Origin of the sequence: Solirubrum puertoriconensis, assembly GCF_001483135.1 — a bacterium.
GTDB classification, from domain to species: domain Bacteria; phylum Bacteroidota; class Bacteroidia; order Cytophagales; family Hymenobacteraceae; genus Solirubrum; species Solirubrum puertoriconensis.
Map to the genome: position 1 here is coordinate 172,779 of NZ_LNAL01000005.1, position 57,671 is coordinate 230,449.

41 protein-coding genes and 1 pseudogene (2 of these 42 cut by a window edge) are annotated in these 57,671 nt (G+C 63.1%); 18 read left to right on the top strand and 24 right to left on the bottom strand.

Going from position 1 to position 57,671, the window contains the following annotated elements:
• The 6 genes from ASU33_RS04510 to rhaT form a co-directional block, all read right to left on the bottom strand.
• Window positions 1-258, bottom strand: the start of a protein-coding gene (locus ASU33_RS04510; protein ID WP_059068646.1) for a glycoside hydrolase family 28 protein. Its footprint begins 1,404 nt before the window's first position; only the first 258 of its 1,662 coding nucleotides appear in the window; it begins with the start codon at window positions 256-258; its stop codon lies beyond the left edge, outside the window.
• Window positions 259-316: 58 nt separating this feature from the next.
• The gene (locus tag ASU33_RS04515) at window positions 317-2,461 is read right to left on the bottom strand and encodes a hypothetical protein (protein ID WP_059068648.1); all 2,145 of its coding nucleotides are present in this window, start codon (window positions 2,459-2,461) and stop codon (window positions 317-319) included.
• Between the two features lie 81 nt (window positions 2,462-2,542).
• Window positions 2,543-6,283, bottom strand: coding sequence for a DUF4450 domain-containing protein (locus ASU33_RS04520; protein WP_059068650.1), 3,741 nt, complete (start codon window positions 6,281-6,283; stop codon window positions 2,543-2,545).
• A gap of 80 nt (window positions 6,284-6,363) precedes the next feature.
• A complete protein-coding gene (locus tag ASU33_RS04525; RefSeq protein WP_059068652.1) occupies window positions 6,364-7,884 on the bottom strand; it encodes a RagB/SusD family nutrient uptake outer membrane protein in 1,521 nt (506 codons plus the stop codon).
• Between the two features lie 95 nt (window positions 7,885-7,979).
• Window positions 7,980-11,210, bottom strand: a complete 3,231-nt coding sequence (locus ASU33_RS04530) for a SusC/RagA family TonB-linked outer membrane protein (RefSeq protein ID WP_059068654.1) — start codon at window positions 11,208-11,210, stop codon at window positions 7,980-7,982.
• A 578-nt stretch (window positions 11,211-11,788) separates the two neighbouring features.
• Window positions 11,789-12,913, bottom strand: coding sequence for an L-rhamnose/proton symporter RhaT (gene rhaT, locus ASU33_RS04535; RefSeq protein ID WP_078062876.1), 1,125 nt, complete (start codon window positions 12,911-12,913; stop codon window positions 11,789-11,791).
• A gap of 233 nt (window positions 12,914-13,146) precedes the next feature.
• Between rhaT and ASU33_RS04540 the strand changes: the two genes are divergently transcribed.
• The 7 genes from ASU33_RS04540 (at window position 13,147) to ASU33_RS04570 (ending at window position 22,470) form a co-directional block, all read left to right on the top strand.
• Window positions 13,147-15,255: a bifunctional rhamnulose-1-phosphate aldolase/short-chain dehydrogenase gene (locus ASU33_RS04540; RefSeq protein ID WP_059068656.1), complete on the top strand. Its 2,109-nt coding sequence runs from the start codon at window positions 13,147-13,149 to the stop codon at window positions 15,253-15,255.
• Window positions 15,256-15,592: 337 nt separating this feature from the next.
• Window positions 15,593-16,606: a GntR family transcriptional regulator gene (locus ASU33_RS04545; protein WP_059068659.1), complete on the top strand. Its 1,014-nt coding sequence runs from the start codon at window positions 15,593-15,595 to the stop codon at window positions 16,604-16,606.
• A 211-nt stretch (window positions 16,607-16,817) separates the two neighbouring features.
• On the top strand, window positions 16,818-18,098 hold the full coding sequence (locus ASU33_RS04550; RefSeq protein WP_059068661.1) for a sugar isomerase: 1,281 nt from the start codon (window positions 16,818-16,820) through the stop codon (window positions 18,096-18,098).
• Window positions 18,095-19,423: an FGGY-family carbohydrate kinase gene (locus ASU33_RS04555; RefSeq protein WP_059068662.1), complete on the top strand. Its 1,329-nt coding sequence runs from the start codon at window positions 18,095-18,097 to the stop codon at window positions 19,421-19,423. Before ASU33_RS04550 ends, ASU33_RS04555 begins: the two co-directional genes overlap by 4 nt.
• 180 nt (window positions 19,424-19,603) lie before the next feature.
• Window positions 19,604-20,410, top strand: coding sequence for a (Fe-S)-binding protein (locus ASU33_RS04560; protein ID WP_078062877.1), 807 nt, complete (start codon window positions 19,604-19,606; stop codon window positions 20,408-20,410).
• Window positions 20,411-20,477: 67 nt separating this feature from the next.
• On the top strand, window positions 20,478-21,845 hold the full coding sequence (locus ASU33_RS04565) for a lactate utilization protein B (RefSeq protein WP_059068665.1): 1,368 nt from the start codon (window positions 20,478-20,480) through the stop codon (window positions 21,843-21,845).
• A 61-nt stretch (window positions 21,846-21,906) separates the two neighbouring features.
• Entirely contained in the window at window positions 21,907-22,470 is a 564-nt protein-coding gene (locus ASU33_RS04570; RefSeq protein ID WP_059068668.1) for a LutC/YkgG family protein, read from the top strand.
• Window positions 22,471-22,476: 6 nt separating this feature from the next.
• On the opposite strand, the gene ASU33_RS04575 is transcribed toward ASU33_RS04570, so the two are convergent.
• From ASU33_RS04575 to ASU33_RS04635, 13 genes are all read right to left on the bottom strand, one after another.
• Window positions 22,477-23,265, bottom strand: a complete 789-nt coding sequence (locus tag ASU33_RS04575; protein WP_059068670.1) for an L-fucose dehydrogenase — start codon at window positions 23,263-23,265, stop codon at window positions 22,477-22,479.
• 15 nt (window positions 23,266-23,280) lie between these two features.
• Entirely contained in the window at window positions 23,281-24,111 is an 831-nt protein-coding gene (locus ASU33_RS04580; protein WP_059068672.1) for an amidohydrolase family protein, read from the bottom strand.
• On the bottom strand, window positions 24,098-24,958 hold the full coding sequence (locus tag ASU33_RS04585) for a fumarylacetoacetate hydrolase family protein (protein WP_059068674.1): 861 nt from the start codon (window positions 24,956-24,958) through the stop codon (window positions 24,098-24,100). The genes ASU33_RS04580 and ASU33_RS04585 overlap by 14 nt, the downstream gene beginning before the upstream one ends.
• Window positions 24,959-25,032: 74 nt before the next feature.
• The gene (locus tag ASU33_RS04590; protein ID WP_059068677.1) at window positions 25,033-25,797 is read right to left on the bottom strand and encodes an SDR family NAD(P)-dependent oxidoreductase; all 765 of its coding nucleotides are present in this window, start codon (window positions 25,795-25,797) and stop codon (window positions 25,033-25,035) included.
• A 40-nt stretch (window positions 25,798-25,837) separates the two neighbouring features.
• A complete protein-coding gene (gene fucP, locus ASU33_RS04595; protein WP_059068681.1) occupies window positions 25,838-27,103 on the bottom strand; it encodes an L-fucose:H+ symporter permease in 1,266 nt (421 codons plus the stop codon).
• 96 nt (window positions 27,104-27,199) lie between these two features.
• Entirely contained in the window at window positions 27,200-28,618 is a 1,419-nt protein-coding gene (locus ASU33_RS04600) for a glycoside hydrolase family 28 protein (protein WP_059068683.1), read from the bottom strand.
• A gap of 213 nt (window positions 28,619-28,831) precedes the next feature.
• Window positions 28,832-29,146, bottom strand: coding sequence for an L-rhamnose mutarotase (rhaM, locus tag ASU33_RS04605; RefSeq protein WP_059068685.1), 315 nt, complete (start codon window positions 29,144-29,146; stop codon window positions 28,832-28,834).
• Between the two features lie 113 nt (window positions 29,147-29,259).
• Entirely contained in the window at window positions 29,260-30,804 is a 1,545-nt protein-coding gene (locus ASU33_RS04610) for a sialate O-acetylesterase (protein WP_059068687.1), read from the bottom strand.
• A gap of 55 nt (window positions 30,805-30,859) precedes the next feature.
• On the bottom strand, window positions 30,860-31,957 hold the full coding sequence (locus ASU33_RS04615; protein ID WP_059068690.1) for a glycoside hydrolase family protein: 1,098 nt from the start codon (window positions 31,955-31,957) through the stop codon (window positions 30,860-30,862).
• Window positions 31,958-31,968: 11 nt separating this feature from the next.
• Entirely contained in the window at window positions 31,969-34,827 is a 2,859-nt protein-coding gene (locus tag ASU33_RS04620; RefSeq protein WP_059068692.1) for a glycosyl hydrolase, read from the bottom strand.
• Between the two features lie 63 nt (window positions 34,828-34,890).
• On the bottom strand, window positions 34,891-36,063 hold the full coding sequence (locus tag ASU33_RS04625; RefSeq protein WP_059068695.1) for a glycoside hydrolase family 88/105 protein: 1,173 nt from the start codon (window positions 36,061-36,063) through the stop codon (window positions 34,891-34,893).
• Window positions 36,064-36,144: 81 nt separating this feature from the next.
• On the bottom strand, window positions 36,145-37,377 hold the full coding sequence (locus tag ASU33_RS04630) for an oligogalacturonate lyase family protein (RefSeq protein WP_059068697.1): 1,233 nt from the start codon (window positions 37,375-37,377) through the stop codon (window positions 36,145-36,147).
• A gap of 39 nt (window positions 37,378-37,416) precedes the next feature.
• On the bottom strand, window positions 37,417-38,232 hold the full coding sequence (locus tag ASU33_RS04635; protein ID WP_059068699.1) for a polysaccharide deacetylase family protein: 816 nt from the start codon (window positions 38,230-38,232) through the stop codon (window positions 37,417-37,419).
• A 297-nt stretch (window positions 38,233-38,529) separates the two neighbouring features.
• On the opposite strand from ASU33_RS04635, the gene ASU33_RS21420 reads away from it, so the two are divergent.
• Genes ASU33_RS21420 through ASU33_RS04650 form a run of 3 tightly spaced genes read left to right on the top strand, consistent with a single transcriptional unit; the run spans window position 38,530 to window position 42,690 of the window.
• Window positions 38,530-38,691: a hypothetical protein gene (locus ASU33_RS21420; RefSeq protein ID WP_160328131.1), complete on the top strand. Its 162-nt coding sequence runs from the start codon at window positions 38,530-38,532 to the stop codon at window positions 38,689-38,691.
• 60 nt (window positions 38,692-38,751) lie between these two features.
• Window positions 38,752-41,916, top strand: a complete 3,165-nt coding sequence (locus tag ASU33_RS04645) for a DEAD/DEAH box helicase (protein WP_059068703.1) — start codon at window positions 38,752-38,754, stop codon at window positions 41,914-41,916.
• Window positions 41,917-41,970: 54 nt separating this feature from the next.
• The gene (locus tag ASU33_RS04650) at window positions 41,971-42,690 is read left to right on the top strand and encodes a GNAT family N-acetyltransferase (RefSeq protein WP_059068705.1); all 720 of its coding nucleotides are present in this window, start codon (window positions 41,971-41,973) and stop codon (window positions 42,688-42,690) included.
• A 32-nt stretch (window positions 42,691-42,722) separates the two neighbouring features.
• On the opposite strand, the gene ASU33_RS04655 is transcribed toward ASU33_RS04650, so the two are convergent.
• Entirely contained in the window at window positions 42,723-43,820 is a 1,098-nt protein-coding gene (locus ASU33_RS04655; protein WP_160328132.1) for a serine hydrolase domain-containing protein, read from the bottom strand.
• 331 nt (window positions 43,821-44,151) lie between these two features.
• Between ASU33_RS04655 and ASU33_RS04660 the strand changes: the two genes are divergently transcribed.
• The 6 genes from ASU33_RS04660 to ASU33_RS04685 all read left to right on the top strand — a co-directional run bounded on the left by ASU33_RS04660 (window position 44,152) and on the right by ASU33_RS04685 (window position 50,879).
• The gene (locus tag ASU33_RS04660; RefSeq protein WP_059068710.1) at window positions 44,152-46,485 is read left to right on the top strand and encodes a TonB-dependent receptor; all 2,334 of its coding nucleotides are present in this window, start codon (window positions 44,152-44,154) and stop codon (window positions 46,483-46,485) included.
• 8 nt (window positions 46,486-46,493) lie between these two features.
• Window positions 46,494-47,708 (top strand): DUF4374 domain-containing protein, encoded by a 1,215-nt coding sequence (locus ASU33_RS04665; protein WP_059068712.1) that lies wholly within the window; start codon window positions 46,494-46,496, stop codon window positions 47,706-47,708.
• Window positions 47,709-47,829: 121 nt separating this feature from the next.
• Complete coding sequence (locus ASU33_RS04670; protein ID WP_059068714.1) at window positions 47,830-48,543, top strand: DUF4198 domain-containing protein; 714 nt, start codon at window positions 47,830-47,832, stop codon at window positions 48,541-48,543.
• 25 nt (window positions 48,544-48,568) lie between these two features.
• A complete protein-coding gene (locus ASU33_RS04675; protein ID WP_059068716.1) occupies window positions 48,569-48,895 on the top strand; it encodes a hypothetical protein in 327 nt (108 codons plus the stop codon).
• Window positions 48,896-48,898: 3 nt separating this feature from the next.
• Window positions 48,899-49,177 (top strand): hypothetical protein, encoded by a 279-nt coding sequence (locus tag ASU33_RS04680; RefSeq protein ID WP_059068718.1) that lies wholly within the window; start codon window positions 48,899-48,901, stop codon window positions 49,175-49,177.
• A gap of 4 nt (window positions 49,178-49,181) precedes the next feature.
• The gene (locus ASU33_RS04685; protein WP_059068720.1) at window positions 49,182-50,879 is read left to right on the top strand and encodes a PepSY-associated TM helix domain-containing protein; all 1,698 of its coding nucleotides are present in this window, start codon (window positions 49,182-49,184) and stop codon (window positions 50,877-50,879) included.
• Between the two features lie 33 nt (window positions 50,880-50,912).
• Here ASU33_RS04685 and ASU33_RS04690 read toward each other — a convergent pair whose 3' ends face one another.
• Entirely contained in the window at window positions 50,913-52,475 is a 1,563-nt protein-coding gene (locus ASU33_RS04690; RefSeq protein WP_059068721.1) for a Fic family protein, read from the bottom strand.
• 53 nt (window positions 52,476-52,528) lie between these two features.
• Window positions 52,529-53,260, bottom strand: coding sequence for an arylesterase (locus ASU33_RS04695; protein ID WP_059068724.1), 732 nt, complete (start codon window positions 53,258-53,260; stop codon window positions 52,529-52,531).
• 186 nt (window positions 53,261-53,446) lie between these two features.
• Here ASU33_RS04695 and ASU33_RS04700 point away from each other — a divergent pair.
• Both ASU33_RS04700 and ASU33_RS04705 read left to right on the top strand, forming a co-directional pair.
• Window positions 53,447-54,100 (top strand): annotated as a pseudogene (locus ASU33_RS04700) (ABC transporter ATP-binding protein); the annotation flags it as partial.
• 44 nt (window positions 54,101-54,144) lie between these two features.
• Window positions 54,145-56,661: an ABC transporter permease gene (locus tag ASU33_RS04705; protein ID WP_059068794.1), complete on the top strand. Its 2,517-nt coding sequence runs from the start codon at window positions 54,145-54,147 to the stop codon at window positions 56,659-56,661.
• A 6-nt stretch (window positions 56,662-56,667) separates the two neighbouring features.
• Here ASU33_RS04705 and ASU33_RS04710 read toward each other — a convergent pair whose 3' ends face one another.
• Window positions 56,668-57,378 carry a LytR/AlgR family response regulator transcription factor gene (locus ASU33_RS04710; protein WP_059068727.1) on the bottom strand — a complete coding sequence of 237 codons (711 nt, stop codon included), beginning with the start codon at window positions 57,376-57,378 and terminating at the stop codon, window positions 56,668-56,670.
• Window positions 57,378-57,671, bottom strand: the 3' end of a protein-coding gene (locus tag ASU33_RS04715; RefSeq protein WP_059068729.1) for a sensor histidine kinase. 726 nt of this gene lie beyond the right edge of the window; only the last 294 of its 1,020 coding nucleotides appear in the window; the start codon falls outside the window, past its right edge; its stop codon occupies window positions 57,378-57,380. The genes ASU33_RS04710 and ASU33_RS04715 overlap by 1 nt, the downstream gene beginning before the upstream one ends.

Here is a 57,671-nt window from a genome sequence, read left to right on the forward strand (position 1 = left end):
CAGGCCAGCGGTGCGCCAGTGCCCGCGCGGCACCAGTACCACGCCCCCGCCGACTTTGCTGCAGGCCTCAATGGCCTGCTGAATGGCGGCTGTGTTGGCCGTTACGCCATCGGGCACGGCGCCGTACTTGGTAATGGCAAACGTATCGGCCCGAAACTGAGTGAGGTTTACCTTGGGCAAGGTGGGCGCAAAGCTCTGCGCGGCGGCTGAGCCGGCCGTTAGCAGCAGGGCGGAAAGTATCGGAAGGGCTTTTTGCATGGTGGGGTGGATGCGCCTGAGCGCGCTGGGGTAAATGGGTTGTGGCAGGCGGTGGCACCTAGGGCATGGGCTTCAGGCCCTCCCACTTCACCGTCCAGCCCGTCGGGATGCCGGGGTTGGGCGTTTTGTTGCCGTCGTAGCCGGCGCACATAAGCGCCACGGCGGCTAGTAGCCCGCCGTTGCCGGGCAGGTACACGCGCAGTCGGTCATCCTGGAAGTTGTGCCCGTTGGGCAGGTAGGTGTTCGTGCGGATTGGCATTAGCAGCGCATCCACGGCTTTGTCGGGGAGCCCCAGGCGAGTAGCCGTCATGGAGGTCATCGGGAAATCCCAGCCCCAGGTGTGGTTCCAGGTCCAGTCCTTCCACACCAAGTCGAAAGTGCGACGCATGGTGTTGGCATCCTGTTGCCCGGTGACGGGCATCATACCTAGGGCACCCAATACCGAGGGGTGGTCGGTTTTGAACTCGGGGTTGGTGTAAGAGTCGGTGGCGCTTTCGGTGGCCAGGTACACGCCGCCTGCTTCGGGCAGCTTCGAGAGCTTTTGCAGCACGGCATCCCACTTTTGGTTGCGCGGCAAACCGGCCCGCTTGCGCCACTCCTGGGCGGTGTTCAGGGCCCAGTTCCAGTACACCAGCTCGTAGGTGGGATTAAAGGTTTCTTCGGCCTTAAAGCGCTCCTGCGCCGGAATGAGGCCTTTGCCGAGGATGAAGCGGTCCTTCTCCTTTTCATAGAAGGGGTACGAGGCCATGAAATCGGCGGTGGCAAACACCAGGTCCTGGTACTTCTTCTGCACAGCGGCGGTATTCCGGTCGCGGCGCACCAGCTCGGCCATGTGGATGAAGTGCGGCTGCTGCCAGATCAGGAACGCGCCCACCGACGACGGTGCTTCACGGCCCTCGTTGTCGGTCATTTTTTGCCAGCGCACCCCCTCGAAACCTTGCCGTTGGGCAATGGCTTTGGCCCCGGCTACAATCTCGGGGCGCAGGTACCAGTCGAGGCTTTTCTCGAGCAGCTCGGTGCGGCCCCACAGCCCGTAGTGCATGGCGTGCCACCAGTGCATTTCGAGGTGGGGCTTGCCAAACCAGCTGTTGTAGGTAAGGCCGGTTTCTTGCGGCGGAAACTGCCCGGTTTCCTGCGACCGGATGAGGTACTGCGACAAAATCATGCGGCGCTCCAGCTCCTTGGCGCGCGGGTCGGCGGTGGCCCCGAAGTCAATAGCTCCGCCACTTTGCCAGAAAGCTTTCCACTTGCTTTGGCTGTTTTTCTGGGCGTCGGCAAACGTGGGCACAGCGCCTAGGTCGCGGCTGGCAAAGCGGGTGCCCAGCTCCAGCACGTCCTGCTTGCCGCCGGGCGTTAGCACAAATTCGTGGGGTTGGCCTTGCGCGAGCTTGGCGTCGCCGCTCCAGCCGAAGCTCACAAAGTACTGGTCGTTGTCGAGGCGGTGCGACACTACCGCGCCCTTGCCCTTTTGCGACTCGATACGCGACGTGTGCTTGTCGGCGTGCTGGTAGTTTACGCCTTCGTCCGTCCACTCGGCCGTGGGGTACGGCAGGCGTAGGGCTACTTTCAGCCGCTGTTGCCGCAGCAGCGGCGACTTCACTTGCACGGCCACGAGGTCCTGCTCCTGGTGGCCCACCGTCAGCACGTCAACGGGCGTGCCTTCGAGGGTAAAATGGCTGCGGATTTCGCCCGTCCAGGGGTTCAGCTCCTGCCGAATGTCGCGCAGGTCTTTGATGGTGGCGCGCGAGCCGTCTTTCTTCAGCAGAACAAACCCTAGGTTGCCCAGCTGCAGGCGGTGCGGGTTGGCCCGTAGGAAATCCACCGCGCCTTTGTTGCGCTCGGGGGCTTTCACCTGCACCGTGTAGGGGATCTTGCGGCCGTTGAGGTCGTAGGTGCGTTGGGCCTCCTCCACCTGGTAGTTCTGGGTGTTCGGGAAGCTGTGCCAGCCCCACTCCGACTGCGTACCCAGGGGCACGCCCTTCTGGTAGTACTCCGGAAAGCTCTGCAGGCCGGTAATGTCGGTGGTGAAGGCAAAAGCGCCGTTGCCTACGGTGAGCGACGACAACGAATCGGTACGGGTGTTCAGCACTTTGTGGCGCTCAACCACGGCTTGCCGGTTGATGGCCTGCGCCAGCCCCTGAGTGCTGGTCAGGGCTACGGCACCTAGGCCAAGCAACGAAAGAAAAAGGCGGTTCGGGAACATGGGCGGAGGGCAATGCGGCGCTGCTGAAAGCGCCTGGGTGGGGCTTGCTGGGCGCGGTGGCTCCCAGCAGGCAAACTGAGGTTAATTGCGGTTGAGGGTCACGCTCATCAGGCCGATTACCACATCGTTGGCTAGGGCGCGCACGGTGAGGCTTTTGAGTTTTTTGCTCGGGTCGAGGGGTAAATCGAGCACGGTAGCGGCCCCGCCCTCAACGGTGCGGGTGCTGAAGCCTTTGATGCTGCCGTACTCCTTGAACTCGCGCGTGATCAGGCCCGATTTCAGGTGCACGCGGAAAGGCTTGGGCGCGCCCGTCTGGAAGGCAAAGCCGTCGTCGGCGTAGTCCTGCTCAATGGGCCACCACGTGTCGGGGTTGCGCAGCGGCAGCGTAGCGGTGCTCCCATCGCTGTACTGCACCACCACCTCGCCATTGGTTAGCTGGCTTTGCATGGGGTTGGTGGAGCCGGCCATCAGCAGGTAGGCGTGCGAGGCGCGGCCTTTCAGGGGCACGGTTGCCTGCTCGGGGTAATTATCCCACTGCGACACGAACAGGATGTTCTTGGCGCCAGCCGCGCCGGGCGTTTGCAGCGGCACGCCCACGGGCAGTTGTATCTCGTTGTTGGCGCCGGCTTTCTGGCGCAGCCCCGCGTCGTCGATCTTGGGCAGCACGAGCGGGTAGCACCAGTTGCCGATGCCCTGCGTGGGCAGCTGCAGCGTGGGACCCGCCGGCCGCGGCGACACGTACTTGTCGGCCCGGAAGATGTTGCCGACCTCGTCGTTGAAGTAGCGCCCTAGGTCAACTTTCTCCCACTTGCTGGTGACAGCGGCGGGGCGCGTCCAGGTCAGGAGTTGCTGGGTAGCCACGGGCTGGCCGTTTACCTGCAGGCTGAGGTGGTTGCGGCCGGTACTGGCGTGAGCGGCCGGAATGGTAATCAGCTCGGAAGCACCTAGGGCCGCGGCGGTTACGTTGGTGGTGTAAGCCGCTTTGCCGTGGTTTAGCTGCAGCTTGCCTTGCAGCGGCGTGCCCGCATAGTTCTGCACCCGGAAGCGCAGCGAGCCATCGGCCTGCTCGGTGTAGCCCACGATTTCAGCGGTGGGTTTCACGCGCAGGCGCAGCGGCTCCCACCACGACAGCGCGCCCTGCTGCAGCTGCACGAAAGCCGTGCGGCTGCCCTGCTCGCCCGCTACCTGGGCCGTTAGCTCGCCACCGCTGGTGCGCACCTCCCGCAGCACTTGCTGCGGGTCGAATACCTTCAGGATACTCGCCTGCGGGAAACGGGCCGCGTACGTGCTGCCGCGGGGGTAAACCGTTTCGGGAGCGGCTACGGCAGGTGCCTCGCCCTGCCAGTAAATTTCAACCACGTAATTGCTAGCGGGCTCGGCAGCAATTTCGATGGTGGGGCGCCCTACCGCATCGGGCAGGTTTTTCCACTCCGCGGGGCGGCCGTTTACCTGCACGCCCTGCACGTTGGCAGCGCGGGCGGGCACTTGCAGGCGCAGCTTGAGCGGCTGCGGCAAGCGCGAGGCCAGGGTGTAGGTTTCGCGGGTGCCCTCGCGCCGGAAGTCGAAGCTGACATCGGGCACCGTGAGGGCCGCCTGGTTCCAGGCCGAAGGCAGGCCGGGGCGCACCAGCAGCGTGCCGCTGAGCGCGTCGGGCCGGATGCCGAACAAGCCCTCCACCAACGAGCGGGCCGCTACGCCAATGGGGTCGGCAAAGTCGCGGTAAAGCTCGCCGCGGTTGGCATCGTAAAACGATACCTGCTGAAAGTTGCCGGGACTGGAGCCCAGGTACATGCTTTCGAGCAGGGCGCTTTTCCAGAGCTTAAACGCTTCGTCGGCGCGGCCGGCCTGCCAATTGGCCAGCGTGGTGTGCAGCACCTCGGCCAGGGCCACGTTGTTGATGGACCAATCGTAGGGCTGCCAGTTGGTGGTTGAAAGCAGGTAGTAGCCGTCGTCGGACAGGCCGGCGGCGCGCACGGGTATGCGCGGCAGCTCGCTTTCCACGTAGCGCAGTGCCTGATAGGCCTGAAAAGCATCGGGCACCTCCGAGTCGAGGGCGTGGTACACTGTCCAGAGCCCCGCTGCGGGGTGCAGCTGTTTCAGACCTAGGGCATCCTGGTACTCGGCGTACCAACCCTTGGCGGGCATCCAGAGGCGCGAGTTAAGAGCTTGCTTGATGCGGGCCGCCTCCTGGCGGTACGGCGCGGGGTCCTGGCCGATGCGCGAGGCCAGTTCGGCGGCCATCTGGTTGGCCAGGTAGTTATAGGCCGAGGAGTGCGTAACGCCGCCGCCACTGTACTGCAGCGCATCGGAAGCCCAAATGGCGGCGTAAGCGTCGTAAAGCCCATCGCCGTCGGGGTCGAAGTTGCGCTTTTCCCAAGCCAGGTGGCGGCTGAGCACCGGCCACATCTCGCGCACAAAGCCTAGGTCGCCGGTCCAGCGCAAGTGGCGCAGCAGCTCGTCGATGAACACCAGGTTCATGTCGTAGTGGTGCGGGCGGAAGTCGCCGCCGGGGTTGCGGCTGATGTAGCCCCGGCTGAATACCGCGTTGCCTAGCTTCTCCTGGTGGCGGGCCAGGTTCAGGGCCGTATCCATGGCTACCGGGCCAATTTCGGGCTGCTCCAGCTGCGACTGCGCGTAGGCTCGAAAGTGCTGCCTGGCGCGGTCGTGCCAGCCCAGCGGATCGGCGGCGTAGGGGCCGCGCCAGCCGTTCAGGCGCATGCGCCAAGCCACCGCGCCGTGCATGTACGAGGGCTCCTCCCAAATGGCATCGGCGGCTACGCTAAGCGCCCCACCCAGGGTATTCAGGAAAGGATCGGGCGTGCTCACCTTCACGCGGCCGGTTAGCTGCCGCCGGGCCTGCTCGGCGGCGGTAAAGGCTCTAGGCAAATCAGCGTAGCGCAGCGGGGTGCTCTTGGCCGAGGCCACTTCAGGAGCTTTCAGCACCGCGAAGTACAGTGCCTCGCCTTGCTTCACTCCTACTTGCCCAGCTACAGCCGGTGCATCAGCCACGCTAGCGGCCCACAGCGCCGCGGGCGTTTCCTGCTGGGTAGCATTGGTAACCCGGAGCTTGCTTTGCGTGGGCATCACTCCTTGGAGCTGCCGGCGCGCGGCGGTACCGTTCGGGGCTTTTACTTCGGCGCCGTAGGCCAGCGCAAAGCTGCTGCCGCTGAGCGTAATGCTGTTGCCGCGGCAGTTTTCGGGCTTGAGGTAGAAGTTTGATTCCGGGTCGGCGCCGATGTCGCCGTCGCGGCTGAACTTTTTACCTGTTACGCCGCCAAACGCCCACACAAAGCTTACCTGATTGGGCGCTACGTTTTGAAACTCGGCCTTCACCAACGCACCCTCGGCATCGGCCATGGCCAGCACCGTGAGCAGCAGCCGGCCCTGGGCACCTAGGATTGGATCCTGGATTTCATAGAGCATGGCGCCGGGGCGGTAGCGCGCCTCAATCTGGCTGGCTTGCGTAAGCCACTTGCTTTGCCCGCCGGCCAGCAAGCCAAACTTCAGATTACCACCCATGCCCGGCAGGTACAAAGCAAACTCGGGCAGGTCGCCGGCTTCCACCCGGAAGGCCGTGTTCGTGCCGTAGAGGGCGCGCGTAAACCGCCGGTTGCCGTTCCGGATAACGAAATCCTCGCCCTCGGGCTGGTAGCGCAGGCTGCGTGGCTGGTGGTGCCACAGCCCAGGCTCGGCAGCTACTTGCACTTGCGCCTGGGCAGGCGTTGCCAGCAGCGCTAAGCCAGCTAGCAGCAGCTGCCAGGTGCGGTTAGCCTTGGGTAAACGGGTTGCGGCCGGGTGGGCGCCGAAGCGGCTTCTGCTCATCCTCTCAGGGGTAAGAAAACGGCCCGGATACTCTTCTGACTAAAGATATCCGGGCCGAGTACTAGGTATGCTGCCAGCGGTTAGTAGCCCGGATTCTGCTCGTACAGGTACGAAGAGGCAGCCAGCTCCTGCTGCGGCACGGGGTACAACACATCGTTAGCGTTGAGTGGCTTACGAATGCGGTTGCGGGTATCTTCCTTGGCAATCCAGTCGTTCATCACGGTCAGCATCTGGCCGGTGCGCACCAGATCGTGCCAGCGCAGGCCTTCGCCGGCAAACTCGCGGCGGCGCTCCTCGAGCAGGGTGCTGAGGTTAACGCTGGTGAGCGGGGCGGTAATGCCCGCGCGGGTGCGAATCTGATTTACGATGGTGAGGGCCTCGGCCTGGCTGCCGCCCCCACCCTGCAAAATGCACTCGGCCTTGAGCAGCAAGATGTCGGCGTAGCGCATCACGATGAAGTTGATGGGCCAGTCGGTGCGCGAGGTGCCGCGCTTAGGCCCGTCGATGTACTTCTTGAAAGCGGCGCGCGATTCGGTAACGCCACCACCGGTGTAGCCGATCTGGTAGGTAAACGCCTTGCGCTGGTCGCCGGTCGGGTACGAGCGCAGCAGGTCGTCGGCGGCGGCCCGCAGCTCGTCGCCGGTGCCGAAGGTAGTACCCACCCCGATGGAGGCGAAGTAGTTGTTGTTGACTAGGATGGACGGATAACCGGCTCCCAGGCCCGTGCCGCCGCTCAGGTACTGAATATCAAATACCACCTCGCGGTTCCCTTCGTTGGTGTACGAGAACACGTTGGCGTAGGGGCTGCCGGCCGTACCGGCCGCGGTAACGAGCGAGTACTGGTTGCTGGCAATTACCTCGTTCAGCAGGCGCAGGGCGGTGGCGTAGTCGTTGGTGCCCAGGCCGGGGCCCTGGATGTTGTAGGTAGCACCCGAGCGCGTCATGTAAGTAAGCGCCAGGAAGCCCTTAGCGGCACCCGAAGTAACCCGACCGGCCTCGGCGGCGGGGTAGCTGGCGGGCAGGTTGGCCGCGGCGTACTCCAGGTCGGCAATCATCAGGTTATAGATGTCGGCCACGTTGGCGCGCTGGATTTTGGCGACTTCCTGCGGCTCCAGCGGCTTGTCGATCAGCGGCACGCGGCCGAAGTAGCGCACCAGATCGAGGTAGAAAAACGCACGCAGAAAACGGGCTTGCGCCTCGGTGCGCTTGCGCAGGTCCTCCGTGAGTACCGAGCTGTTTTTCTCGAGCTGATCGAGCAGCACGTTGGCGCGGTAAATCCCTAGGTAGTCAGCGCTCCAGGTATCGGCCGGGTACTCATTGGCCACAATGCCAGTGGAGAAGTTGTTGATGGGCTCCCAGGTGCGCAGACCCTGCGTGCTCACGCCGTAAATGTTGTCGGAGCGGGTTTCCGACATAGTCAGCGTGCGGTCGGGGTAGTTGCGCAGGGCGCTGTACACCGCCGTCAAGCCCTGGTTGAAATCGTCGGGCGACTTGTAGAACGTGGGCACCGAGCCGGACGAGATGGGCGCCTGATCCAGGTCTTCGCAGCCGGTGGCGGTGAAGAGCGCGGCGGCCGCAAGCAGGAGAAAAATCTTTTTCATCGGGAATGTCGAGAGGAAGTGACAGGTGCGCAGGTGACCGGGAACCAGTGGCTTAAGCCGGGCGTGTTCCCGGTCAGGTGTTACCTGTTACTTATTTAGAAAGTCACGTTCAGGCCAAGGGTCATCGATTTAGTCAGGGGCAATCCGCCGTAGTCGGTGCCTACCGAGAAGCCGCTCCCGCCCGTGTCGGAGTTCACGGCATCCACGTTGTAGCCGCCGCGGTAAGTGTCGTGCCCGAAGAAGTTTTCGGCCGACACGTAGATGCGGGCCCCCTGCGCCACCCGCTTGCTAATGAGGTTGCCGAGGTTGTAACCCAGGGTGATGTTGCGTACCCGCACGTAGTTGGTGGAGTACAGCCAGGAGTCGCTCTTCAGGGGCGAGAAGTTGGTAACGGCTTTGCCCCGTTCCCCGGCGCCGGGGTTTTCCTCGCTGCGCCACCGGTCGCGCTGCAGGCCCAGTACGTTCTGCGGCACGCCCATGCCGCTGTTATCAATTGCCCGGCCGATTAGCGAGTACAGCTGCCCGCCGTTCTGGCCCTGCACCAACACGCTTAAATCGAAGCCTTTGTAGCTGAAGCTGTTGGTGATGCCCCAAGTGTACTTGGGGTTAGGCTGGCCGATGATTACGCGGTCTTTGTCGGTGATTACGCCGTCGCCGTTTGCATCGAGGTACTTCGGGTCACCCACGGTCTGCCCCTGGATAATCGGCACCTGGCTGTCCATATCGGCCTGCGACAAAATGCCCGTCTGCTTGATGGCGTAGAACACGTACATCGGCTGGCCCACCATCAGCAGGGTGCTGGAAGCGCCGTAGGGCGAGGCAATTTCGATGGTGGCGTCGCCGGGCCCTAGGTGCTTGACCTCGTTCTGGTTGTGGGCGAAGTTGAGGGAGGTATTCCACTCAAAGCCGCCGGTGTTCAGGTTGCGGGTTTTCAGCTCCACTTCCCAGCCGCGGTTCTGCACCTCGCCGATGTTAACCAGCTGCGACTCGAAGCCCGAGGCGCTCGGCACCGGCAAACGCAGCAGCAAATCCTGGCTGGTTTTAGTGTAGTAGTCAAACGAACCGTAGATGCGGTTCTTGAACAGGCCGTAATCCACGCCTACGTCGATGGTGCGCGACTTCTCCCAGCGCAATTGGGCGTTGGGCGAGGCGTTGGGCGCCTGGCCGGCCGCCAGCGTACCGGTGGTGCTGGCCGTGCCGCCGAAGGTGTAGTTGTAGATGCCCAGGGTAGCAATGCTGCTGTAGTCGCCGATGCCGTTGTTGCCCGACATACCAAAGCTGCCGCGTAGTTTCAGGTCGCTGATGGCAGGCATACCCTGCATAAAGCTTTCCTGCGAGATGCGCCAGCCCACCGAGCCGGCCGGGAAAATGCCCCAGCGCCGCTCCTGGCCAAAGCGCGAGGACCCGTCGCGGCGGACGCTGGCCGTAAACAGGTACTTGCCGTCGAAGGAGTACTGCACGCGGCCAAACACCGATTGCAGCACGTTTTGGGTTTCGGAAGTGCCGTTGTCGGCGGTGCCGGTGATGTTGGTAGCGCCGTTGAGCGTGGTAACCGCTCCGTTTACAAACCCGCCCGACGACTTCAGCTTGTCGGTTTCGGTTTTAAAGAAGTTGTAGGAGTAGCCGCCCAGTACCGCGAGGTCGTGCTTATCGGCAATGACCTTGTTGTACGACAGGGTGTTTTCGTTCACGAAGGCCTGCCGGCGGTAGCCGCTGTAGGTACCCGTGGCCCCGCCGCCGATAAGCCGGGAGTTGGGGATATAGGACTTGGCGCGCGAGTCGGTGTTGTCGAGGTTTACCGAAACCCGGCCGCGCAGGCCCTTGATGAACTCGTACTCGCCGAAGAGCGTGCTGAGGGTGCGGAAGTTGGTGGTGCGCTGCTGGCGGTTTTGCAGCTCGCCCACCGGGCTGATGCTGGTGCCGGCCCAGGCGTACCGGTCGTTGTCGCCGTAGTTGGTGTACACGCCGGCCGAGGCTTCGGCCACCGGCACCATCGTGATAAACTTCTGGGCGAGGTTGTCCTTGCCTTCCACGCCGGGGTCGCGCGACACGGAGTAGGTCGGCGTCACGTTCAGGCCAAACTTCAGCTTATCGGAGGCAATTACCTCCATGTTGGCGCGGGCCGAGTAGCGCTTGTAGTCCACACCAATTACAATGCCCTGCTGATCGGTGTAGTTGCCCGAAACGTAGTAGTTGACGTTGTTGGTCGCGCCGCTGGCCGATACCTGGTAGTTCTGCACCTTGCCAGTCCGGAAAATCTCGTCCTGCCAATCGATGTAGGCCAGGCCGGGGTGGCCGGGCTCAAACCACCGGTCGTCGGTCATAAGCGAGGTGTTCACGGTGCCGGGCGCCAGGCCCAGAATCTGGCGGCGCTGCTCGTTGGTTTGGCCGGCCGTGCGGTTCGGGCCCGATTTCACCCAGTTGGTGTTGATAATTTCGGTGGCGCGCTCCACCCACTCCTCGGCCGAGAGCAAGTCGAGCTTCTTAGCCATCATCGACACCCCGGCGTAGGTGTTGAAGTTGATTTGCGGCTTGCCCGTTTTGCCGCGCTTGGTGGTTACCAGCACCACCCCGTTGGCCGCGCGCGAGCCGTAGATGGCGGCCGCCGCGGCGTCTTTCAGCACCTCGATGCGCTCAATGTCGTTGGGGTTGATGTTGTCTAGCGGGCTGCCGGTGTTGTAGTTGCCGTTGCCGTTGGGCGAGGTAGCCTCGAGCGGAAAGCCGTCGATAACGTACAGGGGCTGGTTGTTGGCCGTGATGGAGCCGTTGCCGCGCACCTGAACGTTGAAGCCGCGGCCCGGCAGGCCGGTGTTCTGTTGCACCTGTACGCCAGCCAGCTGCCCGATGAGCGCCTGATCGACGCGGATAATGGGGCGCTCCTCCAGCTTGGTAGCATCGAGTGTAGCAATGGCGCCGGTAACGTCGGCTTTCTTTTGCGTACCGTAGCCCACTACCAGTACTTCCTCGAGGGCTTTGGTGTCTTCCTTCAGGGTTACGCTTAGCGTGGTTTCACCCGTGAAGCTTCGCTCGACGGACTGAAAGCCTACGTAGCTAAATACCAGCGTACCGCCGGTTTCGGGCACCGACAGCGTAAAGCTGCCATCAACGCCGGTGCTCACGCCGATGGTGGTGCCCTTCAGCGCCACCGTAACGCCCGGCAGGCCTTCGCCTTTTTCGGACACTACTTTACCCGTGAGTTGCCATTGTACCGGCGATAGGACCGTTGTTGCAAGGGCTTGGTGCGGTACCAGGCCCGGCGCAGCCAGCAGCAGCAGCGACAAAGCTGCCTGGGGCTGATACCGTTGCCAACCGTAGATTTTTTTCATGGTCTATCGAGAGAAGTTGAGTGGGATGGCACTGAATTCTTGGCCCAAACTATTTTCCATCTCTACCGAAACCTTCCTGTAGACTACTGTTTGGATTCGCAATCCCCGGAATTCATCTTTTTCATCTGGCATTGCACTCCGCCCGGGAGCGGTTAAACCGCCCCTGTTTTTGGTCATATTCCTACCACAGCCGCTCAGTGCAATCCTTAAACCTAGGGTAATACCGATTATAGCCAACTATTTTTTGCGTCCTGCATGCAGCTTGCAGGAGGGTACCCGAGAGGCTAACCCGACCCAAGCAGGTGTTTAGATTCTTTGCAAAGCAGGCTTCCCCCTGCTCAGTGCAAGCACTGGGTAATCCTAAGGCAGCTACACCTGGCCAAGTTGCTAGAGTCGTATGCTGCCGTAGCAGCGTCAAGAATCAGCGCTCTGTTGGGGCAGTAATCAGGTGAGTAGCCTCCTCATGCAAGCACAATTCCACCATCACCTAGGCCACAAAACAAGAGCGGGCAGCCAGTGGCTGCCCGCTCTTGTTTCACTCACTTATGCGGTAATCGGCGCGTGGATAATTCGAATGTTCAATGCCGGTCTACTACGTTTTGCACTGGGGCTACTTCGGGTGCCGGGGCGCTGCTGGGGGCGGGGGCTTTAGCCTCGGCCTGCGGCTGCGAGCCCAGGTAGTTGCCGTAGCCCACAATTACCGTGGAGAGCACCACCGCCACAATGCCCGCCGTAACGGTGCGCATGGTGAGGCGGTTGGCCCCGCGCCACTCGTGCAGGTACAAGCCCCATAGCGAGCTGAAGGTGATGATAAAGGCCATGTGCAGCGTCCAGCCCGAAAAGCGGAAGTCGCCCAGCTGCGTATCTCCCATGCCATAGAAAAAGAACTGCAGGTACCAGGTAAGGCCGGCCAGTGCACAAAAGAAGATGTTTCGCGCAATGGGCGCCGACACGTTGGTGTAGTCGGAGAAGGTTTTGTTGCGGAAGTTGAGGTACAGGCACCACAACCCGTTGGTGGTAAGCCCGCCAAGCAGGATTACCACCAGAATGGCGTTGTTCTTATACAAAGGGTCGGCGCCGTGCTGCACGGCCAGCTCGGCAATGCCTTGCCCGGCATCGAGGCCAAACGACATGCAGGCGCTCATCACGCCCGAGAAAATGGCCACAAGCAAACCCTTGCGCAGGTCGAACTCGGCAATAGAGGCGCGCTTTTCTTCCGCCGACAGCGACTTTTCCTTCATCACGCCGGCCAAGCCGCAAATCAGGATACCGGCTACGCACACCACCAGGCCCATCAGCACCGCGCGGCCCGAGTCGGAGCCCATCAGCTGGCCAAACTCGGCTTTCCAGATGGGCGGCATCACGGTGCCAAATACGGCGCACAGGCCCAGCGTAACCGCCATGCCCAACGACAGCCCCAGGTAGCGCATGGCCAAGCCAAAGGTGAGGCCGCCAAAACCCCAGAGCGCGCCCCAGATGTAGGACCACAACAAGTCGGAAGTGGAGGCTTCCTGGAGTACGCCCAGCAGATCAGGAACCGTGAGGGCCCCCAGCACGATCGGGGCAATCAGCCACGAGACAATGCCGCCGACCAGCCAGTAGCTTTCCCAGGCCCAGCCCTTAACTTTTTTGTAGGGCAAATAAAAACTGCCGGAGGCGAACCCTCCGACCGCGTGCAGAATAACTCCCCAGATTACAGCCATATGCGAGGTGGTTTTAAGCAAATCTGTTCTTTACCCCAGGGCTAACTCTCCTGCTCCCTCCTGAAAATGCGAAAACGATTGCAGGACCCTTCCGCCGCCAAATCACTGCCGCCAACGGTTGCATTATTTTACTGGAAAGCAGGAGAGTGCAGGAGGTTGACCCCGGAGCGAGCGGCGTACTTTGTTTCGAAGCTTACCACTACTGCTCTACTGGAATTCAACCGAGGCACAATATGGAAAAAACGCTCACCTTTCAGCACGTCAGCTACCTCTGGGACGATGCGAAAGCGCTTGAATTAAGCGGCGACGAAGTAGCTCTGTTTCTCTACCGCTCCAACCTGCTTGGGGCCGATTTGCGCCTCACCAACTACGCCGGCGGCAATACCTCCTGCAAAATTACCGCTACCGACCCCGTGACGGGCGAGCCGGCCGACGTGATGTGGGTAAAAGGCTCGGGCGGCGATATTGGCACGCTCACCAAAGCCGGCTGCGCCAACCTCTACGTAGACAAGCTGCACGCCCTGAAAAACCGCTACCGCGGCCTCGCGCACGAAGACGAAATGGTGGCTTTGTTCGACCACTGCCTGTTCGACCCGAAGTGCGCTGCGCCTTCCATTGATACCCCGCTGCACGGCCTGCTGCCCTTTAAGCACATCGACCACCTGCACCCCGATGCCCTCATTGCCATTGCCGCCAGCAAAGACGGCGAGCAGATTATGAAGGAAATCTGGGGCGACACAATGGCCTGGATTCCGTGGCAGCGTCCCGGTTTCGACCTGGGGCTGCAGCTCGAGGCTACCGTGAAAAACAACCCCGGCATTCGGGGCGTCATTCTGGGTGGGCACGGCTTGTTTACCTGGGGCGAAACCTCCTACGAGTGCTACCTGAACACGCTGGAGGTAATTGAGCAGGCGGCTGCTTACCTGCAGGAGAACTTCGGCCAAAAGCGCCCGGTGTTCGGCGGGGTTAAGCTGCAAAACGGCCCCGATGCGGCTACCCGCCGCAAGTACGCCGCCGAAGTGCTGCCTACCCTGCGCGGCCTGGCCTCGAGCCACCGCCGCATGCTGGGCCACTACACCGACGATGCCCGCGTGCTGGAGTTTGTGAACTCGCACGACTTGCCGCGCCTGGCCCGGCTGGGCACCTCCTGCCCCGACCACTTCCTGCGCACCAAAATCCGGCCGCTGGTGCTCGACCCGGCTCAAATGCACCAGCCCCTGCCGGCCGTGAAGGAGTACCTGCAGGAGCAGTTCGAGGCCTACCGCCAAGATTATACCGCGTACTACGAGCGCTGCAAGCACCCCGATTCCCCGGCCCGCCGCGACCCTAATCCGGTGGTGATTTTGTGGCCCGGCGTGGGCATGTTCACCTTCGCCAAGGACAAGCAGACGGCCCGGGTATCAGCCGAGTTCTACACCAACGCCATCAACGTGATGCGCGGGGCCGAGGCCGTGTCGGAGTACCAGGGCCTGCCCGAGCAGGAAGCCTTCGACATTGAGTACTGGCTGCTCGAAGAAGCTAAGCTGCAGCGCATGCCCAAGCCCAAGTCGCTGTCGGGCCAGGTGGCCTACGTGACGGGCGGCACCGGCGGCATTGGCAAGGCTATCTGCGAAGTGCTGCTGCAAAACGGCGCCTGCGTAGTGGCCGTCGACCGCGACCGGCTCGAGGAAACCCAAACCGAGCTGCGCCAGCGCTACGGCAAAGACCACGCCCTCACCGCGGCCATCGATGTAACGAGCGCCGAGGCCATTGCCAGTTCGCTGCAACAAGCCGTGCTGCAGTTTGGCGGCGTCGATGTGGTGGTGAACTGCGCCGGCCTGAGCATCTCTAAGCCCCTAGGCGAAACCAGCCAGGCCGACTGGGACTTGCTGCAGGATGTGCTGGTGAAAGGCCAGTTCCTGGTAACGCAGCAGGCCGTGGAAATTCTGCGGGCGCAGCAGCTGGGCGGCCACGTGGTAAACATCGCCAGCAAAAACGGCTTGGTAGCCGGCCCCAACAATGTGGGCTACGGCACCGCCAAAGCAGCCCAGCTGCACATGTCGCGCCTGCTGGCTGCCGAACTGGGTCCCGATAAGATTCGCGTGAACACCGTGAACCCCGACGCCGTGCTGCGCGGCAGCAAAATTTGGGAAGGCGACTGGGCCGCTGGCCGCGCCAAGGCCTACGGAGTTTCGGTAGAGGACCTGCCCGCTCACTACGCCAAGCGCACCCTGCTCGGCGAAGAAGTACTGGCCGAAGACATTGCCAAGGCGGTGCTGGTCTTCGTGGATGGCTCGCTAAGCAAATCGACCGGCAACGTGCTGAACGTAGACGGCGGCGTAGCCATGGCTTTTGTGCGCTAACAGTTTAGCGCGGTTTTCTTTAGTGGTTTGGAAAAAAGCAGGCTGGTTTTCGGCCTGCTTTTTTTGTACCTGCTGCGCCCTGGATGCTGCTCGTTGCCTTGTCAATGAGAACGTTCCCGGCATCGTTTGCGGAAAAATATACTTCCGCTATGTTCGGGGTTAGCGCAGATTTGGTAAGTTTTAGTGCTCCCAACCCTCCACCACCACTGTGAACTGCTTGCAGCATTGGCTCTCTTCTCAACCCGCGAGAGATTGTGGGTGCTGCCATGCTGCAATGGCTTGGCGGTAGCATGCTACAGCCAGCCGGGTTCACCTCTATTGCTTCCGCGTACCTGGCATGTATAAGCTGCAGTTCAAGCCCTTTGACAAAACCCCCAAGTACAAGCAGATAGTGCAGTCGGTTATAACCGACATCGAGCGCGGCGTACTGAAACGGGAGGATCAGCTGCCCTCCATCAGCGAGCTGAGCGCCGAGTACTACCTGGCCCGCGACACCGTCGAGAAGGCCTACCGCGAGCTGCGCGCCCGGGGCTTCATTACCTCGGTGCAGGGCAAGGGCTACTACGTGCAGGCCACCGACGCAAGCAAGCTGAAAATCCTGCTGGTTTTCAACAAGCTCAGCTCCTATAAAAAGATCATCTACTACGCCTTCCTGAACGCCCTGGGTGACCGGGCCACGGTGGATCTGCAGATCCACCACTACAGCGCCAAGCTGTTTCAGGACATCATGGAGAAGTGCCTCGGCAAGTACAACCACTACGTGGTGATGCCGCACTTTACGCAGGACACCGAAAAGGCCGATTATAAAGCTATCCTGAACTCCATCCCGACGGGCGAGCTGGTGCTGCTCGACAAGGATATTCCGGACCTAAAGCACCCCTGCCTGAGCGTGTACCAGGACTTCGACAAGGACATTTTCGGGGCACTGGAGGGCGTTACGGATTTACTGCAGAAGTACCACAAACTGGTACTGGTGCTGCCCAGCGTGGGCAATAACTACCCCGTCGAAATTGCCTGGGGCTTCCGTACGTTTTGCGGCAAGCACGGCAAGGAGTTTTCGATTAAGGAAAACGCTATGAATGAGGTGCTGGAAGCCGGTACCGCCTATATCGTGGTCGAAACCACCGACCTGGCCGAGCTCATCAAAAAAGTGCGCCAAACGCCCTACCTGCTCGGCCGCGAAATCGGCATTCTGTCGTTTAACACCAGCACGCTCAAGGAGCTGCTGGGCATCACGGTTATTTCTACGGACTTCGAGGCCATGGGCCAAACCGCTGCCAATATGCTGCTGCAAGGCCGGCAAGAGAAAGTGAAAAACCCTTTCTACACCATTCGGCGAGGGTCGTTGTAAGGCCCCATGTTAGCGGCTCCTCTGCGTTAGGCACGGGAGCCGCTGTTTTTTGCAGGCGACACATTTCTCGCAATTAGTGCTCTTAGCAGGAGAGTTCAGAAGAGTTCGGGGCCGAGGGCGCTCTACTTTGCTTACCGTTAGCTATGTCCCATTCGGCTACCTAGGATTTGCCCAATGCAGCGCCTAGGTGGTTGCTACCCATCGCCTGCTTATGATTGACTCCCAACGCATCCACGACTTCAACCAAAGCCACTTGGATGAGCACCGGTTTCGGCTGGGCTACGTGCGCGACCTGCTGGCTCGCCGCGGTCTCGACGCGCAGCACATCATCCAGCAGCTGGTTGCGTTTCAGGTAGCCATCCCGAGCTGGGCGCTGGGCACGGGCGGCACGCGCTTCGGCCGCTACCCGCTGGGTGGGGAGCCGCGCAGCCTGGAAGAAAAGATCCAGGACGTAGGCCTATTGAACCAGCTCAACGGCTCGTCAAATGCTATTTCGCTGCACATTCCGTGGGACATTCCGGAGGATGTGCCCGCACTGCAGCAGCTTCTGCAGGAAAAAAAGCTGACCATCGACTCGGTCAACTCCAACACCTTTCAGGATCAGCAAGAGCAGGCTTACTCCTACAAGTTTGGCTCGCTGTGCCACACCGAGCAGGCGGTGCGCGAGCAGGCCATTCAGCACAATGTTGAGTGCGTGCGCTACGGCGAGCAGCTAGGTGCCAAAACGCACACCGTGTGGCTGGCCGATGGCTCTAACTTCCCCGGTCAGCAGCACTTCCGCCGCGCCTACCAGCGCACGCAGGAGTCGCTGGCAGCTATCTACGAAGCGCTGCCCTCCGACTGGACAATGCTCATTGAGTACAAGCCCTACGAGCCGCACTTCTACTCCATGATTATCCCCGACTGGGGCACCTCCTACTCGCTGTGCCAGCAGCTGGGTCAGCAGGCGCAGGTGCTCGTCGACCTAGGCCACCACCTGCCCAACACCAACATCGAGCAGATTGTGGGCCGCCTGCTGCACTTTGGCCGCCTAGGTGGTTTCCACTTCAACGGCTCGATGTACGGCGACGACGACCTGACCACGGGCAGCATGAAGCCCTTCCAGCTGTTCCTGATTTTCAACGAGCTGGTAGATGGCGCGCAGGACGCGGCGGTGCAGAACCCCGCCGTGGCGTACATGATCGACGCAAGCCACAACACCAAAGACCCGCTCGAAGACCTGCTGCAATCCGTCGATAACATCCTGGGTGCTTACGCCAAAGCCCTGCTCGTCGACCGCACTACCCTAGGTGAGCTGCAGCAACAGAACGACGTGGTGCGCGCCGAGGAGCTGCTGCGCGACGCTTTCCTGACCGACGTGCGCCCCTTGGTGCAGGAAGCGTACCGCCAGGCCGGCGGGGTGCTCGACCCCGTTTCGGCTTACCGCACGCAACGCATTCGCGAACAACTTATTCAGCAACGCGGCAAGCTTAGCCTCTCGACCGGACTATGAAAAAGACTATCTACGCCGTGTTCGATGTGGGCAAGACGAACAAGAAGTTGATCCTGTTCGACGAAGACCGCCAGATCATCGAAGAAAAGCAGCACATCTGCGTCGATACCGTCGACGACGATGGCTTTCCGTGCGAAAGCGTAGCGCGCCTGTCGCAGTGGGTGCAGGATCATTGGCACGCCCTGCGCACCAACCCGCACTACTCCGTTAAGGGCATCAACTTCACCTCCTACGGGGCCAGCTTTGTGCACCTAGGGGCCAACGGCCAGCCGGTGCTGCCGCTCTACAATTACCTCAAGCCTATGCCCGAGCAATGGGCCGAGCGGTTCTACGCCGCGCTCGAGGAGTCGGCAGAGGAGTTTGCGGCCGTTACCTGCTCGCCGCAGTTGGGTATGCTGAACTCGGGCCTGCAGCTATACTGGCTAAAGTACGCCAAGCCCCAGCAGTACTCGCGCATTCGCACCTCGCTGCATTTGCCGCAGTACCTCTCCTACCTGATTACGGGCGAGGCGTTTAGCGACTACACCTCGGTGGGTTGCCACACGGGGTTGTGGGATTTTACGAAAGGCAATTACCACGATTGGGTGCTGCGCGAAGGCATCGACGATAAGCTGGCGCCGCTCACGCAGGACTCCGTAGCCACGGTAGTCGATGGCGTGCTGGTGGGCGTGGGGTTGCACGACTCCTCGGCGGCGGTGCTGCCTTACTTGCTCGAGTGTTCCGATCCGTTTCTGCTCGTATCCACGGGTACCTGGGCCATTACGCTCAACCCCTTCAACGATCAGCCGCTCACGCCCGAGCTGCTGCGCCGCGACTGCCTGAGCTATCTGTCGCCGAAAGGCCGCATGACCAAGGCCGCGCGGGTGTTCTTCGGCCGCGAGCACGACTACCAGGTGCAGCGCATTGCCAACCACTTCCACGTTAAGTCTGATTTCTACCGCTCCATCGTGCTGGCCCGCCCCTACGATGAGGCCTCGGCGAGCTTTAAGCCGTGGTGCATGGCCGGTACGGGCCCCTTCCCCGATGAGCCGGTGCTGGAATGGGAGCTCGACGGCTTCAAAACCGCCGGCGAAGCCTACCACCACCTCATTCACGGCCTGATGGATATTCTGACCGAATCCATCAACCTGGTGCGGCAGGATGAGCGCATCATCTACGTGGACGGGGGCTTTGCGCGAAACCCGCTCTTTATGCAGGTACTGAGCTGGAATTTTCCGCAGTGCGACATCCGCACGCTGGAGGTTCCGCAGGCCACTGCCCTTGGTGCACTTACCCACCTGGAGCAGGGCGAAGCCTGGACGAAGACGCAGTTGCTGTTTACCTAAAGCCTCACCCCCTAGCCCCCTCTCCAAAAAGAGAGGAGGAACTAGCTTGTAGTTACGCTTGAGCTAGGTTTCTGAGTGAGTCGACAAAGTTTGCGGTGAGGCCTGGCTTTAATTTCTAACTCTAATAACCAAAGCTAGTTCCCCCTCTCCCTTCGGAGAGGGGGCTAGGGGGTGAGGCACATGAAAGTAGGATTGTTCATTCCGTGCTACGTCGATCAGTTTTTTCCGCAGGTGGGCATTGCGACCTACCAGCTGCTCGAGAAGCTGGGCGTGCGGGCCGACTTTCCGGGGCAGCAAACCTGTTGTGGGCAACCCATGGCCAACACCGGTTGCGAGCGTGATGCCGTGCCGGTGTACCAGCACTTTGTGCGCACCTTCCAGGACTACGACTACGTGGTAGCGCCTTCGGGCAGCTGCGTGCACCACGTGCGCAAGCACTACGACATCGTGGAGCAATCGGGCGCGGTGCAGCACGTGCGCACGGCTACTTACGATCTGTTCGACTTCATTACCCAAGTGCTGGGCGTAACGGAGCTGACCGGCCGCTTTCCGCACCAAGTGGGGCTGCACCTCAGCTGCCACGGCCAGCGCGGGCTGCACCAGGCCAACGAGTCGGAAATGACGCCGGTGCGCGATGGGCAGCTTAGCCGCCTGCTGCGCTCCATCGATGGCCTGGAGCTAACGGAGCTGACGCGCAACGATGAGTGCTGCGGATTTGGCGGCACGTTTTGCGTAACAGAGGAAGCCGTTTCGGCGCGCATGGGCCACGACCGCGTGCACGACCACCTGCGCAACGGCACCCAGGTGCTTACCGGCGGCGATATGTCTTGCCTGATGCACCTGCAAGGCCTAGTACGCCGCCAACAGCTGCCCATGCGGGTGCTGCACGCGGCGGAAATCCTGAACGAAGCGCTGCAAACCACCGTGGTACCCGCAGCTATTGGCGCGGAGCAAGTGGTTGCGGCGGAACAACAAGTTACTGACTGAGTACGCAGGCCGGGTCATTTGTACCCTCGGCCAGGCCTGTACTACCCGCCTTTGGCGCCCTTACGCTATGAGTCACCCCCAACGAGCAGCGGCTTTTACCAGCGACGCCGAGCGTACCACCTGGCACGACGAAACGCTGTGGTTTGTGCGCCAGAAGCGCGACAAAGCCGCGTACGGCGTTCCGGAGTTTCAGCAGCTGCGCCAGCTGGCTTCCGACATAAAGGAGCACACCCTCAGCCGCCTCGACGAGTACCTCGAACAGTTCGAGCGCAATGCCCGGGCCAATGGCGTGCAGGTGCACTGGGCAGCCGATGCCGACGAGCACAACCGCATTGTGCTAAGCATCATCAAGGCTGCCGGAGCCAGCAGCATCGTCAAAAGCAAATCGATGCTGACGGAGGAATGCCACCTCAACCCCTACCTGCAGCAGCACGGCATTGCGGTGGTTGATACCGACCTGGGCGAGCGAATTGTGCAGCTGCGCGAGGAGGCCCCGAGCCATTTGGTGCTGCCCGCCATTCACCTCAAGAAAGAGGATGTTGGCGAAACCTTTCACCAGCACCTGGGCACTCCGAAGGGCGAAAAAGACCCGCAAAACCTCACGGAAGCGGCCCGCCTGCACCTGCGCGAGAAGTTTCTGATTGGGCAGGTGGCCATTTCGGGCGTCAACTTTGCCGTGGCCGAAACGGGTGCCGTGGTGGTGTGCACCAACGAGGGCAACGCCGACCTGGGCGTGAACCTCGCGCAAGTGCACATTGCCTGCATGGGCATGGAAAAGCTGATACCGCGCACCGCCGACCTAGGCGTGTTTACCCGCTTGCTCGCTCGCAGCGCTACGGGGCAGCCCGTAACCACCTACACCTCGCACTTCAGCCAGCCCGCGCCCGGTCGGCAAATGCACATCGTCATCGTGGACAACGGGCGCACGCGGCAGCTGGGCCGCCCCGACTTCCGCAACTCGCTGAAGTGCATTCGCTGCGGAGCCTGCATGAATACCTGCCCGGTATACCGTCGCAGCGGCGGCCACAGCTACAACTTCACGGTGCCCGGGCCTATCGGCGCTATTTTGTCGCCCAATATCGACCTACACAAGCACAGCACCTTGCCGTTTGCCTCCACGCTGTGCGGCTCCTGCACCGATGTGTGCCCGGTGAAAATCGACATCCACAACCAGCTGTATAAGTGGCGGCAGCTGATTGCCCAAAGCAACGCTTTGCCCCTAGGTAAAAAATTAGGCATGAAACTATTGAGCTGGGGCCTGGCCCGGCCGGGCCTGTACCGCTTGGGTGGCAAAGTAGCCCGCGAAGGACTGCGCCTGTTGCCCCGCGGCCTCAGCCACGCGGCTGCCTTAAACCCTTGGGCCAAAGCGCGCGAGCTGCCCGAGCCTCCTGCCCAAAGCTTCCGCGAGTGGTACCAGCAAACGGTGACTCAGTAAATGAGTGAATAAGTGAAGTAGCCACCCCGCTCATTCGTGCCCTAATCTTATATTCCCTCTCATGTCCTCCCGCGAAACCATATTGGCGGCCGTGCGCGCCAACCGCCCCGCTCCCACGTCCCTACCCGGCGTGGTAGATTTTGAGGGCGAAGCTACCGTGGAGCGCTTCACGGAATGGCTGCACTTCATCGGGGGGCAAGTGGTGCAGCTTGCTCCCGAGCAGCCGCTCGAGGATGTTGTTCGGCAGCTCTATCCCGAGGCCCAGCGCATTGCCTCCAATTTGATTCCGGCTTCCGTGCCGGTCGATGGGCAAACGGCTATTCCGGTGCTCGAAGCCGTGGAGTTGGCCGTGCTGGCGGGCGAGTTTGGCGTGGCCGAAAACGGGGCTGTATGGGTGCCCGAGGCCAACATGCTGCACCGCGCCCTGCCCATGATTGCACAGCACCTGGTGCTAATGCTTTCGCGGCAGCGCATCGTGGCCAACATGCACCAGGCATACGCCCAAGTGGGGCACACCGGCGCGTACGGCGTGTTCATTGCCGGCCCCTCGAAAACGGCCGATATAGAGCAGTCGTTGGTGATTGGCGCACACGGGGCGCGCAGCCTTACCGTGCTGCTGCGCTAGTGCCACCTAGGCGTTAGCCAACGCCCGATCGAGGTGCACGTAGCCGCCATCCACGTGAATGATCTGGCCGGTGGTGTGGCTGCTGCGTTCCGAGAGCAGAAAGGCTACTGTGTTGGCAATTTCCTCAGGCGTAGTCATGCGGTTGCCCAGCGGAATTTTACCGCTGATTTCGCGCAGCTTTTCTTCGGGGTTGGGCAGGGTCTGAATCCACGACTCGTACTGCGGCGTCCAGCTCTCCGCTACCACCACGGCATTCACCCGAATCTGGTACTTCAGCAGTTCCACCGCCCACTCGCGCGTGAGGGCGTTGCGGGCACCGTTGGCCGCGGCGTAAGCCGAGGTGTTGCCCTGCCCGGTTTCGGCTGTTTTGGAGGTGATGTTGACGATGGCGCCGCGGTGCTTTATCAACTCGGGCAAGGCGTAGTGCGCCAGCAGGTAGTAGTGCACCACGTTTTTGTGCAGCGAGGCCATAAAGCTCTCGTACGAGCCGTGCTCCAGCCCTACCCCGTCGTTGGCGCCGGCGTTGTTTACCAGCCCATCAATGCGGCCGAACTGCGCGATTACTTGCTGCACGGCTTGCTCGCAGGCCTGCGGGGCGGATAGCTCGGCGGGTACTTGCCCGGCTTTTCCGCCCGCGGCTTCAATACTGGCCACCACCTGTTGGTTGTCGGCCTCGTTCCGACCTAGGATAACCGGCACGGCGCCCTCGGCGGCCAGCACGCGCACGATGCCTTCCCCAATACCCTTCGCCCCGCCGCTCACCACAATTACCTTGTTCTGCAGCTCCAGATTCATGTTGAAGTAGGTTGACTATAAACGGTAAAAGCGGGCCGCGTTTTCGCCCCAAAACTGGCGCTGCTCGGCGGCCGAAAAGCTGGTGAGGTAGCGCTGCGCTACGGCCATCACCTCGGTGTAAGTACCTGCCAATTGGCACACGGGCCAGTCGGAGCCGAACATTACGCGCTGCGGCCCGAACGCCTCAAACACCACGTCGAGGTAAGGCCGAAAATCGGCTGGCTGCCACTGCCGCCAATCGGCTTCCGTTACCAGCCCCGATACTTTGCAGCTCACGTTGGGCAAGGCGGCCAGGCTACGTACGTCGTAAGCCCACGCGGCCAGCTCGCCCTGCCGGATGTAGGGCTTGCCGAGGTGGTCGAGCACGAAGGGCAGCTCGGGGAAGGCCTCGACCAACTGCCGACAGTACGCCAGCTGATCGGGAAACACCAGCAAATCGTAGCTGAAGCCCTGCCGCTGCAGCGCCGCCAGGCCGCGCCGGAACGCGGGGGTCAGCATCAGGCCACGGTCGGTTTCGCTTTGCAGGACGTGCCGAAAGCCTTTGAGCTTGGCGTGCGGGCGGTAAGCGGCCAGCTGCTCCGCCACGTCGGGCGCCTGCAAATCAACCCAGCCCACTACGCCCCGAATAAACTCGTGGCGGGCAGCTAGTTCGAGCAGGAACGTGGTTTCGGTAGCCGACTGATCGGCCTGCACGGCCACGCAGCCATCGAAGCCGTGCTGGCGGAGCAGCGGGGCTAGGTCGGCGGGCAGAAAGTCGCGCCGGATAACGGCCATGTCTTCCGTTATCCAGGCGTCGCGCGCGGGCTGGTAGCGCCAGAAATGCTGGTGGGCGTCAATCCTGACCATAAGCCTTTACCACCTGCCGGGAGGTGCCCAGGCCATCGATGCCCAGCTCCACCACGTCGCCGGGCTGCAGATACACCGGAGGCTTCAGGCCTAAGCCCACGCCCGCGGGCGTGCCGGTCGAAATCACGTCGCCGGGCAGCAGAGTCATGAACTGGCTGATGTAGCTGATGAGGTAGGGAATGCGGAAGATGAGCTCGGCGGTGGTGCCATCCTGCATCAGCTGCCCGTTCACCGACAGCCACAAACGCAGGTTGTCGAGGTCGGGCAGCTCATCGGCCGTGGCCAGGTAGGGGCCTAGGGGCGCAAACGTGTCGCAGCCTTTGCCCTTATCCCAGGTGCCGCCGCGCTCCAGCTGAAACTCGCGTTCCGATACGTCGTTGTGCAGCACGTAGCCGGCAATGTAGCCCGGGGCGTCGGCCTCGCTCACGTAGGAGGCGCGCTTGCCAATTACCACGGCCAGCTCTACTTCCCAGTCGGTTTTCACCGAGTTTTTCGGAATCACAATGTCGTCGTGCGGGCCGACAATGGCGGTGGTCGATTTCAGAAACAGCACCGGCTCGGCGGGCGGGGTGGCGTCGGTTTCGCGGGCATGGTCGGCGTAATTCAGCCCCACGCACACCAGCTTGGAGGGGCGCGCCACCGGGCTGCCCAGGCGCACCGAATCGGGCACCACTGGCAGCTTGCCGGCCAGCTGCTGTTCCACCACCTTAGCCAGCTGCAACAACCCGCCTTGGGCAAAAAACTGCTCGTCGTAGTCGCGCACCAGGGCCGATACGTCGTAGCGCACATCATCAATCAGAACGCCGGGTTTTTCCAGCTCAGGCTGGCCGAAGCGAATGAGTTTCATAGGTGAAGAAGGAATTGGTGAGGCCGCGGCAACAGCGGCCTTGGGTTGCCCGGAGCGTGGCGGGCGTTCAAGGTCTAATTATTCAGTTTGATAAAGCCGCCGTCGATGGGAAAATCGCAGCCCGTTACGAAGCCGGCTTCGTCGGAACACAGATACAACGCCAACGCGGCAATTTCGTCGGGCTGACCCATGCGGCCGATGGGTTGGCTTTTGGAGAGCTTCTCAAAAATCTCAGCCTCTTGCCCGGCGTAGTTTTTGGCGATGAATCCATCGACAAACGGCGTGTGCACCCGGGCCGGCGAAATGCTGTTGCAGCGGATGCCCGCCCCTAGGTAGTCGCGGGCCACCGACAGCGTCATGGCGAAGATGGCGCCCTTGCTCATGGAGTACGCGAAGCGGTCGGTGATGCCTACGTGCGCGGCAATGGAGGCCACGTTCAGGATTACGCCCCCGCCCTGCCGTTTCATCAGCGGCACGGCGGCGTGCAGGCAGTTGTAGGCGCCCTTCACATTTACCTGGTACACGCGGTCGAAATCGGCCTCGGCGGTATTTTCCACGTTGCCCACGTGCGCAATGCCGGCGTTGTTGATGAGAATATCGGCTCGCCCGATTGCCCCAAACGTGGCTTGTACCTGTGCCTGCTGGCTTACATCGGCCGCGTGCACCTGCACGGCGCCGCCAGCTTGGGAAATTTCGTCGGCGGTGTCCTGGGCTGCGGCGGTGTTTAGCTCGATGATGTGCACCGCAGCGCCCTGGCGGGCAAACAGCAAGCTAATGGCCCGGCCAATGCCGCTGCCGCCGCCCGTTACGACGGCCGTTTTGCCACTTAAACTGAACATGCAGGAAGAAAAGCGAAGATGAAGAGAAACGCAGCTTGGGTTAGTGGCCGCCGGCCGCCACTAGCGCGGGTTGGCGGGCGGTTTTAAGGTTGGTGAGGGCAAAGAGCAGCACCACCACAAAGCAGCCGCCGGGTACCACGTAGGCCGTTTGCACGGTGCTTAGGTCGGAAAGCCAGCCCATCAGCACCGGGAATACGGCGCCGCTCACAATGGCCATGATCAGCAATGATGAGCCCACTTTGGTGTGGGTACCCAGGCCGCGAATGCTAAGCGAAAAGATGGTGGGAAACATGATGGACATGAAGAACTCCACTCCCATCAGCGCATACACCGGCAACTGCCCGCGCAACCCTACAGCCAGCCCAATCAGGGCCATGTTCACGAGGCTGTAAATGGCCAACAGCCGCGCCGGCGGCACCACGCGCAGCAGGGCCGTTCCAATAAACCTACCGGCCATAAAGCCCAGCAATGCCCCCGACAAATACAGCGTGGCGGTTTTCTCGGCAATGCCGGCTACCTGCCCCGCAAACCGGATAAAAAAGCTGCTGATGCACACCTGCGCCCCCACGTAAAAGAACTGCGCCACTACCCCCAGGAGCAGGTTTTTCTCCTGCCACAACGAGGTAGCGCGGCTGCCCTCCTGCTCGGCGGCATCCTCCACAATCTCGGGCAAGCGCGTGAAGTACAGCACCACAGCCACCAGCAGCACTACCGCGCCAATAGCCAGGTAGGGCAGCTGCACGGCCGCAGCTTCGCGCCCTAGGTAGGCGGAGAGTTCGGCAGGGCTCATGGCCTGCTCCTCGGCGGCCGTCAGCGTGCGGCCCGACAGAATGAGCTGACCGCCTACCAGCGGAGCCAGCGTAGCCGCTAACCCGTTGAACGACTGCGCGAAGTTGAGGCGCTGAGCGGCGCTGTCGGCATGACCAAGTACGGTGATGTAAGGATTGGCGGCGGTTTCGAGGAAGGTAAGCCCGCTGGCAATGATGAACAGCGCCGCCAGAAAGAAGCCGTAGGTGCGCGCCTCGGCCGCGGGGTAAAACAGAAAAGCGCCGGTAGCAAATAGCGCCAGGCCCACCAGAATGCCGCCTTTATAGCCAAACCGCTGCATAAACCGACCGGCGGGCAGCGCCATCAGGAAATACGCCACGAAAAAAGCCGAATCGATAAACGCCGACTGCGCATCGGTGAGCTGGCAGGCTTTTTTGAGGTGCGGAATGAGCACCGGGTTCAGGTTGACGGCAAAGCCCCACAGAAAGAACAGCGAGGTGATAAGCCCCACGGCGAAGAGGTTGCGGCTGGTTTTCATGGGCAGTGTACTGAAAACGGCAAAGGCGCTGCGGCACCTAGGGCAATTGGCCAAAAACAACGGAGCCCCGACCTAGGGCCAGGGCTCCGCGCGGGGTTAGTACTTCATATCGGTGCTGTTCAGCACGGCCACCGGCTCCTGGTCTTCGGCTTTGATTTGCAGGCCCCTTATGCTCCAGCCCTTCGCGTGGTCGATTTTACCTGCCGAAGCCGCCGTCATGGTAATGTTCTCGAAGGTGAAGTTCTCGAGCTGCGACACGGGCAGGCCTTCGGCCGAAATGGCCTCTTTGGCGTTGGTGGCGCGCAGGTTGCGGATGGTAACGTTGCGGAAGTGCGGGGTGCCGCGCTCGGGCTCCACCTTGGCCAGCATCTTTTTCCAGTGCTCGGGCAAGGTGGCTTCAGTGTAGCCAGCGGGCAGCGTGGAGTAGCTGTACGAGGGGTTCCAGTTCATCGTCATGATGATGGGCACGCGCACCGATTCCATTTCAATGTCTTCCACCAGAATGTCCTCGACCACGCCGCCGCGGTTGGTGGCCGATTTTAGGCGGATGCCGTACTTGGTGCCTTTGGCTTTGAGCCCGCGGGCAATTACGTGCCGGATGCTGCCCGACGTTTCGGAGCCGCAGGTGAACAGCCCGTCGCCGGCGCCGGCTACGCAGTTCTGAATGAGGATGTACTCGGTGGGCCGGTTCACGCGCAGGCCGTCCCAGTCGCGGCCGGCTTTCAGGCAAAAGTTATCGTCGTTGCAGTCGATGTCGCAGTTTTGCACCAGCACGTAGGAGCTCGAGTCGATGTCGATGCCGTCGGTGCTGGGGCCGTGGCCGCCAATGTTGTTGCGCACCACTAGGCCATCGGCCGTTACGTTTTTCGAGTACAGGATGTGCACCGTCCAGAAACCGGCGCGCTGTAGGGTAATGCCCTTCAGGGTAACGTTGCTGGAGTTGGCTACCAGCAAGGTGCGGGGGCGTTTGGCGTCGTAATCCACAATCCAGCGCAGGCCTTTGGCGTCGTACTCCTTGCGCATGGCCCAGTACTTATCCCAAAACGGCTTGCCCTGCCCGTCCACGGTGCCTTCGCCGGTAATGGCTACGTTGTCCTGATCGAGCACGTTGATAAGCGCCGCGGGCCAGGTCATTTCTACGCCGGCAATGCGCGAGGGCATTTCGGGGTAATCTTTTAAGTCCTGGCTGCCGAGCAGCGTTACGCCTTTATCGAGTTGCAGCGTTACGCCCCTTTTGAGAAAGATGGAGCCCGTGAGGTACTGCCCCGGCGCAAAGGTTACTACCCCGCCCTTTTTAGCCGCAGCATCAATGGCTTTCTGAATGGCTTTGGTGCTGAGCGTTTTGCCATCGGGCAGGGCGCCGTACTTGGCTACAGCAAACGTAGCTTTGCCGGTGGGCAGCGTTTTGGCGCCTACGTTCTTGGTCCAGTCCGCTGCAGCCGGGTGCGCGTCGGGCGAACTGAAAGTGCTCAGCCAGGCGAGCAGCGGCAACAGAAAAGAAAGCACGGAATGCATAGCCGAAGTAGTTAGTGGCGAAACCTAGGGCGGAGGTAGCTCTGGCTGGCAGCTTGGCAGGCCCGTTGGGCGCAAGTCGCCGCCACTTCCCGATGCCGGCGCTTGGTATACCAGCCACCAGCCAGAGCGATTCCCACGGTGCCAATTTGGGCGTTGCCGTAGCCTATACCCTCCCGCACCCTCCTGCTATCGGGTACTTTTTGCCGGCTGCACCTAGGACTGATGAAACACCCGGCGCAAGGGGGTAACTATCGGCGAGTTGTCGGGGTTGGTTTCCATCAGGTCTGCCATGTAGGCCCACCAGCGTTGCATCACCTCCTGCATCGGCAATTCATCAGCTGTGTGGTTTGGAATGCGCTTCTGAATCGCGAAAAGTTTGCCGCTGGCCTCGTCGAGGAAAATGGAGTAGTCGCGGATGCCCGCCTGCTGCAGCACTGCCGACAACTCGGGCCAGATTTCTTCGTGCCGGCGCGGGTACTCGACCGCTACCCCCGGCCGCAGCTGCATGGTAAAGGCTACTTCTTCCATTCGGTTTAGAGCATGGGTTAGGTACACCGCCCAAGGCTCAGCCCAGTCAGCGTGAGCTGCGGCCGCGCCTAGGTGGCGATGATGTAGAATGTACCGTCGGCTGAACCCGAAGCCTACAGCTTGCCTTGCGTGGGCGTGCGCCACGTATCGGTGCGGAAGGGCGAAGCTGGCAAGCCAGCGCCGTTGTAAAAGTTTGGGTACGGCACGTGCTGCCAAGCAAAGCGTACGGCTACGGGCTGTGGCACTTCCTTGCTCCAGACCACTACTTGGTTGCCTTCAATTTTGGCTTGCGCCGGATGAAATATGCTGTCGGGCCCGGCAATGGTGAACTCGCGCAGCGGACCACCTCGGGCTACCAAGCCGCCGTGCGCGTGCGAAAACTGCAGGTGCGCCTGCCCGTTTTGCACGCGCAGGCTTTCGTAGAGCGGCCCCGAGTACGGGCGCTTTTTCTCGCCGTATTCCTTCGCCAGCGCCCACTGCGCCAGGCGGTGGCCCACCACCTGCTTGTTGCGCGGGTGGATATCGGTGGAGTCGCCGGCATCGGTAATCACGGCCATGCCGGTTTGTGGCACTGCTAGCATGGTAAGCAATTGGGCTTCCCTGATTTCGGGGTTCTGGCTGCGGTGCGGGGCAATTTGTACGAAGTAAAACGGCAGCTTCGGCTGCTGCCACTCCTCGCGCCACGAGGCAATAAGGGCCGGAAACAGGCGCCGGTACTGGTAGGCGCGCTCGGCGTTGTTTTCGCCCTGGTACCAGATTACGCCCCGCAAGGTGAACGGCACCAGCGGATGAATCATGGCGTTGTAGTTCTTGTAGGGCGACTTGTTGCTGGTGGCACCGATGGGCTCGCGCGGCGCCGAGCGGCGCAAACCGGGGTTGGCGGCGCGCTCCTGCTGGTACTCCTGCCGCTTGCTGTGGTAGGCGGCCAGGTCCTGCTCGTAGGTTTCGAGGCCACGCTGGTAGCGGGCCAGAATGGGCCTGAAATCAGCATCCTGCTCCAGCACTTCGCGGCGCGTCCACGACTCGGCCGGCGTACCGCCCCAGGAGGAGTTGACGAGCCCGATGGGCAGCTTGGTGCGCTCGTGAATTTCCTGGGCGAAGAAGTACGCCACCGCCGAAAACTCGCCCGCGGTTTGCGGGCTGCACGCAACCCAGCTGCCCTCGGCATTGGGCTGCGGCGTGTCGGCTACTTGGTTTTTCACCGTGAACATGCGAATGGCCGGGTAGTTGGCCTGGGGCAGCACCTCCGCCTCGTTTACCACGCCCGAGTACGAGCCGCTGTTCGGCCGCTTGCTGATGGGAAACACCATATTCGATTGCCCCGCGCACAGCCACACCTCGCCGAGCAGCACGTTGCGCACGCTCAGCCGGTTTTTGCCCACCAAGCTCAGCTCGTACGGCCCGCCCGCACGACCGGTAGGCACGCGCACCAGCCACTTGCCCTGCTCATCGGCCACCACGCGCACGGGCTTGTTGCTCCAGCTAGGCGTTACTGTAACGGCCTCGCCCGGGTCGGCCCAGCCCCACAGCGCCACGCTGGCTTGCTGCTGCAGCACCATGTGGTCGGCAATAAGGGCGGGCAGCCGAATGTTGGCCGTGGCGGAAAGGCTGAGCAGGCAAGCCGCTAGCAGCGGCGTAAGTAACTGATGATGGCGCATAAGCAAAACCGATATCCAAGTCAGTTTAGGCCGCCGCAATGGCGCAAGCTTGGCCTTACCCGATCCGGAAAATAAAAGCCGAAGCCGTTTGGTACTTACCACCTTGAGCGGCGCAAAACAGGTATTCGGGTTTACCGTTGCACAGGAGCAACTGCGGCCGCTCAAGCCGGCCGTAGCGCTTGAGGTGCTTGGGCGCGGGCGGCTCTTGCACGCCGTACTCGCGCAGCGGCAGGTAAGCTACTTTGGGATAGGCCCAATCGGTGCCGTTCTTCGAATCGAGGTACAGCCCTACTTCGTGGTTGTACACGCCCATGTCGCGAGCCAACAGGTTGAACTGCTTGTGTTCGCGCCACACAAAAGCATCCTCAAACTGCTTGTTTTCGGCGTTGTCACCCAGGCGCGAGAAATCGATAACCGGGTTGCCGGGGTGCTTTACGTAAGGCCCCTCCAGGCGCTCGGCAATGGCCAGCCCGTACTTGCGGTTGCCCCGAATGGTGGGGTGCTTGGAGGTTTGGTACTCCTGCGTATTCCACGACTTGTAGTACAGCCAGTACTGCCCGTTGGGGTGCTTCACGAAGGCCGGGTTGGTGGTGCAATGGTCGTCCCAGGCGCCAGCTTCGCCGGGCAGCAGCAAGGGCTGATCGGGGCGCGTCCAGGGTCCTTCCAGTCGGTCGGCAGTGGCCAGGCCGATGCGCTTGGTGTCGGTTTTGCCGTTGGCGCAGCCCATGAAAAACAGGCAGTATTTGCCATCAACCAACTGGATGTGCGGGTTGTGACAGGTGGTGGCATCCCAGTAGCCGGGGCCACGCGGGGCCAGCACCGTTTCGGCGTAGGTAAACGGCCCCTCGGGCGTATCGGCCACGGCGCGGGCTATTTCGCAGCTGTTCAGCCAACCACCCATGCCCTTGCTCTTGGGCCAGCGCGAAAAAAACAAATGCACCCTGCCGTCGGGCCCGTAAATGGGACTGTTGCACCACACGTAGTAGTCCTCCATTTCGAGCGCCCGGCCCACGGGCTGCAGGTGCTTGCTGAACCTGGCCAGGCTGCGCTTGGGCACCAGCAGCTTCGGCTGCATATCACCTACTACACCCGCCCAGGCCCGCGCAAACGGCGCCAGGGCTAGGCCAGCCAAAAAGGTTCGACGCGTGAGCATGCCCTGGGTAGTTATTGCAGTTTATCGGGGTGGGTGCTGGTGGGCGTCAGGGTTACGGGTCCAAGCAGCCCCGACTCCTTGGGCTCCCACTTGGCGCTGGTGAACAGGCCCTTGTCGTTGCGGTTTTCCTTCAGCTTCGCCGACATATTGATGTTGTAGAACTGCCGGTACTCCGCGCCGCGGCGGTCCATATCAATAATGCGGTTGGCCATGCCGTTGCTCACGTTTACGGTCAGCGTGTTGGTGGCTTTCAGCTGATCCTTGGGGATGAACACCTGGTACGTGGGCCCGATGAGCGTGCCCAGCTCCTGCCCGTTTAGCTGCACGCGGGCGCTTTCGCCCACGCGCCCTAGGTCGAGCAGCCAGCCATCGGCGGCGGCAGGGGCTTGGGGCTGGGCAAACGAAATGGTGTAGGCCGCGGTGCCCGAAAACTTCTGCCCGGCTTCGCCGCCAAAGGTCGTCCAGGAGGCCAACTGCTGGCGCTGCACCTTGGCCGGCAGCTCGGGCCCACCAGCCACAAAGCTGATGTCCCAGGTACCGGAAATGGCTTGCGCCGCGCCGGCTGGTTTGGCGTAGGCGTACGCGGGGCCGCTCACCGCGGCTTCGTTGGTTTCCAGAACGCACGATTCGCCGGGGGCCAGCTGCAGATACACCTCGGGCCGGCCGTTGGCGGCGGTGCGCACGGCGGCCATGCCCAGCTTCTCCGTCATGGGGTTGTAGAGGGCTACGGCCTTGGCGGCGGTTTGCAGCGGCACCCAGCCTTCCACGGGTTTGTCGCCCCAATTGGCGAGGTAGTAGTAGTGGCCCTTGGCGTGGCGGCGGCGCACAAACTCCAAGCCGCTGTCAACCATATTTTCGCGCTTTACATTAGCAGCGGCGAGCAGCTGATCCACGTCGGTGCCTACCAGCACCGTGCCTTTGCCCACGCTAGCCTTCTGCACCTCTCCCTGCGCGGCGCCGAGCTTTACCTGACCTAGGAGCTTCTTGAACGCTGCGCGCCGGGCTCCTAGGTTGCCGAGGCCGTTTACATCGGTGGGCAGCTGGTTTTGGAAGATGATGGTAGCCCCACCCTGCGCCAGCTTGAGGAGCTGCTCGAGCGTAGCCAGGGGCATTACCTGCGCATTGGGCACCACCACCGTTTGGTAAGCCGCACCGCCCGTTTGCAAAGCCTTGCCCGCGCCTTTTACCTGCAGCAGCTGCTTGTCCGATATAAAATCGAAGCCGTAGCCGCGCTCGAGCAGGGTGCGGCCGGTGGCGCCTACCGTCATGCCCTTAAAGCCGTGGTCGATGCCGTCGTAGTGCTGCAGCAGCACCTTGCCGGGGCGGGTGTAGGAGTCGTAGATGGGCAGGTACAGCAGCACGTCGTTGGAGGGCTTGCCGGCCTGCAAAAAGCTTTGGCAGCGCGCCACGTAGCGATTTAGCTGTCCAAAGTCCTGCCAGAACGAGTTGTTGGGGTTGAAGTGCACGGCGGCGTAAAACAGCCAGCCCGGCCAGGCCGCTTGCTGCGGCGAGTAGTTGGTGCCGTGGTAAAAGGTGTGGTTGACGCCGCCGAGCAGCATGCGGTCCATGGCCTTTTTCACGTCGGAAAGCTTCGACAGAAAGTGGTCGTTTTCCCAGGTAGCCGACTCGGCCGAGGTCAGCGGCTTGCCCGTTACGTGCGCCGCCGACGAGGCAAACTTGATGCGCAGCAAATCCTCCCCTTCGGTTTCCGGAATGTCCGTTACGGCGTACAAATCCAGGATATTGGCCGGCGAGCCGTGCGCCTGGTTGCGGATGAGCGCGTCGTGCTTTTTGGCCCACTCGCTCCAGGTGCGGGTGTAGTTTTCGAGCAGCAACTCCGAGATGGTTTCGCGGTAGTCGCTGAGCACGCGCTGATTTTCATCGGTAGCGGCCTTGCCGAACAGGGCGGGCAAGTGCTGCTTCAGGTCGTAGCCGCGGCGCCGCTGAAACTCAGCGAAGAGCTGCGGCGTCCAATTGCCCTCGCCCTGAGCGTCGTCTACCTCGTAGGAGTCGTTGAAAAACGCCCGGATGGGCTTCACGTCGCGGCCCTTGAACGCCTCGTCGAAACGGCGCAAGTAATTGTCGGTGGCCTGCTTCGAGAAGTGGTCGATTACGTCGCCTTCGCCGCCGGGGCCGGCGCGCTCCACCATCTTGCCGTGCCAGCCCTGAAACACGCCGTACAGCGTCCAGGTGCTGCCGGCCGGAGCCGTCCAGTTCAGCTTGCCGTCGACGGCTACTTTGCCCGTGAGGTCCAGGGTTTGGCCTTTGTCGGAGTAGGCCATCAGGGTTTGCAGCGGCAGCGGCTTTTCAAACCGCACCTGATCAAAGGCGTGCAGCTGCAGGTTCGGATTTTTGGTGATGGGGTCGGCCAGCTGCTTGAGGTCGATGGGCTGACCCACGGTGCGCAGCAGCGGCTTTTGCACGTACTGCACCGGCTCGGTTAATTGCTGCCCGCCGGGCACGGTATAGGTTTGGTAAGCCACGTACTTGCAGGCATCGGCGGGCGAAACCCAGGGTCCGCCGAACGGCCAGCCCGAAGCCTGCGCCACATCAATGCCCAGTCCCAGGCGCTGCCCTTCGGTAAGGGTGTGCGCCAGCATATCCATCCACTTCGGCGACAGAAAATCGATGAACTGGTTTTCGGCGCCTTTCACCCCGTAGATGGCGGTAATCTCCAAGCCCCCTAGGCCCGCCTGCTGGTACTGGGTCATCAGGCGGGTGAGGTCCTGCGGATTCACGGCTGAGCCCTGCCACCACCAGCGCGTCCAGGGTTTGTGCTGCTGCGTTAGCTCGGGCCAGCGGGGCGCCTGGGCCTGCGCTTGCGAAAGCGCCGCGCTCAGGAGGGCCGCCAGGAGGATATGCTTTTTCATGGGCGAAGAAGTCGGAGGAAAGAAACCGGGCTGCCCTGCCGCGGCGGGGCAGCCCAAGCGCACCTAGGATTTGGCGGCGGCCTTATCGAGGTTGTCGTTCAGCTTGCAGAGCTCGGTACCGGCCAGCAAAAAGCAGCCGAGGCCGTAGTCCTCAAAGTCGGGCTTGCTGGTGTAGGTAACCGGCTGGCCGTCCTTGGGCTCTTTGCCGGTGCCCTGCACGTAGCCTAAAAAGCCGGTTTTGTGCACGCCCTCCGAGGCCATTGCCTGCCAGGCTTTGGTAACAATGGGCTGGTACTGCTTGGCATCGAGCAAACCCTGGTTGATGCCCCAGGCCATGCCGTACACAAACAAGGCGGTGCCCGTCAGCTCCTTGCCGCCGAAGTGCGTGGGGTCGTGCAGGCTCACGTTCCAGAACCCATCGGGGCGCTGCAGCGGCGGCAGGGCCTTCATCATCGTCAGGTACATCTGCTCGTACTCCTGCCGGTGCGGGGCATCCTTCGGCATAATTTCGAGCACGCGCACCATGGCAGCCACCACCCAGCCGTTGCCGCGGCTCCAGTAGCAATCCTCACCGTTGGGCTCTTTGTAGGGCGGCACAAAGTCCTTGTCGCGCCACCACAGGCCATCCTGCGCGTTGAAGAGGCCGTTGCCGCCGTGCCTGGTTTTGGCGTAGTCGTAGAGCTGGTACATCTTCTCGAAGTACCGGTTGTCCTGGTACATCACGCCGAGGCGGGCAAACACCGGCATGGCCATCTGCAGGGCATCAATCCACCACCAGTCGTCGGCTTGCTCGGTTTGCATCATCAAATCGATGCTGGCTTTGATGTCGTGAATGCGCTCGGGCTTGGGGTCGATGGCGTGGAGCGCGAGGTAGGTTTGGCCGCAGCACTGGTTGTCGGCGTTGCGGGTTTCGATGCCGCGGTTGAGGCCCCACTTGTGCTTTTCGCCCCAATCCACGGCGTAGTCGTAGTAGCGCTTTTGCTTATCGATGCCGTGGAGTGCCATTAGCCCCTCGTAGTACACGGCGCGCGTCCAGATGTTGCTGGGGCGTGTTTTGTTTGTCACGATCTCCTTGCCCGTATCCGGCCACTTCTGCATAAAGTAGTCGTTGGCCAGCGTCATGGTGCGCAGCAGGTCTTTCTTCTTGGGCAGGCGCTTGGCCGCGGCGGGCAGGGCCGGCAGCAGCAGGCCCAGGCCCAGCACACCTAGGGTATGCCCGAAGGCGCGGCGGCTCATGGCTTGCGGAGTAAAGGCGGGTATCATCGGCTTGGGGTGGTTGGGTTAGTGTCGGGGTGGTGGCGGCGCAGGCTGCAGCACCTAGGAGGCAGGCTTGGCGAGTTCGACAGCGTACACCTGCGACTGCCCTTCGAAGTTGGCCCGGAAGATGATCCACTTGCCATCGGGCGAGAAGTGCACGTTGGGCTCGAGCTGGTAATTGTGCTTGCCCAGGTTCACCAGCTTCTCGGCTTTAAACTTGTCGCCCTCGGGCCGAAACAAGTAAATCCACTGGCCGTTGGGCGAGTGCGCCACCGAAGTGGGGTAGCCACCGTCGCCGGCAAACAGCTTCTGGTCGGGCGAGGAGGTGTAGTGCACCGACCACTCGTCGCGCGTCAGCTCGTACTTGCGCTGCTTGCCGGTTTTCAGGTCGGTACCGGTTACGAAGAAGGTAGCGCCGCGCGGCAGCTGGTGGTCAAACCAAATGGTTTTGCCATCGGCGGCAAACCACTCGTGGCCGGCAATTTCGCGCTCCATGGTGCGCTTGTGCACCTGCGTTACCTGCTTGGTTTTGGTATCGATCGTCCAGATGCGGTCGACCAGCTCCCAGGGGCCCTCGTGGCAGAACATGAGCAGCCGCGCATCGGTGGGCGAAAACTGCACGTGGTTCAGCCAGGCGTTGTCGGTGAACAGCTTGGTGAGCTGCCCGCCCTGCGTGCTGATGGTGAACAGGGTGCGCGGCAGCTTGGCGTCGTAGATGCGCCGGAAGTAGTCCTTCTTCTCGGGGTACTGGCGGTAAATCTCCTTTTCGGCGTCGCTGCCCCAGGCGCCGCCCAGCCGGGTTTCGTCGGCGTTGAGGGTGGTGATGCTGGCCTTGAAATCGGCCGTAAAAACGTACACCAGCCGCGTTTTGCGGGTGTCAACGTGGGTGGCGTACACCGTGTCGGCGGTTTGGTAGAACACCTCGCGGCGCTTGGGGGCCACAATCTCGCCGCTCACCTGCCGGAAGTAGCGCGTAAGCGGCTGCACCTCGCGGGTTTTCAGGTTGAGTTTGCGCAGCTGCTTGCCCTGCTCATCGGTGTGGTAGTACACCATCCAGTCGCCGCCGGCGCCGCTCACGAAGGGCCGGTTATGAAAGTAAAAGCTTTGGTTGGCGCCATCGGCGGGCGTAAGCCGCACCACGCGGTGGCCGGTGTCCGCATCGAGCCACTCGGTGGGCATGGCCGGCTGGCTGCCGGTGGCCAACTTGGCTTGGCCGTGGGCTTGCCCGGCCAGCAGCAAGCTGCCGCTACCTAGGGCCAACACTAAACTTTTGCGGGTAGCAGCTCGAAACATAGCAGGCGAACGGGTTTGGTGGTGGAGGTTGGCAGTGGCTTAGTTGACTGGTACGGCGGCATTGTGGGCACCCAGGGCGCGGGGCACATCGACGTAGCGGCCTAGCTCGCGTAGGGCAATTACCCGGTAGCGTTTGGCCTTGAGGTAACGCAGGTATTCTTCGAACAGGGCGGGCGGTGTGCTCACCCAATCGTGGGCCGCATCGGGCACACCATGAATAGTAAGCACCACCACGCGGCCATCCTTGGCCTGCTTCAGCGCCTCGTACACCTGCTCGCGGTTGTTGCCGGTGGTGGAGTAGCTGGGCACGAGGTAGGGATGGTCGGCGGCCGGGGCATAGGCGCGGGTGTAGCCTTGCTTGCTGCCGCCGGTACGCGCAAACTGGTAGCCTCGCTCGCGCAGCACCTCCAGGGCCAGCGGGTGCGTGTCGTAGCCGGGGTAGGCAAACGTGGTAGGCCGGGCAATGCCGTATTGTCGACAGCGCGTTTCTATCGAGTCGAGCTCGGCGGCTATCTGCTCGCGCGAGAGTTTGTTGACATGGCGGTGCGTGAGGGTATGGCTGCCCACTTCAAAGCCCATGCGGTCGAGCTGCCGGATTTGCTCCCAGCTCATGTACTTGGTTTTGTCGGCAAACGGCGGCTCCCTGAATTCGCACACGAAGAACGTGGCCCCAAAGCCGTAGCGCTTCAGCAACGGCGCTACGTAGGTAGCGTGGCTGAGCGAAGCGTCGTCGAAGGTGAGCACCACCAGCTTATCGGGCACCGGCCGGCGCAACGCCTGCGCCCCTAGGTTGCCCAACGGCAAACTCAGCAAGGCAGGTAGCAGCAGACAGGTAAGCGGGCGAGTGGCAACCATGGCGCGGAGCACGGGACGAGTTCGGGGCCAAGAAAAGAAGCTCCCTGGCCGTAACCCTCCTGTACTGTTCCGCCCGGGTGTTTCCGGCTTTAAACTTCGGCGATGCTTTCCATTTCCGCGGCCGGAGCCTGGCCCCGGTTTGCCCGCCTGCTTACCTGGCCGGTCGGTTTTTTCTGGCCCCATTGCGCCGGCTTATCCCTGGTTAACTTTTGCGCTGCCCTGGCTGCGGGCCAGCGGGCCCCGGGCGTGCGTATCTTTAGACCGGCGTGCACCGCTTCACCCCCAGCTGATTTTTACTTGGACGACTACCCTGCTTCCGCTGCTGACCCGGTTCACCAGCTTTTGCTGCCGGAAGTAAGCCTGACGACGCTGACCCCGGCCGAGGTGGAGTTGCGCTCCACCCTCGCTTTTACCGCGGTCCGGCGGCCGAACCCTGGCATCCAGGTTGAGCAGCTGTAGCTCAACTACGGCCGCTTTCGCTACCAGGCCGGGGAAGCTGGGGCGAGCGTTGCCTCGACGGTGGAAATACGCCAGTCGAGCTCGGGCCTGCACCTGAGCTGCTCCTGCGACCCCGCGCAGGCGGGTTGGTGTGAGCCGCAGGTGCAGGTTTTGCTCGCCCTGCTGGCGCGCAAGCCCTGGCGCCTGTTCTTCGACGCTGCCGCCCGCCGGCACTACCTGACTCCCTGCGCCCGCGATTTCGGCCTGGACGTAAACGGTTCCCTGGAGGAGCACCTGGAGCTTTGCTTTGACGAGACCGAAGGCCTGCGCGTGCGTCCCCGGCAGGCCGGGCTGTTCGCCGTCAGCGCTGCCGCCAAGCAGGAGCTCATCGGCCAGCTGCTTTCCCCGCCGCGTCCTGCGGCCCCGGCCGAGCAAACCCTCCGGCTGCTGATCCTTGGTCGGCACCGCTATTACGGTCACCTGCTGCTGTACCTGGGCGAAGCAGGCCTGAGTTCCACCGGCAAGCTGCGCAACCCAGTAACCCTGCTGAATCCCCTGGATGAAGTCTGGCGCCTTGCCGACCCGACGGCTATGAAGTTTTACTCCGGGCTGGCGCGCCTGCAGCAGAACTACGACGACGTCCGCTCGGCCGCCACCCTTACCGCGCTGCGGGCCGTGGTGCTTAACCCCGAAAACCTGCCGGTGTACGTGCACGACGGCGCAGTGGCGGATAAACCCACGGCCGCGTCCCTGCAGCCGGTGACGCTGCGCTGCGGGCGGGCGCAGGTGCACCTGCAGGTTGATCAGCGCGGGGAGTTTTACGAAGTCGGCGGCGAGCTGCGGCTGGATGACCAGGCCTACCCGCTTACCGAGCTGCGCATCCGCTACGAATACTTCGTGGTCGCCCACGGAGCCTGGCACCTGCTCGACGACCTGGACGTGTGGCGGGTGGTGGATTTTTTTCAGCGCCGCAACAACACCCTGCTCATCCACCAAAGCAAGTTCGCCGAGTTTCAGGCCGACGTGCTTGCCCGCCTGGAAGATCGGCTTCAGGTGCGCTACAGCTACGTGCGGCCCGCTACGGCCGAGCAGATCGTCTCCGCCGGCTTTGACGCCCCACCCCAGGGGCTGCTATACCTGACCGATGCGGGCCCCCACGTGGAGCTGCTGCCGGTTATGCGTTACGGCCCGCGGGAGGTGCCGGTCCTGTCCCACCGGCAGGTTTACGCGACCGACGAGCTGGGCCGGCCCTTCCTGCTCGCGCGCGACGCAGCTGCCGAAGCCCGCTTTACCGCCGCGCTGCTGCGCCACCTGCCCGATCCCGAGGAGCTGCGCAGCCCGGGCAATGCCTGGTCCCTGCCCCGCGCTTATCTGCTGCGGGAGGAGTGGTTTATTGCCGCCTTTGAGGAGTGGCAAAAGCTGGACATCACCGTGCTGGGCTTCAACGAGCTGCGGGGCAACCGCCTGAACCCGCACCGGGCGCAGATTTCCGTGCGCGTAAGCGGGAAAAACGACTGGTTTGACACCGAGCTTAAGGTGCAGTTCGGTCCGCAGCGGGCCCGGCTGCGGCAGCTGCAGCTGGCCGCGCGCAAACGCAGCCGCTACGTTACCCTCGATGACGGCACCCGCGGCATCCTGCCCGCCGAGTGGCTGGAAAAGTTTCAGGATTACTTCGCCGCCGGCGAGGTCGTCGACGAGCGCCTGCGCACGCCCAGCGTGAGCTTTGCCACCCTGGCTCGCCTCTACGACGAAAACCAGCTCGACGCCGCCGCCCGCACGCGGCTGGCCCGCTTCCAGGCCGCCGCGGCCGACTTTACCGGCATTGCCCCGGTGCCCAAGCCCGCGGGGCTGCAGGCCCAGCTGCGCGACTACCAGCAGCAGGGCTTGCGCTGGCTGAGCTTTCTGGCCGAGTTTGGGTTCGGGGGCTGCCTGGCCGACGACATGGGCCTGGGTAAAACCCTGCAGGTGCTGGCCTTACTGCAGCACCGCCGCGAGCAGCCCGGCGCCGAAAACCGCGGCCCCAGCCTGGTGGTGGTGCCCACCTCCCTGCTGTTTAACTGGCAGGCCGAGGCGGCCCGGTTTACTCCCCACCTGCGGGTGCTGGCGCTGCACGGGCAGCGCCGCCCCGGCGCTAATGCCTTGGCCGCCGCCGACCTGGTGCTGACCACCTACAACACCCTGGTTTCGGACATCAATTGGCTGCGCCGCTGCGCCTTCGACTACGTCGTGCTCGACGAGGCGCAGGCCATCAAGAACCCCGACTCCCAGCGCTACAAAGCCGCCTGCCTGCTCACGGCCCGGCAGCGGCTGGTGCTCACCGGCACCCCGGTGGAAAACCAAACCCTGGACCTGCACGCCCTGCTTTCCTTTGCCTGCCCCGGCCTGCTGGGTTCCCGCGCTTACTTCCGCGACCATTACCTGCTGCCCATCGACAAGTTCGAGGACGAGGCCCGCGCCCGCGAGCTGCAGCTTAAAATCAAACCCTTCGTGCTACGGCGCACCAAAGCCCAGGTGCTCACCCAGCTGCCCGCCAAAACGGAAATCACCCTGTACTGCGAGCTGGGCGCCGGGCAGCGCCACCTCTACGACGCCTGCCGGGCCGCCGTGCGCGCCCGCCTGCTGGGCCAGCTGGAAGAAGCCCCGGGGCGGCAAGGCCTGCACCTGCTGCGCGGGCTCACCCGCCTGCGCCAGCTCTGCAACTCCCCGGCTCTGCTGCCCGACGAGGAAAGCTACGGCGTTGAGTCCGCCAAGCTGCAGGTGCTGCTCGAGGAGCTCACGCAGCGCACCCCGCACCACAAGGTGCTGGTATTCTCCCAGTTCGTGGGCATGCTGGAGCTGATCCGCCCCGAGCTTGACGCCTGCGGCATCCGCTACGCCTTGCTTACCGGCCGGACCCGAGACCGGGCCGCGGTGGTCAGCGCCTTCCAGGAAGACGAGGCCGTGCGCGTGCTGCTGGTTTCCCTCAAGGCCGGCGGGGTGGGCCTTAACCTCACCGCGGCCGACTACGTGTACCTGGTTGACCCCTGGTGGAATCCGGCCGTGGAAAACCAGGCCATTGACCGCAGCCACCGCCTGGGTCAGACCCGCAAGGTGGTGGCCGTGCGGCTAATCTGCCCCGGCACGGTGGAGGAGAAAATGCAGGAGCTGCAGCAGGGCAAGCGCGCCCTGGCCAGCGAGCTTATCCAGACGGACGCCGCGCTGCTCAAGCACTTAAGCCGGGAGGACCTGCTGCAGCTGCTGAGCTGACGCTGCTGCCCGCCCGGCGTTGTACTTTCGGGCCGGTTAACCCTTTCTTGCTGCATGCTGCTAATCCCGGGCTCTCCGCTTTCCCCAGCTTCGGAACACCCCCTCGACAACCCCATCTGGCACGCCCTGCGCACCGGCAACCAGGCCCTGACCCGGGGCGACGAGTCGGTGCTGGTATTTCCCCGCGACGTGGGTGCCTTTGCCGGGCTGGCTGAGTACACGCCCGCTAACTTAGGCCGCCTGCACGAGCTCACCCCGGCGGGGGAAGTTGTCATCCTGTTCACGCCGGCAGCCATCGCCCCGCCCGCGGGCTGGCGGGTCAATCTGCACCGGGACTTGCTGCAGCTGGTATATCCGCACGCCGCCGCGCCGGTCGCGCCGGCAGATCACCTTGTGGCCCTCGGGGAGGCGGACGTACCTGCCATGCTGGCTTTGACGGCCCTGACCAAGCCGGGCCCCTTTCTCTCCCGCACCATTGACTTTGGCGGCTACTACGGCGTAAAGCACGGGGGCGAGCTGGTGGCCATGGCCGGACAGCGGCTGCAGCCATCGCCCTACACCGAAGTCAGCGCCGTGTGCACCCACCCCGACTACCTGGGCCGCGGCTACGCCGGGCAGCTGGTATGCTACCAGCTCGTCCGCATCCTCGCCCAGGGGCGTGTACCCTTCCTCCACCTGTACGAGGACAACACCCCGGCTTACCGGCTCTACCTTAAGCTTGGCTTTGTCCGGCGCGGGCTGCTGCAGGTGTACGTGCTGGAAAAACTGGCTTAGCTGCGGCAGTCGCGGCTGAGAAATATCGGGCTTCAGGGCGCAGCAAGTCGCTGCTGCAGGCCCTCGGCCACTTTCCGGCTCCAGGCCTCCCCGTTGGGGTCGCCGGCATTGGATAGCACCGCAATGGTGTACTCGCCCGCCAGGATCAGGTGGCTGTTGTGGCCGAGCCAGTCCTCCACCCCGCTGTGGCGCAGCTCTACGGTTTGCCCGCCGCGGGTGAGCACTACCCAGCCGTAGCCGTAAAATACCTCCCGCTCGCCTTCCCGCCGCACCGGCACGGCCGGCGCCCACAGCTGCCGCAGACTGCCTTCCCCCAGCAGCTGCCGGCCGCGCAGTGCGCTAATCCAGCGCAGCAGATCCCGGGCGGTGCTGTACATGCCCGTGGCACCCCGGTAGCCGTAGTTGGCTTGGCTCTGCCCCTGGCGGTACACCCGCGAATCAACCCGGCGGGTGCGCTGCTCATCCAAGACCGGGGCCAGCTTAAGGTCAGGCGGCAGCGGCTCGCCCCAGAAGCCGGTTTGCCGGAGCCCCGCGGGCTCGAGCAGCTGGGTTCGCAGGTACTGCTCGTAGGGCATGCCCGCCGCTTTTTCCACCGCCAGCGCCAGCAGGGCATAGCCGTCGCTGGAGTATCGGTATCCCTTACCCGGAGCAGCGCTGAGGGGCTGGCGCAGGATGGCGCGCACAGCCCGGTTGAAGTCAGTTTCCCCGTCCGCGGAATAACGGTCTGCCAGGCCCGCGGTGTGAGTCAGCAGCTGATGCAGGGTGATGCGGCGCTTGTCGGCCGGTACCGCCGCAAAAAACCGCGGCAGCGAGTCCTGCACCTGCAGCCGGCCCTGCTCGGCCAGCTTCAGCACCGCGGCAGCGGCAAACTGCTTGCTCAACGAGCCTAGCCAGTAGGCCCGGACGGGCCGCGTGGCCGCGCCGGTGGTTGCCTCCTGCTCCAGCAGAACCTCTGCGCCGCGGGCTACCAGCACCGCGCCGCTAAATCCCTGCCGAGCCTGCTGCTCTACGTAGGCGGCGAGCCCCTCCGGCTGAGCCGCCGCGGTCCTCGGCGCTGACCCGGCGGCCGTAGCCGCGGGTTGATCGGCGGCAGGCGAGAGCGCAACCAAGAAAGCAAGCAGGTAAGGCATCAGCATAAGGCCGGTGGTTACAATTAAGCCTCCAAGTTAATCAGCCGCGGTGGGTTGAGCTTTTGAATACTGTCTATCGGGCCCTTCAGGTGCTAGATACCGGCCCATTTAGCGGTAAGGCTTTATGTCCGAGCTGATTGGCTGGCTGCGCCCTCAAAGCTGGGGATTAGCGCGGGCGGGATCCCACATTATTATTTGGACTAATTCTAAATTTAATTTGGAACGAGTCTAAGTAAGCTCCACTTTTGCAAAAAAAGAGCCCCGTAGTTGGCGCTACGGGGCTCACCCGGGGAAACCCGGGTCGCTTTCAAACAGGGACGTTTAAAAAGCAATGCAAATTCGGAAAAATTTGCTGCTGGTAGTACTGTATACCTACAGTATTGTGGCCAGCGCGCAAAACCTTGGGTTGGTCCGAGGAACGCTCAAGGACAAATTCGGCGCGGTAGTGCCTTCGCTTACCGTAAGGCTGGAAGGTACACCGCTGGGAGCGGTAACCGACGCGGCCGGCGGTTTTGCCATCCGCAACGTTCCGCCGGCCTCGTACACGCTGGTGGTTACCGGCATCGGCTACAAGCCGCTGCAACGCACCGTTGCGGTGGCGGCCGGGCAGGAAACGGTGGTTGCCTTAACGGTGGAGGAGGCCTCGGTGGATATTGCCGGGGTAACGGTGGTGGGCCGCTCGGCGGTGCAGGAAACCAACCGGCAGGCGTTCAACGTGACGGCCGTTGATGCCAAGCAGCTGTACAACACCACGCTGGACCTGGCCGGCGCGCTCGACCGCGTGGCCGGCATTCGGGTGCGGGAGTCGGGCGGCGTGGGCTCCAACTTCAACCTGTCGCTCAACGGCTTCTCGGGCAACCACGTCCGCTACTTCATCGACGGCATCCCGATGGATGGCTTTGGGTCGTCGTTCCAGATCAACAACATCCCGATCAACGCGGCCGAGCGCATTGAAGTGTACAAGGGCGTGGTGCCTATCTGGCTCGGCTCCGATGCCCTAGGTGGCGCCATCAACATTGTAACCGGCAACCGGCAGCGCAACTACGTCGATGCCTCCTATTCCTTCGGCTCGTTCAACACGCACCGCAGCGTCGTGAATGCGGCCGCAACCTCGCGCAGTGGCCTGACGGCGCAGATCAGCGCGTTTCAAAATTACTCCGACAACAACTACCGGGTGAAGGTAGACGCAGCCGACATCAACACCGGCGCCTACGAACCTGGCAAGCGTGTGCGACGCTTTCACGATACCTACCACAACGAAACGCTGATTGCCAACGTGGGCGTGGTGGACAAGCGCTTCGCCGATAAGCTGTTGCTGGGCGTGACCGTCGGGAAAAATTACAAGGAAATCCAGACCGGGGCGCGCATGGTATCGGTGTTTGGGGGCTGGCACCGCCGCGGCAACATCCTGATGCCTACCCTCAAGTACAAAAAGGAGAACCTGGTGAAGGGTCTCGATGTGACCCTCAACGCCAACTACAACCTGGGCAGCGAGCAGAACATCGACACGATGAACGTGCGCTACGACTGGCTGGGCAACTACAAGCGCATTGGCACCAGCGGCGAACGGTCGCGGAGCCTGTACAAGTACCGCAACAACAACGGCCTGGCCACGGCCATGCTTAACTACCGCCTGGGTGAGCACCATGCCCTGGCGCTGAGCAACGTCTTCAATACCTTCAACCGCAAGGGCGCCGACGCCCTGAACCCGGCGGTGGTGGATCAGCCCCTGAAAACGCAGAAGAACGTACTGGGGCTGGGCTACTCCTACAACGTCAGCGACGACTGGAGCGCGTCGGTGTTCGGCAAGCACATCACGCAGCACAACGTGGTGGGGGCGGGCGCCGGCAAGGCTACCACCAACAAGCTCGGCTACGGCGTGGCGGCCACGTACTTTGTGCGGCCCGAGCTGCAGCTGAAAGGCTCCTACGAGCTAACGAACCGCATGCCGGAGGCGCAGGAGATTTTCGGCGACGTGGAAAACCAGGAGGGCAACCCCGGCCTGCGCCCCGAAAAAAGCAACAACGTCAACCTGGGGCTGAGCTACAACTACGCCATCGGCCCCGACGACCGCCTGCTGGTAACGGCCAACGCGGTGTACCGGCACTCGAGCAACTTCATTTACAACCGCCTGAACAATAATCAGTCGCGGCTGGTGGCTGATAACCGCGAAGGCGTACGTACGGTGGGCGCCGATGCGGAGGTGCGCTACTCGCACAAAACCCGGTTTTCGGCCGGGGCCACGCTTACCTACCAGTACCTGCAAAACATGCAGCGGTACGAGCCGGGCTACACGGGCGTGAGCCCGGTGTACCACGACCAGTTGCCGAACATTCCTTACCTGTTCGGCAACGCCGATGCCTCGTTTCTGCTGCCCGAATTCGGCGGCAGCGGCAACAGCCTCAGCATGGGCTACAACCTGCAGTACGTGCACGAATTCTACCTGTACTGGCCCAGCCGCGGCGGCGACAAGCTCAACATTTCGCAGCAGCTAAGCCACGACCTGAACGTGGTGTACAGCCTGAAAAACGGCCGCTACAACCTCGGGCTCGAGGGCCGCAACCTCGCCAATGCCCTGCTCTACGACAACTTCAGCCTGCAGAAGCCTGGGCGTGCTTTCTACGTCAACTTCCGCTGCTTCTTCAACAAAACCACCAACCGGTAGCCACCCCCATGAAGCTCAGAACTACCCTTGCCGCGCTGTGCGCCGCGGCCGCTTTAACCGCCTGCGACAACAACGACACCGCCACCACGCCCGACAACGCGGGTAACTACATTCTGACGGTGACGCCGGCCGCCTCCACCGGCGTGGCCGACTACCTGCTGAACGCCCGCACGCTGGAATCGGGCACTATCTCGACGGCGGGCAACGGCATTGAGCAGGACGGCACCTACCGCTACTATGTAACGCACAACAACAAGTTCTTCAGCATGCTCTACGGGCAGGGCAACCCCGGCGCCGTAACGGCCTACGGCAACCAGGGCGGCAAGCTCACGCGCCTCACCAACTTCCAGACGGAAACGGTTCAGGCCTTTGCGCCGGTGCAGAACGACTTGCTGCTGTTCAAGATTTCGCGCAGCCTGGCCTCGCCTACCTCCAGCTGGTACAAGGTGAACACCAACAGCCTGCTGATTTCGGCCGAAGGCAGCACCAACACGCTGAACCTGACGCGCAACGGCGAGCTGGCGCATTTCAGCTGGCTAAAGCAGGTGGGCAACAACGTGTTTGCGCCGTACTTCTGCATCAACGACAACCGCTTTAACACCGCCTACCCCGACAGCGCCTGGATTGCGGTGTACAACTACGCCGACATGCGGGTGGAGAAGATCATTCGCGACAACCGCACGAGCTTTATCGGCCGCTACTTCACCGACGGCCTCTCGGTGGTAGAAAACGGCGACGTGTACGCGTTTTCGGCGGCTGTGGCCGCTACCGGCGGCATGCTCAGCTCCACCAAGCCCTCGGCCATTACGCGCATCAAGGCGGGCACCACCGAGTTCGACCAGTCGTACTACCTGAACTTCGAGTCGATCAGCGGCGGGATGAACATCACCAACTGGCTGTACCTCGGCAATAATACCTACCTGGTGGGCGCCACCACGCGGGCCGAGAAGGGCGCGTACGTGGCCGGCCTGAACGTGGGCATCCTGAACGTGGCCGACAAAACCTTTGCCCCCGTAGCCGGGCTGCCGGCCAAGGCCGATATCCTGAGCCTGACCACCAACAACTACACCCCGAAAGACGGCCGCACCGCCTACCTAGGCGTGAACCTGAAGGACGGCACCAGCTACGTGTACAAGATCGACGCCAGCACCAAAACGGCCACGCAAGGCCTGAAAGTAGAAGGCGGCACCATTACGGCGGTGCAGTACCTGGCCGGCGAGTAAGCTCTCGGCAGCCCCGGCCAGCCGCTGCGTAGCCGCCGGCCGGGGCCTGCTGCTCGCAAACAACGCCCGGCCTCCGCGGAGCCGCGCCCCCAAACAACTAGTAACCAACAGCACGCAACAGATGAAATTCGTTGTTCTTTTCCTGGCGGTAGTAGCCGCTTACCTGGTGGGCCTGCCCACGGCCGCCGCCCACGCCGTTTGGATTGAAAGCGCGGCCAAGGCAACCAAAAACAAGGCCCACGAGGTGAAAATCATCTACGGCGACTACGCCGAGGGCGCCATCGAGCCAACAGCCAAGTGGTACTCCGACCTGAAAACGCTGGAAGTGTGGGTGGTGAGCCCCTCGCAGCAGAAAACCAAGCTGACGCTGACCGACGCCGGCACCCACCTGACGGCCTCCTTCCTGCCCGAGGCCGACGGCCTGTACTACGTAACCACCGTGCACGCCACCAAAGAGCTGGGCGGCACCACCAAGTACGAGTTTTCGTCGGTAGCGCCGGTGCTGGTAGGCAGCGCCCCGCCCGCGCTGGCGGCGCCGGCTTCGCCGCTGGCCATTGTGGCCGCGCCCAAAGCCTACAAAGCAGGCGCGCCAGTGGAGGCGCAGGTGTGGAAAGCGGGCCAGCCTTTTAAAAATGGCAAGGTGGAGCTGATGTCGCCCGAAGGCTGGGTGAAAACCGTGAAAACCGACGCCGACGGCAAAGTGGTGTTTACGCCCAAACTCAAAGGCACCTACGTGCTGGAAGCCTCCGACTACCAGGAGCAAGCCGGCGAGTGGCACCAGAAACCCTACACGCATTTCTGGCAGGGCTCCACTACCCGCATTCTCATCAACTAACTCCGCCAAGCACGCTTCACAACCCATGATCAGCACCCTTTTTCTGCTGCAGCTGCTGGCGTTTCGGCTGTGGTACCTGGCTTCGCCGCAGGCAAAGCTGCAGCCGGTAGGCTATGCCGCCTACGCCTTGCAAAACCCGCAGCAGGCCCGGGCGGTGGGCACGCTGCTGGCCGCCGCTACTGCCGTGGCCCTAGGTATGCACTGGGGCTGGATGACCGGCCTGAGTGCCTGGCTGGTGGGGCTGATGGGCGTGGGCGGCCTGGTGGTAGCCTTGGCGCCTTTCCGCTACTTCGGCGTGTACTCGGTGCTGGCTCTGTACGGCGTTTTCCTGGGCCTGGAAATCCTTTTCTGAGCTATGCCCGCCAACAAGAAATACCTGACCAAGTCGCCCTGGCTTCGCTTTTCCAAAATCATGGCCGGCACGGTGGGCGGCTACGCGGTAACGATGAGCCTGCACTTGCTGCTGGCCAAAATATTTCCGCGCGAAAACGTGGTGGCCACGGCGTTTTTCACGGGCTACCTCCTGTGGGTGTTGCTGCTGCTGTGGGCCTTTCTGGCCAAAAACACCTGGCAGGTTTGGCTTACCTACCTAGGGCTGACGGTGCTGTTCTTCCTGCCTTACCTGATTTCGTAGCTTCATGGACAACCGGAAGTACAACATCTACTTTCACACCCATACCGTCAGCGGCATTATCGTGTGCGTACTGCTGTACGTGGTGTTCTTTGCTGGCTCATTTGCCTTCTTCAAGGACGACCTCGCCGCCTGGCAGAAGAACAGCTCGTACGTGGCCAACCGCGCCACCACGCAGCGCAATTTCAACGGGCTGCTCGATTCGCTGGCCAAGCACCACAACCTGCGCGGGCGCGACATTGAGTTCTTCCTGAACAGAATCGGCATGGCGGGCTACGTATCGATGCTGCCCTCGAACGACAGCCTCGTGCGCAAGGCCGCCGCGCAAGCCCTTGCCAAGGCCAAAACCCAATCCGCCGCCGAAAAGCAGAAGCACGGCCGGGGGCGCGGCCGCGGCAAAGGCGGCGACGCGGCTTATTTCTCGTACGATTTTGCCCAGCGAAAAGCCGTGGAGTACGAGAAGGGCTACGACATGGGCGAGTTTATGTACCGGCTCCACTTTCTGGCCCCGCTCAACGCCATCCCGCTTCCCATCAACCTAGGGGCGCCGTTTGGCTACCTGCTGGCCGGCATCGTGTCGTTTATCTTCCTCTTTGCCCTGGTTACGGGCCTGCTGCTGCACTGGAATAAAATCGTTTCCAACTTCTTCACCTTCCGGCCCTGGAGCAAGTGGAAAACCGTGTGGACGGACCTGCACACCGCCTTGGGTGTGCTGCAGTTTCCGTTTCAGCTCCTCTTTGCCATTACGGGCATCGTGCTTATCGTCAACTCGGTGCTGCTGGCTCCCTTTGCCAGGTTGGCCTACAACGGCGAGAGTGAGCAGCTGTACGCCGACCTGCAAACCACCGACAATACCAAGTACGAATACAGCTACACGCCCTTAGGTGCCCCGTTCGACCTGAACCGGCTGGTGGCGCAGGTAGAGCATAAATGGGCCGGCAGCGAGCTGACGCGCGTATTCATCCGTAACTACCAGGATGCCAACATGCACGTTATCGTGCTGGCGGCCCCACCTGCCAAGGCCAGCTTTTCGGGCACCGGCAAGCTGGTTTACCGCGTGCGCGACCAGCACATTCTCCGCGAAGCCATGCCCACCGAGCACTCTACCTACGTGAGCAAGGTGCGCAGCCTGATCTACCACCTGCACTTCGGCGATTTTGGCGGCCGGCCGCTGCGCCTCATGTATTTCGTGCTGGGCGCAATGGGCTGCGTGGTGATTATTTCGGGCATTCTGATTTGGCTGGTAGCGCGCGACAAGACCAGCACCCCCGCCCGGGAGCGGGCGTTCAACTTCTGGACGGCCAACATTTTTTTGGCCATCAGCCTGAGCATGCTGCCCGTTACGGCCTTCACCATGATTGCCCTGCTGTTCGTCGGCAGCCCGGAGCAGTCGGATATCTTCCGGCTGTACTTCTACTCATGGCTGGCCCTAGGTGCCTACTTCATTGTCCGCCAAAACATTACCCTCACCAACCGCCAAACCCTGATGCTCTCGGCGGGGCTGTGCCTGCTGCTGCCCCTGCTCGATGGCGTGGTGCGCAACAACTGGTTCTGGAACACCTACGCCAAGGGGCAGTTCGATATTTTGTTTGTCGACCTGCTGTTTCTGGGTCTGGGCGGCATCAGCTCTGCTGTGCTCCTTCGGGTGAGGAAACGTCAAGCCGCACCGGCAGCTCCGCTGGTAACCGCAGCTGCCGGGGGGTGATCAGCTACCCACAGGTAGGGATTCTGGCGCACCCTACCCGTGCCGGCTCGTCTCCGGGCCGGGAAAGCTACGGGCGTAGGCCGCTTCAATCTCGCTTACCTCCGCTTCCGTCAGCTGCTCAAACTCCCGCTCCCGGGCCCGCTGGGAAAGCCGCCCTCCGTTCTGCTCCAGAAAGCGCACAAGCAAAGCCACCAGCCGGTCCGGCAACTGAAAGTGCTCGTCCAGCCAGCTTTTCAACTGGTCGTACTGCTGCAGGTAGGCTACCTCGGCGGGAATGGTGTGCTCGAGCGTGTACGCCACGCAGCGAAACAGAAACTCCGTCTGTGCCGTGGCGTCGAAGTAGCGGTAGTAGTCGCTCGTGTCGGCGAGCACCTCCACGTTGTGGTCGGGTGTGTTGCGCCAGGAGATAAACTCCAGCAGCGGGTGGGAGTAGCTTTCCAGCACCCGGCGGTAATCGTCCAGGTGCTCGAGAATAGCCGCCGACACCGGGAAGATGATGCCCTGCGGGGTAAACCGCAGCTTGGCCAGCAGGTGGTGAATCAGGTAGCGGTGCACCCGGCCGTTGCCGTCCACGAAGGGGTGAATAAACACGAAGCCGAAGGCCACCGCCGCCGCCGTCAGCACCGGGTGAAAGCCCGCGTGCTCGAGCTGCGCGGCCGTCGCCAGCAGCCCCTCCATCAGGCTGTCCAGGTCCTGCCAGCGGGCGGAGATGTGGTCCGGCAGCGGCTCGCCCGTGCTGCGGTCGTGCTCGCCCACGAAGCCGCCCTCGGTGCGGTAGCCCAGGCGCACGAAGCGGCTGTTTTCAATGACGATCTGCTGCAGGCGCAGCAGCTCCTCCTTGCTCAGCGGCTGCTGCCCCGCCTGCCCGATGGCCCGGCCCCAGCGCACCGCCCGGGTGGAAGTGGGGTTTTCCCCCTCAATGGTAAAGGAGGCTTTGGAATCCTTGAGCAGCAGAAAGGCCGAGGTGCGCAGCAGCACGTCTTTGTGAATGCCCCGGACAACCCGGCTGGCCTGTTCGCTTAGGTTCCGCGCCAGAAACTCCTCCAGGACCGGCGTCTTGTGCACCAGCGGGCAGAAGCCCACCGTGCCGGGCAGGTTGTTTCGGATGCGGTGGCGGCCGGAGGCTGGGCCGCTGGCCGCCGCGTACTGCAGCTTGTCGCTGAGCAGCGGCGCGTAGTTGCCCTCCCGCAGGTCGGGCACGGCCAGCGAACGGCCCATCAGCCACTCGTAGAGAAACCACACCCGGCGCGCGTACTGGCCCAGCGGCTCCCGGCGTATCCACTCCTCCCAGGTGGCCGCGGGCACCCGCTCAAACAGCTTCTTGAAGAACAGCAGGTCGACGCCCTCGTACTTCAGCGCGAAGGTCAGCTGGCCCGGCAGGGAGTCCTCCGGCGCGTGACGGGGGGTTAGCACCCGCCAGCCCTCAGTCTGGTACTGCCGGTGCTTGCGGCTGATGAGCGCCAGCTGCCGCGGCACGGGCACGGGCAGCTGCAGCCCCTCGATCAGGGCGCCGTAGCCGACCAACTGCCCCGGCTCCGGGGCCGTGCGGCCGTGAAAAACACTTACTTCCCGTGAAAAGCTGTTATAATCCGCCAACTCTGGTGAAAATCGTTTGCCAAAGATGCGGATTTCACCCCATCGCTCCAAGGCTAGGGCCGGCCGGGGGGCTGCTCGGACGGCTGCCGCAGCAAGGGCTGCAGGGTTTGCCACACGGTGCGGGCAATAATGCGGTGCCCCTCGGCGGTGGGGTGAATACCGTCGCGCTGGTTGAAGCGGGCCACCCCGCCCACGCCCTCGAGCAGAAAGGGAATCAGCGTCAACTCGTTTTTCGAGGCCAGCTCTACGTACAGCTGCTTGAACTCCCGGGCGTAGTCCTCGCCCAGGTTGGGCGGGATCTGCATGCCCGCCAGCACGATGCGGGCGCCGGGGCTTAGCTGCCGCACCGTGTCGATAATGGCCTGCAGGTTACGACGGGTAGCGCTCAGGGGCAGGCCCCGCAGCCCGTCGTTGCCGCCGAGCTCCAGCACGAACACCGCCACCGGCCGGCGCAAAACCCAGCCAACGCGGCTGCGCCCGCCGGCCGTGGTTTCCCCGCTTAGGCCGGCGTTAACCACCGAATAGCCCAGCCCCGCCGAATCAATCTTCTGCCCCACCAGGGCGGGAAAGGCCTGCTCGGGCTCCACGCCCAGGCCGGCGGTCAGGCTGTTGCCGAAAAACAGCACCGTGTTGCTGGCCGGGCGGGGGGGCGCGGCCTGATTTGCGGAGCCGGTTGTGGCCGGGGGCGGCGCCTGCGCCGTCTCCGCGGAGTTGCCCCCGCAGCCGGTCAGCAGCAGAAAACTTAAGCTAAGCAGCAAACCAAACCGGGTCGGGCGGATTTTCATGGGCAAAACATTTACTTCAACAAAGTGCGTAACGGCCTAAGGTACGCGTTGGGTTTAAGCGTCAGCCCTAACACTGCCTTGCCGGTCCCGTATCGCCCGGTCCCAGGTTCCGGGGCCTGCACCCTGAGTCCAAACCCCAAGCCCGTGCTCAAAGTCGAAAACCTAACCAAAACCTACCGCAGCGGCGGCCGCGAGCTCACCGTGCTCTCGGACGTGAGCTTCGAGCTGCAGGCCGGCGACACTTTCGCCATCGTGGGCCCCTCGGGCAGCGGCAAAACCACCCTGCTGGGCTTGTGCGCCGGCCTGGACCGGGCCAGCCGCGGCAGCGTATGGCTGAGCGGCATCCGCCTCGACGAGCTCAGCGAGGACGAGCGCGCCGCCGTGCGCAACGAGCACGTGGGCTTTATCTTCCAGAACTTCCAGCTGCTGCCCACCCTCACGGCCCTGGAAAACGTGCTGGTGCCCCTGGAGCTGCGCGGGGTGCGCGGCGGGGCAAAAACCGCGCTGGCGCTGCTGGAGCGGGTGGGCCTGGGCGGCCGCGGGCACCACTACCCCGCCCAGCTTTCCGGCGGGGAGCAGCAGCGCGTATCGCTGGCCCGGGCCTTTGCCAATGAGCCCCGCATTTTGTTTGCCGACGAGCCCACCGGCAACCTCGACGCCGACACGAGCGAGCGGGTCGTGGAGCTGCTCTTCGCCCTTAACCGCGAGGCAGGCACCACCCTGGTGCTGGTCACCCACGACCTGGAGCTCGCCGCCCGCACGGGCCGGGTAGTGCGCCTGCGCGGCGGGGCGTTGGTGTCCGATTCGCTAACCGAGGCGGCCGCCGCCCCGCCGCGGTGAGCGCGGCCCCGCAAACCCGGCCGGGGCTGGGCTGGCTGCTGCGCATGGCCTGGCGGGACAGCCGCCGCTCCCGCGGCCGCCTGCTGCTCTTTTTGTCGGCCATCGTGCTGGGCATCGCCGCGCTGGTGGCCATCAACGGCTTCGGCGACAACCTGGCCCGCAGCATCGACGAGCAGGCCCGGGAGCTGGTGGGCGCCGACCTGGTGCTGTCCGCCCCCCAGCCGTTTACCGCGCCGCTGAGCCCGGCCTTGGGCCGGCGGGTGCGCGCCCGCAGCGAGGAAGTAGCCTTTGCTTCCCTGGTGCAGTTTCCCCGGGGCGAGGGCGTGCGCCTGGCGCAGGTGCGGGCGCTCACGGGCGGCTTCCCCTACTACGGGGACTGGCTCGTGGAACCTAGGGAAGCTGTGGCCGCTTTCCGCCGGGCTGGAAGCGAGCAGCGGCTGGCCTTGGTGGACGACGCGCTGCTGCTGCAGTTCAACGCGCGGGTGGGCGACTCCATCAAGGTTGGGCGGCTGCGGTTTCTCATCGCCGGCCGGGTGACGAAGACGCCCGGGCAGTCGGGGCTCAACGCCGCCCTTGCGCCCACCGTGTTTATTCCGCGCTCCTGGCTTGCCGCCACCGGGCTGCAGCAGCGCGGCAGCCGCCTGCAGTACCGCCAGTACTTTCAGCTTAGCGCCGGCACCCCGGTCGACCGGCTGCTTCGACCCCTGCAGAGCCGCCTGGACGAGGCCGGCATCGACGCCGACACGGTCAGCGACCGGCAGCGGCAAACCGGCCGGGCCTTCGGGGATTTAACCCGCTTTCTGAGCCTGGTGGCCTTCGTGGCCCTGCTGCTGGGCTGCGTGGGCGTGGCCAGCGCCGTTAACCTGTACGTGCGTGACAAGATTGCCGCGGTGGCCGTGCTGCGCTGTTTAGGCGCCTCCGGGCGGCAGGCCCTGCTGATTTACCTTTTGCAAACCGCGGTGATGGGCTTGCTCGGCGCCGCGCTCGGGGCCGCGCTGGGCACCGGGCTGCAGTGGCTGCTGCCCCGCTTGCTGGCCGACTTCCTGCCCGTGGGCATTCGCATTACCGTGTCCTGGCCGGCGGTCCTGCAGGGCCTGCTTTCCGGGCTGCTCGTCGCGGTGCTGTTCGCCCTGCTGCCCCTGCTGGCAATCCGCCGGGTGTCGCCCCTGCGCACGCTGCGCGGGCCGGTTGAGGAAGAGGGGCGCCGCGCACCGGACCCCCTGTGGCTGGGCGTGTACGGGCTGATTGGGCTGCTGCTGCTGGGCTTTGCCTACTGGCAAACCCGGGAAATCAAGCTGGCCCTGGGCTTCGTGGGCGGACTGCTGCTGGCCTTCGGCGCCCTGGCCGGGCTGGCCGCCGCGCTGCGCTACCTGGTGCGCCGCCACCTGCCCACGGGGGGCTCCTTCGTGCTGCGGCAGGGCCTGGCCAACCTGTACCGCCCCAACAACCAAACTATCACCCTCACCGTGGCCGTGGGCCTGGGCGTGCTGCTGCTGGCCGTGCTATTCCTCCTGCAGGGTTTGCTGCTGGGCCGGGTAGAGCTGGCCGGCGGCGGGCGCCAGCCCAACCTGGTGCTCTTCGACATTCAGCCGGGGCAGCGCGCGGGCGTGCAGGCCCTGCTGCGGGAGCAGCGCCTGCCCGTGCTGCAGCAGGTGCCGGTCGTAACCATGCGCCTGCAGGCCATCAACCACCGCCCGGCATCGTTCTACCAGCAGGACAGCAGCCGGGGCGTGCCGCGCTGGGCGTTTCGCCGGGAGTACCGGGTAACCTACCGCAACACCTTGATCAGCTCGGAAAAGCTGGCCGCGGGCCGGCCCCCCACCCTGGAGGCGGACGGGCGGCCGCGCATCTCCCTGGAGGAGGGCTTTTTCCGCCGGCTTAAGCTCCAGCTCGGCGACACGCTCACCTTCAACGTGCAGGGCCTGCCCCTGGAAACCATCGTGAGCGGCACCCGCACGGTGGACTGGACCCGGGTGCAAACCAACTTCATCGTCTTGTTTCCGGCCGGGGTGCTGGAGCCCGCCCCGCAGTTTTACGTGCTCATGAGCCGGGTGCCGGACAACGCCGCCCTGGGCGCAGTGCAGCGGGCGTTGGTGCAGCGCTTTCCCAACGTGTCGGCCATCGACCTGGCGCTTATCCTGCGCACGGTGGACGACATCCTGGACCGGATCGCGGTAGTAATCCGCTTTATGGCCTTCTTCAGCATGGGCACGGGCCTGCTCGTGCTGGCCAGTGCCGTGGTCGTGAGCCGCTACCAGCGGGCCCGGGAAAGCGTGCTGCTGCGCACGCTGGGCGCCGCGCGGCGGCAGGTGCTGCTCATCACCCTGGTGGAGTACGCCGTGCTGGGCTGGCTGGCCGCGCTGACCGGGCTGCTGCTGGCGGGCGTTGCCGGCTGGGCCCTGGCCTACTGGGTGTTTGAGGTGCCCTTCCGCCCCGACCCGCTGCCCCTGCTGGCCCTGGCCCTGACGACCACCCTGCTCACGGTCATCATCGGCCTGCTCAACTCCCGGGCCGTGCTCACGCGGCCCCCGCTGGAAGTGCTGCGCAGCGAGGCGGTGTAGGCACCGCTACAGGGAGCGGTCGCGGATGGCTGCAAGAAAAGCATCCCGGTACTTGGCGCTGATGGGCAGGCGCGCCGGGGGCAGCAGCACGTGGTTTTCCTCGATGCTGCGGATGGCGTCGAGGTTAACGATGTAGGACAGGTGCACCCGCTTAAAGCAGGCAGGCAGCAGGGCTTCCATTTCCTGCATGCGCTTGTAGACAATGATTTTTTCCGCGTCGGTTACCAGCATCACGTAGGACTTGAGGCCCTCGACGTAGCGGATGGCGTCAAAGCGCACCCGCACGATCTGCTTGCCGGACTTCACGAAAAAGTAGTCCCCGGCCGGTCCGGGCAGCTCGGCCGGGGCCGGGGGCAAGGGACGCAGCCGGTCCGCGGCTTTGCTTACCGCCTGCAGAAAGCGCCCGGGCGTAATGGGCTTAAGCAGGTAATCCACTGCCCCGGTTTCGTAGCTCTGCACGGCGTAATCGGCGTAGGCCGTGGTAAAGATCACCAGCTGCCGGGGCATGAGGGTGCGGGCCAGCTCCATGCCGCTGAGCCCGGGCAGGTTGATGTCCAGCAGCAGCAGGTCAACGGCCTCGCGCCGCAGCCAGTCCAGGGCCTCGCCCGCGTCGTAGCAGCAGGCCACCAGGTGCAGGTAGGGCACCTGCCGCACGTAGGCCGTGAGCAGGTGCACAGCGTTGGGCTCGTCGTCGACGATCAGGCAGTTGATGCGCATCACAGGGGAATGGTCAGGCGGGCCGTGAACTGGCCGTGAGCCGGGTGGGCGGAAAGCGCGTAGCGCGCGCCGTAGAGCAGGCGCAGGCGCTCGCGCAGGTTGGGCAGGCCGAAGCCCCCGCCGGCGGGGGCAAGCGGAGCCGGGGGCAGCGGGTTCACCGCCTCGAAGTGCAGGCAGCCGTCCTGGGTCCACAGGTGCAGCGCGGCCTCGTTGCGCTCCGCGCGCTTGTCAAAGCCGTGCTTGAACAGGTTTTCCACCAGGGGAATCAGCAGCATGGGCGGGACGGGCAGCTC

Excerpts from the sequence above, each read along its gene's own strand:
- ASU33_RS04560 (WP_078062877.1), top strand. The coding sequence starts at position 19,604 with ATGAAAGTAGGATTGTTCATTCCGTGCTACGTCGATCAGTTTTTTCCG.
- ASU33_RS04630 (WP_059068697.1), bottom strand. The coding sequence starts at position 37,377 with ATGTTTCGAGCTGCTACCCGCAAAAGTTTAGTGTTGGCCCTAGGTAGC.
- ASU33_RS04525 (WP_059068652.1), bottom strand. The coding sequence starts at position 7,884 with ATGAAAAAGATTTTTCTCCTGCTTGCGGCCGCCGCGCTCTTCACCGCC.
- ASU33_RS04610 (WP_059068687.1), bottom strand. The coding sequence starts at position 30,804 with ATGCGCCATCATCAGTTACTTACGCCGCTGCTAGCGGCTTGCCTGCTC.
- ASU33_RS04550 (WP_059068661.1), top strand. The coding sequence starts at position 16,818 with ATGATTGACTCCCAACGCATCCACGACTTCAACCAAAGCCACTTGGAT.
- ASU33_RS04650 (WP_059068705.1), top strand. The coding sequence starts at position 41,971 with ATGCTGCTAATCCCGGGCTCTCCGCTTTCCCCAGCTTCGGAACACCCC.
- ASU33_RS04515 (WP_059068648.1), bottom strand. The coding sequence starts at position 2,461 with ATGTTCCCGAACCGCCTTTTTCTTTCGTTGCTTGGCCTAGGTGCCGTA.
- rhaM (WP_059068685.1), bottom strand. The coding sequence starts at position 29,146 with ATGGAAGAAGTAGCCTTTACCATGCAGCTGCGGCCGGGGGTAGCGGTC.
- ASU33_RS04655 (WP_160328132.1), bottom strand. The coding sequence starts at position 43,820 with ATGCCTTACCTGCTTGCTTTCTTGGTTGCGCTCTCGCCTGCCGCCGAT.
- ASU33_RS04660 (WP_059068710.1), top strand. The coding sequence starts at position 44,152 with ATGCAAATTCGGAAAAATTTGCTGCTGGTAGTACTGTATACCTACAGT.
- ASU33_RS04540 (WP_059068656.1), top strand. The coding sequence starts at position 13,147 with ATGGAAAAAACGCTCACCTTTCAGCACGTCAGCTACCTCTGGGACGAT.
- ASU33_RS04565 (WP_059068665.1), top strand. The coding sequence starts at position 20,478 with ATGAGTCACCCCCAACGAGCAGCGGCTTTTACCAGCGACGCCGAGCGT.
- ASU33_RS04555 (WP_059068662.1), top strand. The coding sequence starts at position 18,095 with ATGAAAAAGACTATCTACGCCGTGTTCGATGTGGGCAAGACGAACAAG.
- ASU33_RS04545 (WP_059068659.1), top strand. The coding sequence starts at position 15,593 with ATGTATAAGCTGCAGTTCAAGCCCTTTGACAAAACCCCCAAGTACAAG.
- ASU33_RS04620 (WP_059068692.1), bottom strand. The coding sequence starts at position 34,827 with ATGAAAAAGCATATCCTCCTGGCGGCCCTCCTGAGCGCGGCGCTTTCG.
- ASU33_RS04685 (WP_059068720.1), top strand. The coding sequence starts at position 49,182 with ATGGACAACCGGAAGTACAACATCTACTTTCACACCCATACCGTCAGC.
- ASU33_RS04705 (WP_059068794.1), top strand. The coding sequence starts at position 54,145 with ATGGCCTGGCGGGACAGCCGCCGCTCCCGCGGCCGCCTGCTGCTCTTT.
- ASU33_RS04670 (WP_059068714.1), top strand. The coding sequence starts at position 47,830 with ATGAAATTCGTTGTTCTTTTCCTGGCGGTAGTAGCCGCTTACCTGGTG.
- ASU33_RS04570 (WP_059068668.1), top strand. The coding sequence starts at position 21,907 with ATGTCCTCCCGCGAAACCATATTGGCGGCCGTGCGCGCCAACCGCCCC.
- rhaT (WP_078062876.1), bottom strand. The coding sequence starts at position 12,913 with ATGGCTGTAATCTGGGGAGTTATTCTGCACGCGGTCGGAGGGTTCGCC.
- ASU33_RS04520 (WP_059068650.1), bottom strand. The coding sequence starts at position 6,283 with ATGAGCAGAAGCCGCTTCGGCGCCCACCCGGCCGCAACCCGTTTACCC.
- ASU33_RS04710 (WP_059068727.1), bottom strand. The coding sequence starts at position 57,378 with ATGCGCATCAACTGCCTGATCGTCGACGACGAGCCCAACGCTGTGCAC.
- ASU33_RS04590 (WP_059068677.1), bottom strand. The coding sequence starts at position 25,797 with ATGTTCAGTTTAAGTGGCAAAACGGCCGTCGTAACGGGCGGCGGCAGC.
- ASU33_RS04575 (WP_059068670.1), bottom strand. The coding sequence starts at position 23,265 with ATGAATCTGGAGCTGCAGAACAAGGTAATTGTGGTGAGCGGCGGGGCG.
- ASU33_RS04585 (WP_059068674.1), bottom strand. The coding sequence starts at position 24,958 with ATGAAACTCATTCGCTTCGGCCAGCCTGAGCTGGAAAAACCCGGCGTT.
- ASU33_RS04695 (WP_059068724.1), bottom strand. The coding sequence starts at position 53,260 with ATGAAAATCCGCCCGACCCGGTTTGGTTTGCTGCTTAGCTTAAGTTTT.
- ASU33_RS04625 (WP_059068695.1), bottom strand. The coding sequence starts at position 36,063 with ATGAGCCGCCGCGCCTTCGGGCATACCCTAGGTGTGCTGGGCCTGGGC.
- ASU33_RS04600 (WP_059068683.1), bottom strand. The coding sequence starts at position 28,618 with ATGCATTCCGTGCTTTCTTTTCTGTTGCCGCTGCTCGCCTGGCTGAGC.
- ASU33_RS04580 (WP_059068672.1), bottom strand. The coding sequence starts at position 24,111 with ATGGTCAGGATTGACGCCCACCAGCATTTCTGGCGCTACCAGCCCGCG.
- ASU33_RS04680 (WP_059068718.1), top strand. The coding sequence starts at position 48,899 with ATGCCCGCCAACAAGAAATACCTGACCAAGTCGCCCTGGCTTCGCTTT.
- ASU33_RS04635 (WP_059068699.1), bottom strand. The coding sequence starts at position 38,232 with ATGGTTGCCACTCGCCCGCTTACCTGTCTGCTGCTACCTGCCTTGCTG.
- fucP (WP_059068681.1), bottom strand. The coding sequence starts at position 27,103 with ATGAAAACCAGCCGCAACCTCTTCGCCGTGGGGCTTATCACCTCGCTG.
- ASU33_RS04665 (WP_059068712.1), top strand. The coding sequence starts at position 46,494 with ATGAAGCTCAGAACTACCCTTGCCGCGCTGTGCGCCGCGGCCGCTTTA.
- ASU33_RS04530 (WP_059068654.1), bottom strand. The coding sequence starts at position 11,210 with ATGAAAAAAATCTACGGTTGGCAACGGTATCAGCCCCAGGCAGCTTTG.
- ASU33_RS04675 (WP_059068716.1), top strand. The coding sequence starts at position 48,569 with ATGATCAGCACCCTTTTTCTGCTGCAGCTGCTGGCGTTTCGGCTGTGG.
- ASU33_RS04615 (WP_059068690.1), bottom strand. The coding sequence starts at position 31,957 with ATGCTCACGCGTCGAACCTTTTTGGCTGGCCTAGCCCTGGCGCCGTTT.